43 protein-coding genes (1 of these 43 running past the window's edge) are annotated in these 57671 nt (G+C 68.9%); 31 read left to right on the top strand and 12 right to left on the bottom strand.

Translation table 11 applies throughout. The features are described 5' to 3' along the window. The 6 genes from VNF92_04095 to VNF92_04070 form a co-directional block, all read left to right on the top strand. Positions 1 to 683: the 3' portion of a DUF4010 domain-containing protein gene (locus VNF92_04095; protein ID HVA57046.1), read on the top strand. 619 nt of this gene lie to the left of the window's left edge; only the last 683 of its 1302 coding nucleotides appear in the window; its start codon lies beyond the left edge, outside the window; the stop codon is at positions 681 to 683. Positions 684 to 827: 144 nt separating this feature from the next. Next, complete coding sequence (locus VNF92_04090) at positions 828 to 1502, top strand: hypothetical protein (protein ID HVA57045.1); 675 nt, start codon at positions 828 to 830, stop codon at positions 1500 to 1502. Next, positions 1496 to 2755 carry a porin gene (locus VNF92_04085; protein HVA57044.1) on the top strand — a complete coding sequence of 420 codons (1260 nt, stop codon included), beginning with the start codon at positions 1496 to 1498 and terminating at the stop codon, positions 2753 to 2755. The genes VNF92_04090 and VNF92_04085 overlap by 7 nt, the downstream gene beginning before the upstream one ends. Before the next feature lie 7 nt (positions 2756 to 2762). Beyond that, positions 2763 to 3242, top strand: a complete 480-nt coding sequence (locus VNF92_04080; protein HVA57043.1) for a CYTH domain-containing protein — start codon at positions 2763 to 2765, stop codon at positions 3240 to 3242. Continuing rightward, positions 3232 to 4797: an SLC13 family permease gene (locus VNF92_04075; protein HVA57042.1), complete on the top strand. Its 1566-nt coding sequence runs from the start codon at positions 3232 to 3234 to the stop codon at positions 4795 to 4797. The genes VNF92_04080 and VNF92_04075 overlap by 11 nt, the downstream gene beginning before the upstream one ends. Then, the gene (locus tag VNF92_04070) at positions 4794 to 5474 is read left to right on the top strand and encodes a hypothetical protein (protein HVA57041.1); all 681 of its coding nucleotides are present in this window, start codon (positions 4794 to 4796) and stop codon (positions 5472 to 5474) included. Before VNF92_04075 ends, VNF92_04070 begins: the two co-directional genes overlap by 4 nt. On the opposite strand, the gene VNF92_04065 is transcribed toward VNF92_04070, so the two are convergent. After that, positions 5471 to 7087 (bottom strand): AarF/UbiB family protein, encoded by a 1617-nt coding sequence (locus tag VNF92_04065; GenBank protein HVA57040.1) that lies wholly within the window; start codon positions 7085 to 7087, stop codon positions 5471 to 5473. The two genes, VNF92_04070 and VNF92_04065, sit on opposite strands and share 4 nt — an antisense overlap. A gap of 266 nt (positions 7088 to 7353) precedes the next feature. On the opposite strand from VNF92_04065, the gene VNF92_04060 reads away from it, so the two are divergent. Continuing rightward, positions 7354 to 7827 (top strand): CHRD domain-containing protein, encoded by a 474-nt coding sequence (locus tag VNF92_04060; GenBank protein HVA57039.1) that lies wholly within the window; start codon positions 7354 to 7356, stop codon positions 7825 to 7827. Positions 7828 to 7890: 63 nt separating this feature from the next. Here the strand turns inward: VNF92_04060 and VNF92_04055 are convergent, their stop codons facing one another. Continuing rightward, positions 7891 to 10905, bottom strand: coding sequence for a PAS domain S-box protein (locus VNF92_04055; GenBank protein ID HVA57038.1), 3015 nt, complete (start codon positions 10903 to 10905; stop codon positions 7891 to 7893). Between the two features lie 42 nt (positions 10906 to 10947). After that, positions 10948 to 13098, bottom strand: coding sequence for a prolyl oligopeptidase family serine peptidase (locus tag VNF92_04050; protein ID HVA57037.1), 2151 nt, complete (start codon positions 13096 to 13098; stop codon positions 10948 to 10950). 112 nt (positions 13099 to 13210) lie between these two features. On the opposite strand from VNF92_04050, the gene VNF92_04045 reads away from it, so the two are divergent. The 4 genes from VNF92_04045 to VNF92_04030 all read left to right on the top strand — a co-directional run bounded on the left by VNF92_04045 (position 13211) and on the right by VNF92_04030 (position 19298). Continuing rightward, positions 13211 to 14647: a phospholipid carrier-dependent glycosyltransferase gene (locus tag VNF92_04045; protein ID HVA57036.1), complete on the top strand. Its 1437-nt coding sequence runs from the start codon at positions 13211 to 13213 to the stop codon at positions 14645 to 14647. Positions 14648 to 14659: 12 nt separating this feature from the next. Then, entirely contained in the window at positions 14660 to 16141 is a 1482-nt protein-coding gene (locus tag VNF92_04040; GenBank protein ID HVA57035.1) for a DUF2779 domain-containing protein, read from the top strand. Positions 16142 to 16316: 175 nt separating this feature from the next. Beyond that, positions 16317 to 17702 carry an aminotransferase class V-fold PLP-dependent enzyme gene (locus tag VNF92_04035; protein ID HVA57034.1) on the top strand — a complete coding sequence of 462 codons (1386 nt, stop codon included), beginning with the start codon at positions 16317 to 16319 and terminating at the stop codon, positions 17700 to 17702. A 150-nt stretch (positions 17703 to 17852) separates the two neighbouring features. Next, on the top strand, positions 17853 to 19298 hold the full coding sequence (locus VNF92_04030) for an Ig-like domain-containing protein (GenBank protein HVA57033.1): 1446 nt from the start codon (positions 17853 to 17855) through the stop codon (positions 19296 to 19298). A 63-nt stretch (positions 19299 to 19361) separates the two neighbouring features. Here the strand turns inward: VNF92_04030 and VNF92_04025 are convergent, their stop codons facing one another. Then, positions 19362 to 19937: a Uma2 family endonuclease gene (locus VNF92_04025; GenBank protein HVA57032.1), complete on the bottom strand. Its 576-nt coding sequence runs from the start codon at positions 19935 to 19937 to the stop codon at positions 19362 to 19364. Between the two features lie 89 nt (positions 19938 to 20026). Here VNF92_04025 and VNF92_04020 point away from each other — a divergent pair, with 89 nt between their 5' ends. Together VNF92_04020 and VNF92_04015 are read left to right on the top strand one after the other, a co-directional pair. Continuing rightward, on the top strand, positions 20027 to 21439 hold the full coding sequence (locus tag VNF92_04020; GenBank protein HVA57031.1) for a pyridoxal-dependent decarboxylase: 1413 nt from the start codon (positions 20027 to 20029) through the stop codon (positions 21437 to 21439). A 113-nt stretch (positions 21440 to 21552) separates the two neighbouring features. Beyond that, on the top strand, positions 21553 to 21729 hold the full coding sequence (locus tag VNF92_04015) for a hypothetical protein (GenBank protein ID HVA57030.1): 177 nt from the start codon (positions 21553 to 21555) through the stop codon (positions 21727 to 21729). A 73-nt stretch (positions 21730 to 21802) separates the two neighbouring features. Here VNF92_04015 and galA read toward each other — a convergent pair whose 3' ends face one another. The 3 genes from galA to VNF92_04000 form a co-directional block, all read right to left on the bottom strand. Then, complete coding sequence (gene galA, locus VNF92_04010) at positions 21803 to 24325, bottom strand: beta-galactosidase GalA (GenBank protein ID HVA57029.1); 2523 nt, start codon at positions 24323 to 24325, stop codon at positions 21803 to 21805. A gap of 231 nt (positions 24326 to 24556) precedes the next feature. After that, the gene (locus VNF92_04005; GenBank protein ID HVA57028.1) at positions 24557 to 26434 is read right to left on the bottom strand and encodes a glycoside hydrolase family 15 protein; all 1878 of its coding nucleotides are present in this window, start codon (positions 26432 to 26434) and stop codon (positions 24557 to 24559) included. A gap of 12 nt (positions 26435 to 26446) precedes the next feature. Further along, on the bottom strand, positions 26447 to 28696 hold the full coding sequence (locus VNF92_04000; protein HVA57027.1) for a bifunctional alpha,alpha-trehalose-phosphate synthase (UDP-forming)/trehalose-phosphatase: 2250 nt from the start codon (positions 28694 to 28696) through the stop codon (positions 26447 to 26449). 149 nt (positions 28697 to 28845) lie between these two features. On the opposite strand from VNF92_04000, the gene VNF92_03995 reads away from it, so the two are divergent. Further along, positions 28846 to 30942 carry a twin-arginine translocation signal domain-containing protein gene (locus tag VNF92_03995; protein ID HVA57026.1) on the top strand — a complete coding sequence of 699 codons (2097 nt, stop codon included), beginning with the start codon at positions 28846 to 28848 and terminating at the stop codon, positions 30940 to 30942. Here VNF92_03995 and VNF92_03990 read toward each other — a convergent pair. Both VNF92_03990 and VNF92_03985 read right to left on the bottom strand, forming a co-directional pair. Next, a complete protein-coding gene (locus VNF92_03990) occupies positions 30939 to 33323 on the bottom strand; it encodes a TonB-dependent receptor (GenBank protein ID HVA57025.1) in 2385 nt (794 codons plus the stop codon). The genes VNF92_03995 and VNF92_03990 overlap by 4 nt on opposite strands. Positions 33324 to 33397: 74 nt before the next feature. Further along, positions 33398 to 33739: a hypothetical protein gene (locus VNF92_03985; GenBank protein ID HVA57024.1), complete on the bottom strand. Its 342-nt coding sequence runs from the start codon at positions 33737 to 33739 to the stop codon at positions 33398 to 33400. 123 nt (positions 33740 to 33862) lie between these two features. Here VNF92_03985 and VNF92_03980 point away from each other — a divergent pair, with 123 nt between their 5' ends. The 7 genes from VNF92_03980 (at position 33863) to VNF92_03950 (ending at position 43934) form a co-directional block, all read left to right on the top strand. Next, the gene (locus VNF92_03980) at positions 33863 to 34684 is read left to right on the top strand and encodes a hypothetical protein (protein ID HVA57023.1); all 822 of its coding nucleotides are present in this window, start codon (positions 33863 to 33865) and stop codon (positions 34682 to 34684) included. Between the two features lie 10 nt (positions 34685 to 34694). Next, entirely contained in the window at positions 34695 to 35819 is a 1125-nt protein-coding gene (gene menC, locus VNF92_03975; protein HVA57022.1) for an o-succinylbenzoate synthase, read from the top strand. Next, positions 35816 to 37042, top strand: coding sequence for a M20 family metallopeptidase (locus VNF92_03970; protein ID HVA57021.1), 1227 nt, complete (start codon positions 35816 to 35818; stop codon positions 37040 to 37042). Before menC ends, VNF92_03970 begins: the two co-directional genes overlap by 4 nt. 184 nt (positions 37043 to 37226) lie before the next feature. Continuing rightward, the gene (locus tag VNF92_03965; protein ID HVA57020.1) at positions 37227 to 39407 is read left to right on the top strand and encodes an Ig-like domain-containing protein; all 2181 of its coding nucleotides are present in this window, start codon (positions 37227 to 37229) and stop codon (positions 39405 to 39407) included. A gap of 68 nt (positions 39408 to 39475) precedes the next feature. Then, a complete protein-coding gene (locus VNF92_03960) occupies positions 39476 to 39928 on the top strand; it encodes an FKBP-type peptidyl-prolyl cis-trans isomerase (GenBank protein ID HVA57019.1) in 453 nt (150 codons plus the stop codon). Positions 39929 to 40083: 155 nt separating this feature from the next. After that, complete coding sequence (locus VNF92_03955) at positions 40084 to 41817, top strand: M28 family peptidase (GenBank protein HVA57018.1); 1734 nt, start codon at positions 40084 to 40086, stop codon at positions 41815 to 41817. A gap of 116 nt (positions 41818 to 41933) precedes the next feature. After that, positions 41934 to 43934 carry an acetoacetate--CoA ligase gene (locus VNF92_03950; GenBank protein ID HVA57017.1) on the top strand — a complete coding sequence of 667 codons (2001 nt, stop codon included), beginning with the start codon at positions 41934 to 41936 and terminating at the stop codon, positions 43932 to 43934. Here the strand turns inward: VNF92_03950 and VNF92_03945 are convergent. Further along, a complete protein-coding gene (locus VNF92_03945; GenBank protein HVA57016.1) occupies positions 43931 to 45661 on the bottom strand; it encodes a serine/threonine-protein kinase in 1731 nt (576 codons plus the stop codon). The genes VNF92_03950 and VNF92_03945 overlap by 4 nt on opposite strands. Positions 45662 to 45811: 150 nt before the next feature. On the opposite strand from VNF92_03945, the gene hppD reads away from it, so the two are divergent. From hppD to VNF92_03930, 3 genes are read left to right on the top strand one after another with little or no spacing between them, the layout of a single operon-like run. Then, positions 45812 to 46936 carry a 4-hydroxyphenylpyruvate dioxygenase gene (gene hppD, locus VNF92_03940; GenBank protein HVA57015.1) on the top strand — a complete coding sequence of 375 codons (1125 nt, stop codon included), beginning with the start codon at positions 45812 to 45814 and terminating at the stop codon, positions 46934 to 46936. Next, positions 46936 to 48126, top strand: coding sequence for a homogentisate 1,2-dioxygenase (locus tag VNF92_03935; protein HVA57014.1), 1191 nt, complete (start codon positions 46936 to 46938; stop codon positions 48124 to 48126). The genes hppD and VNF92_03935 overlap by 1 nt, the downstream gene beginning before the upstream one ends. A 19-nt stretch (positions 48127 to 48145) precedes the next feature. After that, the gene (locus VNF92_03930) at positions 48146 to 49327 is read left to right on the top strand and encodes an NAD(P)-dependent oxidoreductase (protein ID HVA57013.1); all 1182 of its coding nucleotides are present in this window, start codon (positions 48146 to 48148) and stop codon (positions 49325 to 49327) included. A gap of 24 nt (positions 49328 to 49351) precedes the next feature. On the opposite strand, the gene VNF92_03925 is transcribed toward VNF92_03930, so the two are convergent. Next, entirely contained in the window at positions 49352 to 50131 is a 780-nt protein-coding gene (locus VNF92_03925) for an enoyl-CoA hydratase/isomerase family protein (GenBank protein HVA57012.1), read from the bottom strand. A gap of 87 nt (positions 50132 to 50218) precedes the next feature. Here VNF92_03925 and paaA point away from each other — a divergent pair, with 87 nt between their 5' ends. The 4 genes from paaA to paaD are packed head-to-tail and all read left to right on the top strand — an operon-like array spanning position 50219 to position 52803. Beyond that, positions 50219 to 51190, top strand: coding sequence for a 1,2-phenylacetyl-CoA epoxidase subunit PaaA (paaA, locus tag VNF92_03920; protein HVA57011.1), 972 nt, complete (start codon positions 50219 to 50221; stop codon positions 51188 to 51190). Between the two features lie 19 nt (positions 51191 to 51209). Then, complete coding sequence (paaB, locus tag VNF92_03915; GenBank protein ID HVA57010.1) at positions 51210 to 51521, top strand: 1,2-phenylacetyl-CoA epoxidase subunit PaaB; 312 nt, start codon at positions 51210 to 51212, stop codon at positions 51519 to 51521. After that, the gene (paaC, locus tag VNF92_03910; protein HVA57009.1) at positions 51518 to 52309 is read left to right on the top strand and encodes a 1,2-phenylacetyl-CoA epoxidase subunit PaaC; all 792 of its coding nucleotides are present in this window, start codon (positions 51518 to 51520) and stop codon (positions 52307 to 52309) included. Before paaB ends, paaC begins: the two co-directional genes overlap by 4 nt. Continuing rightward, positions 52306 to 52803, top strand: coding sequence for a 1,2-phenylacetyl-CoA epoxidase subunit PaaD (paaD, locus tag VNF92_03905; GenBank protein HVA57008.1), 498 nt, complete (start codon positions 52306 to 52308; stop codon positions 52801 to 52803). The genes paaC and paaD overlap by 4 nt, the downstream gene beginning before the upstream one ends. Before the next feature lie 34 nt (positions 52804 to 52837). Here paaD and VNF92_03900 read toward each other — a convergent pair whose 3' ends face one another. Next, positions 52838 to 54991: a transketolase C-terminal domain-containing protein gene (locus tag VNF92_03900; GenBank protein ID HVA57007.1), complete on the bottom strand. Its 2154-nt coding sequence runs from the start codon at positions 54989 to 54991 to the stop codon at positions 52838 to 52840. 167 nt (positions 54992 to 55158) lie between these two features. On the opposite strand from VNF92_03900, the gene VNF92_03895 reads away from it, so the two are divergent. The 3 genes from VNF92_03895 to VNF92_03885 are packed head-to-tail and all read left to right on the top strand — an operon-like array spanning position 55159 to position 57592. Continuing rightward, positions 55159 to 55953: an enoyl-CoA hydratase-related protein gene (locus VNF92_03895; GenBank protein ID HVA57006.1), complete on the top strand. Its 795-nt coding sequence runs from the start codon at positions 55159 to 55161 to the stop codon at positions 55951 to 55953. Then, on the top strand, positions 55953 to 57143 hold the full coding sequence (locus VNF92_03890; protein ID HVA57005.1) for a 3-hydroxyacyl-CoA dehydrogenase NAD-binding domain-containing protein: 1191 nt from the start codon (positions 55953 to 55955) through the stop codon (positions 57141 to 57143). The genes VNF92_03895 and VNF92_03890 overlap by 1 nt, the downstream gene beginning before the upstream one ends. Continuing rightward, positions 57140 to 57592: a hotdog fold thioesterase gene (locus VNF92_03885; GenBank protein ID HVA57004.1), complete on the top strand. Its 453-nt coding sequence runs from the start codon at positions 57140 to 57142 to the stop codon at positions 57590 to 57592. The genes VNF92_03890 and VNF92_03885 overlap by 4 nt, the downstream gene beginning before the upstream one ends. Positions 57593 to 57671: the final 79 nt, after the last annotated feature.

Genomic DNA, 57671 nt, shown 5'->3' with positions numbered 1-57671 from the left:
CGCGGCACGCGGTGGGCGCGAGGCGCGGCTACGGCATCATGGGCATGCTCGGCGGGCTGGTGTCGTCGACGGCGGTGACGCTGCAATTCTCGAGGCTGAGCCGACGGGACGAGGGGCTGAGCGGGCCGCTCGCGCTGGGCGTGATGGGGGCGTGCACCGTGCTCGTGGCGCGGGTGGTGACTGCGGCGGCGGTGCTCAATGCCGACGTGGCGCGGCAGCTGCTCGTGTACCTGTTGCCGTCGGCGGTGGTGGGCGCAGGCCTCGTGGCGATTGCGCTGCGACGCCCGTGGCCGGCGGCGTCGGAGGCGACCGAGCCCGAGACGCAGAGCCCGCTCAAACTGTGGTCGGCCATCCAGTTGGCGGTAGCGTTCCAGCTTGCGATGATGCTGCTCTCGCTCGCGCGGGAGTTGTGGGGGTCGGCAGGGGTGCTGACGTCGGCCGCGGTACTCGGGCTCACCGACGTGGACGCACTCACCGTGTCCATGTGCCGGTCGGTCGCCAACGGCACGTCCTCGGTGCTTGCTGCGCAGGGCATCACGATCGGGATTCTCGCCAACACGGTGCTCAAGTTCGGGGTGGCGATGGGGCTCGGGTCGTCGAAGTTCCGGCGGGCGGTAGCGCCCGGATTCGCCATGCTGGCCGGGGCCGTGGTGCTCGGTTTCTGGCTGGGTGGGCGAATCTGATCGCTGGGCGGGCGTAGTGCCGGGGTGCGTCGGAGAAAAGCCGTCGAAACCCGTGCGTTTGCCTGACCGGTGCTGGAGGTTTGCCCGATAGGGGAGGTGGCCCGGGTACGCGAACGTTTCTCGAACGATCCGAGGAGCGAGCGCGTGGCCACGATGGAAAGGACCAGCGACACGGTAGTACCGGGCCCGGCCGTGGTCGGCGCCACGGTCGTCCCCCGGTGGGAGTGGCGCGCCTTCGAACGGACGTTCGCCGCGCCGCCGCCCGTGGAGGGTGCCACGGGGTCCCAGGTCGCCGGGGAGCGGGAGGAGACGTATCTCCTCTCGCTGCTCTCGCCCCACAACGTGAAGATCCGCGATGGGCAACTCGAGATCAAGCGACTTGTGCGGGCCGATGCGTCCGGGCTGGAGCAGTGGTGCCCGCTGCTCAAGCGGCCATTCCCGATCGGGGTGGATGCGCTGACGGCGGCGTGCGAGGCGTGGGGCCTTCCGGCGCCTGCTGACGGGAGGCCGATTCGTTCCCTGGCCGAACTGCTGCAGACGGTCGTCGTGCCGCACCGGCAGTTGCGGATCGTCACGATGGCCAAGCGGCGGATTCCGGTGACGGTGGCCGGGTGCCACGGGGAACGAGGGCAGATCACGGTGGCCGGCCATCGCTGGAACACCGTGTCGTTCGAGGACGCCGATCCGGCGCGCGTGCTGGCGGCGCTCCGGGAGCTGAAACTCGATCCGGCGGCCAATGAGAATTATCCGAGGGCGCTCAAGCGCATTCTCGGGCTCCCCGATCATTCCTCCGTCCCCCCCAAGGAGGTGCGATGCTAGGAACTATTCGCAAACTCATATTGACGACCGGCGTGGCTGCGGCGACGGCCGTCGCCGTACCCGTGGGCGCGCAGACGGGCGGCGCCCCGATCCCGCTCCCCGGCGCCTACGACGGGGGGTATCTGGTGTTCCAGACCCCGGACAGCGCGTTCAAGTACTGGCTCGACGGGCGCATCCAGGTGGACGGCGCGGTGTACGACGGGCAGAAGAACCATCTGGCCAACGGCTCGGAAGTCCGCCGGGCCCGGCTCGGCGTCAAGACCACCCTGTACAAGGACTGGCTGGGCGAATTCGACGTCGACTTCGCGGGCAATGCCGTCGAGATGAAGGACATGTGGCTCGGGTATCAGGGGTTCGCCAACACGCTGATCCGGGTGGGCAACTACAAGGAACCGTTCAGTCTCGAGACGCTGACCTCGTCCAAGTACATCACGTTCATGGAGCGGTCGTACGCCGACAACTTCTCGCCCGACCGGCACATCGGCGTGGGCGTGTCGCGCTGGGGGTCCAACTGGCAGGCGTCGGTCGGCGCGTTCGGCCAGGCCGCCGGTGACGTGGACGAATCCGGGTATTCCGAGGGGTACGCCTTCACCGGGCGGTTCACCATCGCCCCGATCCACACCGACCGCAGCCTGGTCCACCTGGGCGTGTCCGCCAGCCGCCGCACTCCCGACGGCGGTCTTCCCGCCGATGCCAACCAGGTGCGGTTCCGGGCCCGTCCCGAGACCAACGTGAGCCAGGTGCGGTTCCTGACCACGGGCAAGATCAAGAACGTGGACTATACCAACTACTTCAACGGCGAGTTCGCGGCGGTGCGCGGGCCGTGGTCGGTGCAGAGCGAATACACGATCGTGGACGTGCACCGCCTCGATCCTGCGCTCGCCACGGCGCGGTTCGGCGGGGGGTACGCCTTCGTGAGCTACTTCATCACCGGCGAGAGTCGGCCGTACCTGCCGCAGGAGGGCGAGTTCGACCGCATCTTCCCGAAGTCCGATCGCGGGGCGTGGGAGGTGGCGGCGCGGGCCAGCACGATGATCCTCAACGACTTCTCGCCCGGCGTGAACATCACGGGCGGCAAGGCGAACAACTACACGTTGGGCGTCACCTGGTACATCAATCCAAACTTCAAGTGGATGTTGAACTACGTGCGGGTGGTGAACGACCAGTATGCCAAGCCCGATCTTGGGGTCGCGCCATTCCTCACCGGCGACAAGTTCAACATCTTGCAGATGCGGTTCGGACTGGCACTCTGAGGGTTCTTTGGCCATCGAGATCGAACGGAAGTACCTGGTCAAGCACGACGTGTGGCGCGCCGACCCGGCGCAGGGCAAACGGTACCGGCAGGGCTACCTGTCCACCGACGCCGACCGGGTGGTGCGCGTCCGCACCGTGGGCGATCAGGGTTTCCTGACGATCAAGGGCGCGACGACGGGGATCGAGCGGCTCGAATTCGAGTACCCGATTCCCGTTGCCGACGCCGACGCGATGCTGGACCGTCTGTGCGCGCGCCCGCTGATCGAGAAGACGCGGTACCGGGTGCCGTTCGAAGGCCGGGTGTGGGAAGTGGACGTGTTCGAGGGCGAGAACGCGGGGCTGATCATTGCCGAAGTGGAACTCCCGGCGGTCGGCGCCGTGGTGGCCCTCCCGCCGTGGGCCGGTGCCGAGGTGTCGGCCGACCCGCGATATTACAACTCGAATCTCACGCGCCACCCCTACGCCCGCTGGCGCGATGCCGGCTGACGTCCTGTCGCTCCCGGCGCGCGACGCCGAGTTGGCGCACCTGCTGGCGCTCGACCGGTTCGCGCTGTCGCCCAAGCAGCACCCCCCCGCCGGCGCGTTCGACCGATGGGCGCGCTACCTGGGATTTCCGGCGGGGATCCTCGTCTTCCTGTGGCTCTACTATGCCCCGACCCCCCCCGGGCTGACCGCCGCGGGCCAGGTCTCGGCGGCCGCGTTCGCCCTCGCGCTGGTCTGGTGGGTGACCGAGCCGGTGCCCACGTATCTCACGTCGCTGGTGCTGATGCTGCTGCTCGTCACCCTGCGCGGGTGGGGGGCCACCGATGTCATGGGCGTGTTCGGGCTGGACGTCATCTGGCTCAACATCCTGGCGTTCATTCTCAGCGCCATGCTGGTCAAGACGCGGCTCGCCAAGCGGCTGGCGCTGACCCTGATTCTCCGGTTCGGCGCCCGGGCGTCGTGGGCGCTGGGGGCGTTCGTGGTGCTGCAACTTGCCCTGGCGCCGCTCATTCCGGCCACGGCGGCGCGGGCCGCGCTCACGCTCCCGCTGATGATCGCCGTGGCCGCCATCTACGGCTCGACGTCCGAGCATCCCACGAATTTCGGGCGGAACCTGTTCCTGCTCAACCTCACGGGCATTAGTATTCTGTCATCGACGGTGATGACGGGGAGTGCCGCCAACATCCTCGCGGTGGGGTTCGTCCAGAGCCTGGGCGGGCACCGGGTCTACTACACGGACTGGCTGATCGCCTCGGCGCCGGTGGCCGTGCTCACCGTGTTCTTCGCCTGGTGGCTCGGGCCGCGCGTGATCTTTCGCATCCCGCCCGCCGAGCGGCGGCCCGTCATTGCCGGCGGACTGGACGTCGTGGCCCGCGAGAAGGCCGCGATGGGCCCGATCAGCGCCAGGGAATGGCGGGCCCTGGCCATCTTCTTCCTCGTCATCTTTCTCTGGGCCACCGACCGGTACCAGCAGCGCTGGTTCGGCCTCGAACTCGGCGCCCCGATCTCGGCCATGGTCGGCGCCGCCATCGCCCTCATGCCACGCGTCGGCCTGCTCGAGTGGCAGGACACCGACATTCCCTGGCATCTGATGGTGTTCAGTGCCGGCGCCTACGCCGGCGGACTGGCCCTGGACAGCACCGGCGCCGCCGCATGGGCCGTGCAGCGCATCTTCGGCGGTCTCCGGCTCCAGCACGTGGCGTTCGGCTACACCTACGCCGTCGTCATCGCCGTGATGCTGTACAGCCACCTCCTCTCCACGTCCAAGACGGTGCGCACGGTGATCATGATTCCCGTGATCATCCTGCTGGCCCGCGGCCTGGGCTGGGACCCGGCGAGCCTGGCGCTGCCCGCGGCGTTCACCATCGACTGGGTGATCGGGCTGCCGATCAGCGGCAAGCCCAACGTCATCCTCTACGCCACCAACCAGTACTCGGCGCGTGACAACCTTCGCTACGGGCTCACCGTGTGCACCGTCGGCTATCTGCTATTGCTGATCGCCGGGGCCACCTACTTCCACTGGCTGGGGCTCACGCCGTCATTCGGGGCCCGCGTATGATGCTGGCCGCGCTCGTAGCGGCGGCGCTGCTCCAGGCGGCGGGGCCGGCCGATACCATCACGTCGTACGGCGAACGGATCGTGCTCACCGGTGACCGCGCGGCGATCGCGTTGGACGTGGTCGTCGCCGGCGCCCACGCGGGCGTGGTGGAGATCCCGGTGGCGTGGCCGCTCGGCGGCGCCACTCGCCTGGAACTGCCCCCCGGCGCGTCGGCGGAGGTCCAATCGGGCGCGTCCGTGTCGCGGCTGTTGGTGCGGTTGGCCGGCGGCGGCGCGGCTCGCATTCGCGCCGAGTTCGCGGGGCGCGCGCTCGGCGACGTGTTCGCGTACCGGTTCGCCAACGCCACCGGCACCACGATCGACGAGTACCATCTGGTCATCGAACTGCCGCCGGGGCGGCTGGCGCGGAACGTGAGCTACACGATACCGCCGTCGGACCGGCGCGCCGGGGTGTGGCCGATGTCACCCGACACGGCGGACGATCGGCGGGCCGTGCGGCTGTCGGTCGGTGGGCTCGCGGCCGGGGACGTGGTATCGGTCACGATCGAAACCGCGCCGGAGCAGCGCTCGTGGGCGGTTCTGGTGGCCGCGGTGCTGCTCGCCGTGCTCTACCTGGTGCGGTTCCGCGATCTGCCGCTCGGCCCGCGCGCAGAACGCGCTGCTCGGTCGGTCGGCTAGCGGGCGCGTGCCCGCCACGCGCCGAGCCCGACCACGGCGGTGCCGACGGCGCCCATGACGAGCAACGGATCGCCGGCGTAGCGGTACCAGCCGCCGGCCACCACCAGCAGGCTCCCCGAGACGAGCAGCGCCGCCGACGCCACGGCGCCGGCCAGGCGCTCGATGCCGCGGGTGGCGCGCCGTTCGGTGCGCTCCAACGCCGGAATGTGGACCTGCCCCAGGTCCCCGTCGGCCAGCCGGCGCAGCGTGCGCCGGACGTCGGCGGGCCCGGTGCCGAGCAGCCGTTCCAGGTCCCGGCTCACGTGGCGCGCGTCGTCGATCAGCCGGGCGGGGGCGAAGCGCCGCACGGCCACCCGGCGCAACTCGTCCTGGAAGGCCTGGGCGACGCTCAGCGATGGGTCGAGATCGCGCATCACGGCTTCGGCGAGCAGGAAGGCGCGCGTGAGGAGCAGGATGGGGCCCGGATTGCGAATGCGGTGGTTCGTGCCCACGCGCAATAGCGACTGGAGTGCGTCGCCCACCGAGACCTCGGCCAGGTCCTGCTCGTGGATGCGGCGCAGGAGGGTGCTGAGATCGGCTTCCAGTGCCGGCCGGTCGACGTCGGCCCCGACGAGGCCGACGTCGAGATACGCGTCGGCCGTGTCGCGCACGTCGCCGCGCACGACGGCATCGAGCAGGGCCGTGAGGCTGTCGCGCATGGCCGCGTCGAGTTCGCCCACCATGCCGAAGTCGTGCAGGCAGAGGCGCCCGTCGGCGAGTACGGCCAGGTTCCCGGGATGCGGATCGGCCTGGAAGAGCCCGGCTTCGAAGATCTGATGGAGGAGCAGCGAAGCGATCGTGCGCGCGAGGTGGGCGCGCGCCTCGGGGTGCGTTTCGGCGTAGCGGTCCACCCGCACGCCGCGAAAGAATTCCATGGCGATCACGCCCTGGCCGCAATAGGCCGGCACGATGTCCGGCGTCCACACGCCGTCCACGTCGCGCAACGCATCGCGGAAACGGCGGATGGTGCGCGCTTCCAGACGGAAGTCCAGCTCGCGCTGCAGGCTGTATCGGAATTCCTGAATAAGCCCCACCAGGTCGAACGTCTGCAGCCGCGGCACGTAGCGCTCGGCGAGCGCGGCGAGATAGGCGAGAATGGACACGTCCTCGGCCACGCGGCTCTCGAGCCCCGGGCGGCGCACCTTGAGCACGATCTCGCGCCCGTCGGGCAGCGTGGCGCGGTGAACCTGGGCGATGGTCGCCGCCGCCAGGGGCCGCTCGTCCACCGTCGCGAAGTGGTCGCGCAGCCGGCCTCCCAGGTCGTGCTCCACCGCCGCCGCCACGTCGGCGAACGGCATGGGCGAGAGGGCGTCGTGCAGCCGCTCCAGTTCGCCGGTGTACTCGTCGGGCAAGAGGTCGCGCCGCACGGCGAGCACCTGGCCGAACTTGAGGAACACCACGCCGAGTTCCTCGAGCGCCGTGCGGACGGCCACCGGGTCGGGCCAGTGCCGGCGGCCGCGGACGGCGCCCAGAATGCCGTGCCGCCGGAGAACGCGGAGGATGGCCCACATGCGCGGCGTGCTGCGGGCGACGGCGGCCGGACCGAAGGCCAGCACGTGCCGTGGGGCCGTCAATTGGGCCCGTTCGGTGGCCGGTGCTCCGGGCGCAGTACTGGTTGGTGTGGCGTTCGGCATCCGGCCCCCCAAGATTGATGGAACGTGTCCCCCCCTCGCGTGGTTCCATTGGGGTGGGCGCACGCCACCTATGCCGCAGCGTAGCGCGTGCGATCGGGGCCGTCTGTCGGGCCGGCCTCCCATCCCCGTGAGCCTTTCACCGATCTCGTTGTGGGCGATCCCCGCGCGCCGTGGGGGGCCCGGTCCCATTTCCAGGAGAACATGCCATGAACGTTCGTCTGCTCGCCATCGCCGCGTCCGCCCTCGCCGTGTCGGGATGGGCCACGCCCACGCACCCGGTGCGGCCGGCCCCCCCCGTCACCTACGTCGCGCACATGACCGGCGCCAGCGAGACGCCCGCGACCACGGTGACCGGCACGGGGACCGCAACACTGGTGCTCGAAGGGACGCGGCTGCGGTACACGCTCACCGTGGCCGGCCTGAGCGGACCGGCCACGATGGCGCACATCCACGTGGGCAAGGTCGGTGCGTCGGGGCCGCCGGTCTACAGCTTCGAGATCAAGCATGAGGCGCGCGGCACGCTCGCCAGGGGCTACATCGATCTGGCCAAGGACGTGAGCAAAGGGGTCTCGGGCGATTCGCTCAAGACGCTGCTCGCGAACGGCGACGCGTACGTGAACGTGCACACGGCGGCGCATCCGGGCGGGGAGATCCGGGGGCAGGTGGAGGTGAAGAAGTAGGACGGGAGGAGGGTAGGACAGTAGGACGGATAACTGCGGAACGCCGGCTTCCGTCCTACTGTCTTACTGTCCTTCGCTCCTACCCGTCAGCACATCCCGCACTTTTGCCAGGAACACCGTGTGGGTGAACGGCTTCTGCAGGAAGGCCATGCGGCCCGTGGCGACGCCGAATTTGAGTACGGCTTCGTCGGTGTAGCCGGATAAGAAGAGTGGAATGGTCTCGGGGTGGAGGTCGGCCAGGCGGGCTGCGAGTTGCGGGCCGGTCATGCCGGCCATCACGACGTCGGTCACCAGCAGGTCGATGGCGCCGCGGTGCTCGGCGGCGCGGCGGAGCGCGTCCTCGCCGCTCGCCTCGGCGATCACGGTGTAGCCGCGGCTCGTGAGCACCCGGCTCAGGAGGGTGCGGATGGCGTCCTCGTCCTCGGCGATCAGGATCGTCTCGGAGCCCTCGGTGGCCTGGCGGCGCGACGGCTCCGGGGCCCGCTGGCGGGGGGCGTCCTCCACCCGTGGCAGATAGATCTTGAACGTCGTGCCGAGGCCCACCTCGCTGTACAACCACACGTAGCCGCCCAGCTGCTTGACGACGCCGTAGACCGTGGCGAGTCCGAGCCCCGTGCCCTTGTCCTTTCCCTTGGTGGTGAAGAAGGGCTCGAACGCGTGCTCGCGCACGTCCGGCGGCATGCCCTCGCCGTTGTCGGATACCACGATCCGCACGTAAGCGCCGGGCGCCATGGGCTCGCCGGCCATCCCTTGGCCGACCGCGAGCTCGATCGCCTCGGTCTCGATGACGAGCTGGCCACCTTCCGGCATCGCATCGCGGGCATTCACCGCCAGGTTGAGCAGCACCTGCTCCACCTGGTTCGGGTCGGCGCGCACGATATCGGGCCCGGTCGTGAGCACCGATTTCAGCTGCACATCCTCGCCGAGCAGGCGTCCGAGCAGGCTCTCGACGTCCGCGACCAGCTTGTTCACGCTCATCGGTTGGATGGAGAGCACCTGCCGCCGGCTGAAGGCGAGGAGTTGGCGCGTCAGTTCGGCGCCCCGTTGCGCGCTGCGGTACACGTCCTGCAGTTCGGCATGCTGCGGCCCCTGCGCGGACTCGCTGTCGAGCAGCAGTTCGGTGGTGGTCATGATCACGGTCAACAGATTGTTGAAGTCGTGCGCGATGCCACCGGCCAGGCGGCCCACCGCTTCCATGCGCTGGGCCAGCTGGAACTGCTCCTCCAGGCGCACGCGTTCCGTGACGTCCTCCACGATCGCCTCGACGTACGCGTCCGATTCGCGCGTCGCGGCCACGAGGCGCGCGGTGAGCCGGGCGGTGATCAGGCCGCCGTCGCGCCGCTTCCACTGGAGCGCCTCGCGCCGGCAGTAGCCCGTGGCATTCAGCGCCCGGGAGATCACGTCGCGCTCCGCGGGGTCCTGGTACAATTCGGCCACCGACTTGCCGACCAGTTCGTCGCCCGACGTGTAGCCGAGCATGCCGACGAGCGCCGGGTTCGCTTCGACGATCACGCCTTCGGGCGTCGACAACGCGATGCCGTAGGGCGATTCGCGAATGAGCGTCCGGTACCGTTCCTCGGACCGGCGCAGCGCCTGCTGGGCGCGGTGGCGTTCGGTGACGTCGGTGACGACGGTCAGCGCGGCGCGCTGGCCCCGGAAGGGGATTTCGTGGGACACGATCTCGACCTCGGTGACCGTGCCGTCGCGCTTGAGGTGGCGCCAGGTGCCGCGCGATTCCGGGCGCGGACCGAGCTTGAGGAGATCCGCCTCCATGCGCGCTACCTCCTCCGGCGGACGGATGTCGCGAAGCGACAGCGCGAGGAATTCGTCGCGGCTGTAGCCATAGTAGTCCACGGCCGCGGCGTTGACCGCCAGGAACGCGAGCGTGTCCAACGCCACGAGGTACACCGGCAGCGGAATGGACTCGAACAGATCCCGGTAATACGCTTCCGACAGTTCGCGCGCCGTCAGGGCTTCGGATACACGGCGCCCCATGGAGTCGAAGGCCGCGCCGAGACGCGTGATCTCGTCGCCTGCCGCGAGGTCGATGTGGGGCGCCGCCGTCGAGCCGCCGGGGTCGTTCGAGACCACGGACCCGACGCCGGCGGTCAAGCGCCTGAGTCGTGTGGTGATCCGGCGGCTCAGCCACCACGCGCCGGCGAGCCCGAGCAGCAGCACGAGCGCGTCGACGGCGAGCAGCCGCCGCACGGTCTCCCGCGCGGTGGCGTTCACGGAATCGGCCGGGAACTCGACCACCACCGCCCAGGGCGTGGCCGGCACGAGGCGCGCCACCGCCAGCATGTCGCCGGCCCGGCGGTGGTACTTCATCACGCCGGTCACCTTCGCGACGTCGATGGGAGGCGGCGTCGCGCTCGTGGCGAGATTCGTCCACACGCTGTCCCGCACGTCGCCCACGAAGATCCGGCCGCCGGTGCCGATGAGCCTGTCCACGTCCTGTCGGCTCACCGGCTGCGTGGTGAGGCGGCGCCAGTGGACGACGTACCCCGCCACGCGCCCGTCGACGGTCACACGGACGGCCGCGACGTACGCCACCGAGTCGTTCGCCATTCGCAGGCCGCCGATCACGGCTTCGTCGGTGTCGTGCGCCCGTCGCATGAGCCCCTCGTCGCGTGCGCGATCGTGAAAGTTCGCGGCCGTGCCGGTGCTCAGCAGCACGCGCCCGTCGGCGCTCCACAGCTCCACGGCCACGCTCTGGACCGGAGCGCCCACCGTGAGGAGCGGGATCATTGCGGCGTCGGCGAGGCGGTCTCGCGCCGCAGGGAGCGCCGCGAGGTAGGCCCGGATGGCAGGGCGCTGCGCCGCGAGCTGCAATTCGGCGGCCCTCGCCGTGCTCGACGTCTGGAGTTCCCGCACCAACTCGGCCGCCACGTTGGTCAGCCGGCGTTCGGCCTCAGCGGTCTCGGTCTGCCGTTGGACGCGAAACCCGCTCCACGTGTTGACGACGATGACCAGCGCCACCAGGCCACCGATGAACAGCGGCAGCTTCACGCCGAGCGACAGGCCGCGGCGGCGGGTCGGCGTGTGGAGCCGGTGCGGGTGTTTGCTGCCGGATGGCATTGAAGGAAAAAGCGGCCAGCGGGGGCCGGGCGCAAGGATAGGCTAGTTCTTCATCCCCGTCTCCCACGCCGTGAACGCCCACACGTCGGCCAGCTGGGCAATGCGCTTGTCCGTGGGCATGTACCCGTGGCTCGTCTTGGTCTCCACCCGGATGAGAATGGGGCGTTTGCATCCCTGCGCCGCCTGCATCGCGGCCGTGAACTTATATGAGTGTCCCGGCACCACCCGGTCGTCATGGTCGGCGGTGGTCACGATGGTGGCCGGATAGCAGACGCCGGGCTTCGCGTTCTGGACCGGGGAGAACTTGATCAGGTACCTGAACTGCTCCGGGTTGTCGGACGAGCCGTACTCGGGCACCCATCCGATGCCGGCGCTGAACTTCTGATAGCGCAGCATGTCCATGACGCCGGCGCCCGGGTAGGCCGCGGCGAAGAGGTCGGGCCGCTCCTCCTCCACCGCGCCGACGAGCAGCCCGCCGTTCGAGTAGCCGTGGATGGCCAGGTGCGCCGGGGACGTGTACTTCTCCCTGATCAGGTACTCGGCCGCGGCGATGAAGTCGTCGAACACGTTCTGTTTGTTGGCCAGCTGGCCGGCGTGGTGCCAGGCCTCGCCGTACTCGCTGCCGCCGCGGATGTTGGCCACGGCGTAGATGCCGCCGTGCTCCAGCCACACGGCCACGGTGGGGCTATAGGCCGGCAGGGTGGCGATGTCGAACCCGCCGTACGCATAGAGAATGGTCGGGTGCGATCCGTCGAGCGTCACTCCCTTCCTGGCGGTGATGAACATCGGCACGCGCGTGCCGTCCTTCGAGTGGTAGAACACCTGCCTGGTCTCGTACGGCGACGCATCGAACGGCGTCTTGCGGGGCAGCGGGCTGAACGCCGTGCTCCGCCTGGTGGCGAAGTCGTAGCGGTACACGGTGGTGGGCGCGAGATACGACGAGAACGCGTAGAACAGCTCGGGCCGGCCGGCCCGGCCGCCGAGCGCCTCCACCGCGCCCACCCCGGGCAGCACCACCTGACCCACGAGGGCGCCGCCCGGCGCGTACAGGCGCACGCGGCTCTGCACGTCCTCCAGCGTCTGGACCACGACCCGGTCGCCGGCTATCAAAGAACTCTGAATATTGTTCTTCGTTTCGGGCACGACCGTGCGGGCGTGGGCGAGCGCGGTGTCGGGGAGGTCGAGGGCGATGATGCGCCGGTTGGGCGCGTCCTTGGTGGTCTCGAGGAACACCGTGTTCCCGATGTTGCCGATCGGCCCGTATTCGGCATCGTCCGACGTGTTCACGGCGCGGATGGCGGCGCCGACGTCGGGGTGCATCGGGTCGCCGAGGTCGGCGTAGTAGAGCAGGTTCTCGGGGTTCGTGCCGTGGTTCAGGGTGATGAACAGGTATCGGCCGTCGTCGGTCACGCTCGCGCCCTCGTACCAGTCGGGACGGTCGGGGCGCTCGTAGATGAGCTGGTCCGCGGTGTCGCTCGTTCCCACCCGGTGGTAGTAGATCTTGCCGTTCAGGGCGGCGGCCGTGAGCACCTGATCCTTGGGCGGCGCCGGGAAGCGCGTGTAGAAGAAGCCCCGTCCGTCCCTGGTCCAGGAGATACCGGAGTACTTCACCCAATGGACGGTGTCGGCGACCGCGCGCCCCGTGGCCAGGTCGCGCACGTGCAACTCCTCCCAATCGGAGCCGCCCGACGACAACCCGAACGCCAGGTACTTACCGTCCGGCGACGGGGCGTACGACGCCAGATCCACCGAGCCGTCGGCCGAGAGCGTGTTGGGGTCGATCAGCATCACCGGTTTTCCCCCGAGCGAGGCCAGCTCGTAGAGCACCGACTGGTTCTGGAGCCCCGTATTCATGCGGAAGAACAGCCGGCCCGCCATATGGCTCGGCACGCCGACGGATGGGGTGTTCCAGAGGGTGGTGAGCCGGGTCCGGAACGCGGTGCGCAGGGGGATCTGGTCCAGGTACGCGAACGTCACCTTGTTCTCCGCCTCCACCCATCGCGCCACCTCGGCCGAGTTCTGGTCTTCGAGCCATCGGTAGGGATCGGCGACCTTGGTGCCGAAGTAGTCGTCGACTACGCTGTCCCTGCGCGTCGTGGGGTATACCGGCGCTTGCTGCGCGACCATCGACGACAGGGGCAGCGCAACCAGCACGAGGCAGAGCGCGAGGGAGCGTGATGCGCGAGCGGGCATGCGGTGACTCCGGGTGGCGGAATTGGCTGTTCAATTCTCGTTTTTCTCCGTCCGGAGCGCCAGTCGGAGCGCGGGGGCGTGTGGCCCGCCGCCGGCGCCGCTAGAATTGGGCATGCCCGCGTCGTCACGCTCCTGGCCCCGGCGGCCGGAACTCCTGCTGCTCACCGCCTGTGCGGCGCTCACCCGATTCTGGGGGCTGTTCAGCCCGCACGCCGTGGTGTTCGACGAGGTGCATTACGAGAAGTACGTGGCCGACTATCTCGCCCGGGTCTTCTACGTGGACGTGCACCCGCCGCTCGCCAACCAGATTTTCGCTCTGGCCGCCAAGCTGTTCGGGGTGCCCATCGCCACGCTCGCCGGGCCGCATCCGGCGCCGGTGCTGCGCGTCGTGCCGGCTCTGGCCGGCACGCTCATCATTCCGGTGTTCTACGTACTGCTGCGGCGGCTCGGGGCATCGCGCCGCCTGGCCACGTTGGGGGGCGCGCTGCTGCTGCTCGACAACGCGCTGCTCGTGGAGTCGCGGGTGCTCGTGCCCGACAGCATGCTGGTGCTGTTCGGTCTGAGCGCGGTGACGGTCTTCCTGGGGGCGCGCCGCTGCACGGGGCGGGCACGTCTATGGCGACTGGCGGCCACGGCCGCGTTGGCCGGGCTTGCCGTGACCATGAAATGGACGGGACTCTCGGCCCTCGGATTGATCGGGGTGATCTGGCTGTACGATGCCTGGCGCGCACGCGGCGGTTGGCGGCGCACGGTGTGGGAGGGTGCCGTGTTGGTGGCCATCCCGGTGGCCATCTACACGTCGGTGTTCGCCGTGCACTTCGCATGGATGGACCGCAGCGGCCCGGGGAACATGTTCATGTCGGGGCCATTCAAGGCCACGCTGATCGGGTCGCCGAACTACCGGGCCGATGCGCGCCTGTCGTTCGCCGACAAGTTCCTCGAGTTGAACGTGGCGATGCGGCAGGAAGACGCGGCGCTGGTCGGCGTCTCCAATTCGTCGGCGTCCCCGTGGTACAGCTGGCCCCTGATCCAGCACGCGATCACGTTCTGGGCGGGGCCGGTGCTGCCCGACGGCCGGCGGGCCACGATCTTTCTGGAAGGCAATCCGGTGGTGTGGTACGGCATTCCGGTGGCGCTGCTCCTGGGCGGAATCGGGCTGGCGCTGCGCCGCGCGCGGGCGCGCGCGTGGCGCGAACCGCTGATCATCCTGGGCGCAGCCTACCTGTTCAACTTCCTGCCGTTCGTCCTGATCCACCGGCTCATGTACCAGTATTCGTATTTCATGGCGTTCGTGTACAGTCTGGGGCTGGCCGTGATCGCGGTGGGGGCCTGGGCGGGAGAGCTGGAGCCCCGGGTGGCGCCACCGGACGGGGCGGCCACGGCCGCCGGCAGCTGGCGGTTTCCGCGCGGGCCGCGGGCCGCGATCTATTATGGTATACTTATTGCGGCGCTGGCCGGATTCGTGTGGTTCGCTCCCGTGACCTACGGGTGGCCCCTGTCGCCCCAGGCGTTCCGGGCGCGCTTCGCGCTCGTCGAACGGCACTTCTGACCGGAGCGGTCGATGACTGACGCGGTCCACGAGGAACCCGGCCGGCGGCTCACCAAGCGGGTGTTTCTCGAATCGCTGGTCTGCCCCCGCCGCGGCTGGCTGCTGCACCACGCCGACCCCCACACCACCGCGCCCGGTCCCGGCGAGCAGTTCCGCTTCGCCCAGGGCAATGCCATCGGCGCGCTGGCGCGCGAGATGCTCGGACCAGGCGTGGACCTGCGCGGGCCGGCGACGCCCGACTGGGTCGACGAAGGCCGGTCGGTGCTGGCGAACCGGACGGTCCGCACGGCATTCGAGGTGCCGGTGGTCGCCGCGCACGCCATGGCGCGTCCCGACGCCCTCATCCGCGACGGCGACGGATGGCGCGTGATCGAAGTGAAGTCCGGCATCCGCGACCGGCCGGCCTACCTAGACGATCTCGCGTACACCGTGGCCGTCGTCGCGGCGGCCGGCGAGCGGGTGACGGCGGCGGAACTGCTGCTCGTCAACGCCGACTGGCGGGTGGACAATGGACAGGAACCGCTCGTCCGACTGACCGTGACCGAACCGGTGCTGGCGCGTGCTGCCGAGTTCGCGCCGTTGCTCGAGCCCGCGTACGCGATCGTGGCCGCGTCCGGGGCGCCCGACGCGGTGCTCCAGGCCGCCTGCCGGCAGTGCGAATTTCGCGGCGTGCGCTGCTTCACGGACGGTCCGCACGACCCGGTGTTCGAACTGCCGAGCATCCGCTCCAAGAAGGTGGACGAGTGGATCGCCGACGGCATCACGCGCATTCCGGAGGTGCCCGCCACCGCCAAGCTCACGCCCGTCCAGCAGCTGCACCGGCGCGCCGTGGTGGCCGGCGGGTTGATAGCGGTACGCGAGGCGTTGAGCCGCCTGTCGGACATCCGGGAACCGGCCGTCTACCTCGACTTTGAAACGCTGTCGCTGGCCCTGCCGCCCTTTCGCGGCATCGCGCCGTTTGACGTGATCCCCATTCAGTACTCGGTGCACCGGCGCGCGTCCGGCGGAAACGTGGATCACCGGGAACTGCTGGTGGATCCGGCGGCGCCGGATGTCGAGGAGTTCGCGCGGAACCTGCTGGGAGCCCTGAGCGGCGCGGGCTCGATCGTCGTGTACTCGTCGTTCGAGCGCCAGCGCCTGAATTGGCTGGGCCGGCAGGTGCCGGCGCTGGCCAGCGATCTGGAGCACGCGGTGGGGCGCCTGTTCGATCTGCTGCCGGTGGTGCAGAGTGCAGTGGCGCACCCCGACTTTCACGGCAGCCTGTCGATCAAGAAGGTGCTGCCCGTGCTGGTGCCCGATCTCAGCTACGCCACACTGGCCATTGGCGACGGTGAGGCCGCGACCGGTGTGATCGGTCTGCGCGCGATGGGACAGGTGACCGACGAGGAGTGGGAACGCTATCGGGTGCAGCTGCTGGCCTACTGCAAGGTGGATACGCTGGCGATGGTACGGCTGCACGACGCGCTGGGCGCGTTGGCGCGCGAGGGCGCGTGAACGCAGCGGGACGAGCCCGAGCGTCGGCGCGCCGCGGGGACGGCGGAATTGACCGCGGGCCGTCGCCGCTGCTTGATTCAGGGCGCGGAGCGCGGGACCGGGCTCCGTCCGACGGCGTGGGCCCCGCCGAGCGAAACGCGACACGGGAGCGTAGGATGCGCGGGTTGGTGCGCTGATGAAATCGACGACCGCTGGTCTGACGCCGGAAACATCGCTCGACGCGGATTTCGCCGACCTGCGGCGGCGCGAATTCGCGCGGCTGGACACCCAGGGCCTCGCCTATCTCGACTACACTGGGAGCGGGCTCTACCCCGCGAGCCTCGTGGAGGGCCACGCGCGCGTGCTCCGCGATGGCGTGTTCGGCAACCCGCATTCCGGGCATGCGCCCTCCCGCGCCAGCACCGAGGTGATGCAGGACGCGCGCTCGACGGTTCTCGGGTTCCTCGATGCCGACGCGTCGGAGTACACCGTGATCTTCGCGGCCAACGCGAGCGCGGCGATCAAACTGGTGGCGGAGAGCTATCCATTCGCCGAGGGCGGGGCGTGCCTGCTCACGGCCGACAATCACAACTCCGTGAACGGCATTCGCGAATTTGCCGCGCGTGCAGGCGCTCGCGTGTCGTACCTGGGTTTGGACGACGAGCTGCGCCTGGCGGACGCGCCGGCCGCAGTCGCCGCGGGGGCTGCGGCCTCGGGGCGGTCGCCCCGCCTGTTCGCGTTTCCGGCGCAGTCCAACTTCTCGGGGGCCAAGCACCCCCTGGAACTGGTGAGCGTGGCCAAGGGGCTTGGGTTCGACGTCCTGCTCGATGCCGCCGCGTTCGCCCCCACCAACCCGCTCAGTCTGCGCGACCACCCGGCGGACTTCGTCGCCCTGTCGTTCTACAAGATTTTCGGATACCCCACCGGAGTGGGCGCGCTCGTGGCCCGGCGCGAAGCGTTGGCGCGGCTGCGCCGTCCGTGGTTCGCGGGCGGCACCGTGGATTTCGTGTCGGTGCAGAACCGCCGGCACCAACTGGCGGCCGTGCCTGAACGATTCGAGGACGGGACCCCGGACTTTCTGAGCCTGGCCGCGGTGGCGCCCGGGATCAGGTTCATGGAGGGCCTGGGCATGGCGCGACTCTCGGCGCACGTTCGCCGCCGGACGGGAGAGTTGCTGGAGGGGCTGCAGGCGCTGGCCCACCGTAACGGGCGGCCGCAGGCCGTGATCTACGGGCCACGCACTCTCGACGCGCGGGGTGGCACCGTGGCCTTCAACCTGGTCGACGTGAGGGGGCGGCCCATTCCGTTTGCGGTGGTGGAGGACCGCGCGAGCGAGGGCGGGGTGGCGGTGCGCGGCGGGTGCTTCTGCAATCCGGGGGCCAGCGAGCGGGCGTTCGGGCTCCGGGCGCCGGAGGCCGACCGCTGCCTGAGCGAGACGGCCGAGCGGTTCACGCTGGAGCGGTTCGCGGCATGCATGGGCCCCGACGTGGCAGTGGGCGCCGTGCGCGCTTCAGTGGGCATGGCGACCACGGCCGCCGACGTCGCGCGGGCCCTCGAGGTGCTGGGGAACCTGGCCGAGTGATGGGGCGCGGGTCGCGCCCAGTCCGGAACGCGCGCCTGTACATCGTGTAATATTCGGGTCCCTCCCCGGACGTGCTGCCTCCCGACCCTCACTGCCCACATGTCCACCCTTGCCGCTATTCGCCCCCACCGTCGCTCCCCTTGCCCGCGCGTGCTCTCGCCGGCGTCTCTCCGCCTGCTCGCCGCCGTCGTCGCTGCTGCGCTCGCGGCGTGCAGCTCGCACTCCTCCTCCACCTTGCCGGGTGTGGGACCGGTGACGACGGTGGCCGTCACTCCGACGTCGTTCACGATGGCGATCGGCGATACGGTCCGCCTGACCACCGTGGCCTACGACAAGTCCAGTAACATCATCACCACCGATACGGTGCATTGGTCGAGCAGCGATTCGTCGGTGGCGACGGTGTCCGACTCCGGCGTCGTACGGGCGCTGGTGGCGGGTACGGCGACGATCACGGCGAAGGTCGACTCCATCTCGGCGACGTCGGCGATCACCGTCACGCTGCCCTCCACCAAACCGCTGACGTCGGTGACCGCCGTCGTATCCGGGTTCGAACACAGCTGCGCGTTGGTGTCGGGCGGGAGCGCGTATTGCTGGGGGAGCAACGCGCAAGGCCAACTGGGCAACGACAGTGCCAACGCGGTTTCGCCGTTTCCGCTGCCCGTGTCAGGCGGGTTGAGCTTCGTATCGCTCGCCGCAGGGTACGCGCATACGTGCGGTCTCACGTCCGGCGGCAGCGCGTATTGCTGGGGTGACAACGCGCAGGGCGAGCTGGGCAACGTCACGGCCACCACCATGAGCGGAACGCCGGTGGCAGTCGCGGGCGGGCTGAGCTTCGCGATGTTGAGCGCCGGCTACTCGCACACGTGTGGAGTGACCACGGCGGGCCAGGCCTATTGTTGGGGGGCCAACGAAAGCGGGGAATTGGGCAATGGCACCGTCGGTCAGAACACCACCACGCCGGCACTCGTGGCGGGCGGGCTGACATTCGCGTCGGTGAGCGCGGGGGGCGTGTTCACGTGCGGCGTCACGACCGCCGGCGCGGGCTACTGCTGGGGCTCGGGCGGGTACGGGGTGCTCGGCAACGGCGGCACCGCGGACAGCGACGTGCCCGTGGCGGTTGCCGGTGGACTTCAGTTGGCGTCGATCAGCGCCGGTGTGTACCACACGTGCGCCCTCACGACCAGCGGCGCCGCGTATTGTTGGGGCAATTCGGCCAATGGGCAACTCGGTACAGGTTTCACGTCGCTGGGTAGTGCGACGCCGCTCGCCGTGGCTGGCGGCAACACGTTCGCGTCCGTGACCACGGGCGAGCTCAGCAGCTGCGCCGCGACGGCGGCCGGGGCGGTATTCTGCTGGGGTTCGGGGAGCTTCGGCGCACTGGGCAACGGGTCCACGACCGGGAGCAGCACGCCGCAGCCGGTGGCCAGCACGCAGACGCTCACCTCGGTGAGCGCAGGGATCTCGTTCCACGCGTGCAGTCTGTCGACGAATGGAACCGCCTACTGCTGGGGCTACGACGACAGCGGCGAACTCGGCGACGGCACGGCGGGGGGCTACAGCGTGACGCCGCAGGAAGTGGTGGTTCCGAATACGTAGGGGGAGGCGGGTTGACCATCCGGCTGTCTGACCGTTGGGAAGTCGGACAGCCGGACAGCGGAATCACGATTCGTCAGTGATTTCCGCGAACAGCGATTCCAGATCAATCGTCAACGCCGTCGCGTCGTCTGCCACCCCCGCCGGCCGCCACACCAGTTGCTTGCTCAGTACCTCCGGCCGCTCGTCCCCCGGGCGCCAGCGGTGCACCTCGCGCGCATCCACGTCCACAATCCAGTACTCGTCTACCCCTTCGCGCCGATACAGGGCTCGCTTGCGCACGCGGTCGAGGCGCGCCGTGCTTGGCGACAGGATCTCGATGGCGAGCATCATGTGGCCCGCCGTGCGCCAATCCTTGGGGCGATGGCCGTTCACCGGTGGAATCACGAACAGGTCGGGCTCGACCACGGTGTCATCGGAGAATTCGACGTCGGCCGGCGAGAGGATGGCGAACCCCACCTTTCGCTCGCGGAGGTATGGCGCGAGGATGAGGTGCAACGCGCCCAACGCCACCTGGTGCACCATGCGCGGTGCCGCGGTCGCGAACAGCTCGCCGTCAATGACCTCGTAGCGCTGGCCGTCGTCCGGCAGCGCATTGCGCATCTCCACGGTCCAGTGGGTCGTCGTCGCAGACATACCCATACTATGTTTCCCTCGGCGCCGAGTGGGCAAGTGGGCACGTGACCACGATGTGCCGTCGGCGCCAATCCGTGGCATCATCGGGTCCCGGCATGAACCCTTCGGACTTCAGCAAACACGCACGCGCCGTGGTGGACTGGGTGGCCGAGTATCGGGCGCACATCGCCGAGCGGCCGGTCATGGCGCGCACCACGCCGGGCGAGATCAGGGCCCAGTTGCCGCCGTCGCCGCCGGAGCAAGGCGAGCCGTTCGACGCCATGCTCCGCGACTTCGACACGATCATCGCGCCGGGCATCACGCACTGGCAGTCGCCCGACTTCTTCGGGTACTTTCCCAGCGGCGCCTCGCTGGCCAGCGTGCTCGGCGACTACCTCAGCAGCGGCATCGGCGCGGTGGGCCTGTCGTGGCAGGCGTGCCCCGCGCTCACCGAACTCGAAGAGGTGGTCACCGACTGGATGCGCCAGATGGTCGGGCTCTCCGATGCGTGGAGCGGCGTCATCCAGGACACGGCGTCGACGAGCACCCTCGTGGCCCTCATCTGCGCGCGCGAGCGGGCCACCGGCTACTCGCTGGTCCACGGGGGGCTCCAGGCGGAGCGACGGCCGCTGACCGTATATGTGTCCGCTCATGCCCACAGTTCGGTGGACAAGGCGGCGCTGCTCGCCGGCTTCGGCCGCGACCACGTGCGCCTCGTACCCCACGACGGCGGGTACGCCATGCGCGCCGACGCGCTCCGCGAGTTGATTACAGCCGACGCGGCCGCGGGGCGGAATCCCTGCGCCGTGGTCGCCACCACCGGCACGACCGGCACCACGGCGATCGATCCGGTGCGGGAGATCGCCGCGGTGGCGCGCGAATACGGCCTCTGGCTGCACGTGGACGCCGCCATGGCGGGCTCGGCCATGATCGTGCCCGAGCTGCGCTGGATGTGGGAGGGCGTGGAAGCGGCCGACTCACTGGTGCTCAATCCGCACAAGTGGCTGGGCGCGGTGTTCGACTGCTCGCTGTACTACGTGCGCGAGCCCGAGCATCTCGTGCGCGTGATGTCCACCAATCCCAGCTATCTGCAGAGCGCCGCCGACGGACGCGTGACGAACTATCGCGATTGGGGCATTCCGCTGGGCCGGCGGTTCCGCGCGCTCAAGCTCTGGTTCCTGATCCGCGAACAGGGAGTGGTGAGACTCCAGGCACGCATCCGGCGCGACCTCGAGAACGCGAAGTGGCTGGAGGCGCAGGTGCGCGCCGAGCCGCACTGGCGCGTGTTGGCCCCCGTCGGGCTGCAGACCGTGTGCGCGCGCCACGAGCCGCCGGGGTTGGGCGGCGAGGCCCTCGACCGCCACACGCTCGACTGGGTGGACCGGATCAACCGCTCGGGGGACGCCTATCTGACGCCGTCGACGCTCGACGGGCGTTGGATGGTGCGGGTGTCGATCGGCGCCGAGGCCACGGAGCGCGAGCACGTGGCCCGCCTGTGGACGCTGATGCGCGAGACGGCTGGCAGCTGATCCGCGCCGGGTAGCCCCTTGCCAGTTCCCTCTGGCCCCGCCGGACCGTTCTCCCTTATGGTTGGTGCTACGCCGCCATCCGGCCGCGGTTCGGCGCGGGCGCGAAGACCGCGATGTGCGCGGGAGCTTTCGTCTGGTTCGTGGGCACGTTGGCCTACTCGTCTCTCTATCTGTACCGGCTGGTGTCGTCCGAATTCATGTGCGTCGCCGCCGTGACCGCGCTCGTGGAATTCGTGATCGGCGCCTACGTCGGGTGCCAGATGTACTCGGAGCCGGGGGCGGCCGCGTAACGATTCGCGCCACCCCCACGGAGCGCGCGGGCCGGGCAGCGAACGTCGCGCCGCCCGGCCCGTCGTGCGTTCGTCAGGCCGAAGGACGCGGAACCGCCGCGGTGGAGGTGACGACGGCGGACCCCGACGCGAGTCCGGACGCGGACGCCGTGATCCGCAGGTCGCCCGGAGACTTTGACGCCTGCACGATCGCCACGCACTTGCCGTTGAACGCACTGCGCACCGGCTGCTTGTCCGATTCGTGGCAGCTCGGATCGCCGTTGCCCACGCCGAGCAGGCGCCCGGCTCCCGAAATCACAAAAGTGATCTTGTCGTCGGCGGTCGGGACCATGCGTCCCTGGGCGTCCACGACGCGCACCTCGACCACCGACAGGTCCTCGCCGTCGGCCGCGATGGAGGTTCGGTCGGGCACGAGTTGGATGGCCGTCGGAGCGCCGGTCGTCGCGCGCGTGTCGCTCGCCACGACTCTTCCCTTCACGTAGCCGCGCGCTTCGAGTGTGCCGGGCTGGTAGGGCACGCGCCATGCCAGGTGCGTGTTGGGCTGCACGGTCTGGCGGCTGAGGCTCGCCCCATTGAGGAACAGCTCCACCTGCTCGGCGTTGCTGTGCACCCAGACCTCGATCTCGTGCCCCTCCTCGCCGGACCAGTTCCAGTGCGGGAAGAGATGCACGACCGGCTTCGTGCCCCACCACGCCTGGTAATAGTAGAAGTTGTCCTTGGCGAACCCGCACGTGTCCATGATGCCGAAGTGGGAGTTGATGCACGGCCACGCGTAGGGCGTCGGCTCGCCGCGATAGTCGAAGCCGGTCCAGACGAATCCGCCGGCCAGGAACGGCCGCGCCGCATACGTCGTCCACCATGCTTCGGCGGTGGCGCCCCAGCCGGGCTTCTGCGTGTCGTACGCTTCGACGTAGCCGCGCGCCTTGTCGTTGGCGTAGATGCCGCGGGTGGACACGGTGCTCGCGACCTCGGTGCCCATGGACCACTGTTTGGGAAACTTGGAGTGGAACGCATCGATTCGCGGGCCGTCGCCGTAGTTGAACCCCTGCACGTCGACCACGGCGGAAAGGCCCGTGCCCCACGATCCATTCATGGCTTCGGTGATGGGGCGCATGGGATCGAGGCGGCGGGCCACGCGCTTCATGGTTCGCGCGATGCGGGCGCCTTCGTCGGTGCCCTGGGTGGGCTCCTCATTGCCGATGGACCAGCAGAAGATGCTCGGGTGATTGCGATCCCGGCGGATCATGCGTTCGAATTCGCTCAGTGCCTCGGGGCCTGACGAGAACATGCGCGTCTCGTCGAGCACGAGCATGCCGAGTTGGTCGCAGGCGTCGAGCAACTCGGGCGTGGGCGGGTTGTGCGACGTGCGATAGGCATTGCACCCCATCTCCTTGAGTCGAGCAATGCGGTAGTACTGCAGGCGGTCGGGCAGGGCGGACCCCACGCCGGCGTGATCCTGGTGGTTGCACGTGCCTTTGATCTCGACGTGCCGGTCGTTGAGAAAGAAGCCGTGGTCGGCGTCGAAGCGCATGGTTCGAACCCCGAACGGTGTCTCGTATTCGTCCACCGGAGTGCCGCCGACCGCGATCGTCGTCCGCACGCGGTAGAGATAGGGCGACTCCAGCGACCACCGGTGGGCGTCGGCGAGCACGGCCTGCTGATCGACGGTCACGCGTCCCCAGGCCGGCACGTGCGACGCGGTGCTGGCCGTGGCTCGCACGACGCCGTCGGCATCCATGATGCGCGACACCACGGTGCACCGCGCGTCGTGGTCGTCGTCATTGACCACGTCGGTGCGCAGATGCACGCGCGCCTGGCGGCCGTTCACGTCGGCGGTCACGTACTGGCCCCACTGCGGCACGTGGAGCGGGGCAGTCTTGACCAGCCACACGTGGCGGTAGATGCCGGCGCCCTCGTAGAACCATCCTTCCTCCTCCGTGGCGTCCACGCGGAGCGCGAGCACGTTGTCGCCGCCGTACCGCACGAGGTCGGTGACGTCCAGCCGGAACGGCGCATAGCCGCTGACCGCGGTGGTGAGGTAGGCGTCGTTGAAGGTGACGATCGCGTTCCGGTACACGCCGTCGAACTCGAGCCACAGCCGGCGGCCGGCGTCGGCGGCGGGTATGGCGAATACCTTGCGGTACCAGCCGATGCTCGTCGCGGGGTATGCGCGGCCGATGGGCTTGAAGCCGTGCGAGGTGAGTTCGCGGTCGTCCACGAACGGCAGCTCCACCGCCCAGTCGTGCGGCAGATCGACCGCGCGCCAGGCGCTCGCGTCGAAGTCGGGGCGGCCCGGGGCAAAGAACCACCCCGTCTTGGCGAACGCGCCGTCGTTGCCGCGCCCGAAGCCGAAGTCCAGTGCGGGATCGGCGGCGTGGCCCAAGTGGAAGCGCCAGTCGAAGTCCAATAACAGGCGATCTCTGGGGCTTGAAGAGTAGGGCGGCAGGACGGCAGGCGAGTAGGACGGCACTTCCGATGCTTGAGAAGCGTCCTCGACCGTCATCCCATCCAACCGTCCTACCGTCTTGCCGAGCAACGCACCGCCGGCAACGATCAGGCCGCTCTTCAGGGCATCGCGTCTGGTGAACTTTCGCATGGTCGTCCTCTGCGCGCGGGGAATCGTCGGCTGCTGCGTCGCCTCGAACCGTTCTGTGCCACGGCGTTCATGGTATAGCGAAAGGCGGCGGCCGCGACAACCCGTCCCGACCGAGTGGGCCGTACCGTGCGGTGGGGCCGCAATCGCAGAGGCCTGCATGCGGCAGCCGCGCGTTGGTGATCATGCGCGGGCGGGACTACACGTCGCCGTATCCAACCATCCACGATTTCGTCAAGCGTCTTCCCGCGGGCTTTCGGACGGCGGGGATCCAGATTCCCTTCGCGATCCGGACGGGATCCCTGCAGCAGCCGTCGCGTCGCGACGACGGCGCCATTCCAGGATGTACGCCGTATTGAGCAGCGCGGCGTGGGACAGCGCTTGTGGGAAGTTGCCGACCTGGGCGCCGGAGTGCGGATCGATCTCTTCGGCCAGGAGCCCGACGTGGTTGGCGCGGCCGACCATCTTCAGGAACAACCGCTCGGCGGTCTCGAGGTCGCCGGCCAGGGCGAGGTCCTGGGCCAACCAGAACGTGCAGACGATGAACGCGCCCTCGTCGCCGGACAGGCCGTCGGCCGAGCGATACCGGAACACCAGATCTTCCGGGCCGGCGCTGAGTTCGCGCCACACTGCGCGCACCGTGCTCATGACGCGGGGATCGTCGGCGGGGAGAAAGCGCAGTTTCGGGATGACGAGCAGCGCCGCGTCGAGCTGGGGTTCGCCGTACGCCTGGACGAACGTCTGCCGGTCCGCATCCCAGCCGTTGGCGAGGACGTCGGCGTGGATGTCGTCGGCGGCGCGGCGCCAGCCCTCGATGTTGCCGGGCAGGTCGCCGCGTTGGGCGATGCGGACGCCGCGGTCGAGCGCCGCCCACGCCATCACTTTGCTGAACACGTAGTGCTTGGGCGTCTGCCGGGCCTCCCAGATGCTGTAGTCGGGTTCGCGCCAGTGGTGGGCGGTCCAGTCGAGCAGGTCTTGCAGCACCTTCCAGAGGCCTTCGCTCATGGGATGCCGGCGGGCCCAGATGGATACCGTCTCGAGCAGTTCGCCGTATACGTCCAGCTGAAACTGGGTGGCGGCGGCGTTGCCAATGCGCACCGGATAGGCACCGCGGTATCCGCGCAGGTTGTCGAGCGTGCTCTCCGGCAGGTCGCGACGCCCGTCGATGCCGTACATGATCTGGATGTGTTGGCTGGCGCCGCGCCGCGATACGCGTTTGACGAAGTCCAGGAATCCGACCACCTCGCCGTCGAAGCCCATGCGGTCGAGGGCGTAGACCACGAAGGCCGCATCGCGGAGCCACGCGTACCGGTAGTCCCAGTTCCGGCTGCCTCCGTGGGATTCCGGAAGCGACGTGGTGGGCGCGGCCACGATCGCGCCCGACGGGAGATAGGAGCACAACTTCAGGGCCAGGGCGCTCCGCTCCACGGCCTCGCGATGCGGCCCATCGTATCGGAGCTGCCCGACCCACTGGTTCCACCAGTGCTTGGCCGCGTCGAGCTTCTGCGCCGGTCGGTAGTCATCCACCGCGTGCACTTCGTCGTCATCCGCCCGGACCACGAACCATGCGCTGGTGCCGGCCCGGGCCGGCAGCACGGCGCGTGCGGCTCCCGGCTCGATCATCCACTCCACCCCCGGCGGCCCGGCCAGCGAGAGCACGTCATCGTACCGGTCCCACGCCATGAGGCCATGGCGGCGGCGCACGAACACGGGCGCGCGCTGGCCGTAGCCGAAGCATGGGGCGAAACTCACCTCCACCTGCGCCGCACCGGCCGTGCATCGCACGCGCCGAAAGATCTCGGCGCGCGCCCCGCGGGCCGGGCCCACGGGCATGAAGTCGGTGACCTCCACCGCGCCGGCCGTCGATTCGAAGGTGGTCACCAGCACGTTCGTGTGCGGCACGTACTGCTGGGTGCTTGTCCAGGGCACACCGGTATCGAGGGGAGCGATGCGCCAGTGGCCGCCGCGCTCGGCGTCGAGCAGCGCCGCGAACACGCTTGGCGAGTCGAAGCGCGGCGTGCACCACCAATCGATGGTGCCTTCGATGCCGACGAGCGCCGCCGTGTGGAGGTCGCCGATCAGGCCATGGTCGGCGATGCTGATTTCGGTCATGGCGCGCGCCCGCTAGCTGCCGGTGCCGGCGGAGCCGCCGGCGGCGAGCCAGCGCAGCAGCTTCACGACCGAGGCCGGGTCGGGGAGCCGGTAGTCGGCAGCGGTGGCCGCGTCGGAGCCAGTGGCCGATATCTGGATGGAACGGCCGATGCCGCGCAGCGACTCGAACGCCCCCTCGTCGGTAACGTCGTCGCCGATGTACAGTGCTCGGGCGCGCGAAGGCCAGTCGACGCCGTGGCGTTGCACGAGGACGTGGAGCACGGCCTGGCCCTTGTGCCAGTCGAGCGGCGGTCGCCCTTCGAGCACCATCTTGCCGCGGTTCATCCGCAGCTGAAGGCGTCGGAAGATCTCCTCAGCGGCCAGTTCGGCTTCGGCGCGCCGCTCGGCGGGCACGCGCCGCAGGTGGTAGGAGACCGTCGCCGGCTTCCGTTCGACCTGGGCGCCCGGGACGCCGAGTGCCTCGAGCTCGTCCGCGGCGCGTTCGATCGCGGCGCGGTAGTGCGCGACCCCGTCGTGCCGCAACGACACACCGGGTCCCTCGATCTCGAAGCCGTGGTCGCCCACGTACGTGATTCCCGGCACGCCCACGCGCCGGCGCACATCGTCGAGGGCTCGGCCCGAGACGATCACGACGTCCAGCGCCGAGTGGCGCGCCGCCTGCACGAGTACGGCGCGGGTACGCGCGGCGAGGCGGGCGTCTTCGGGGCGCTCGACGATCGGGGTCAACGTTCCGTCAAAGTCGAGGAACACCATGGCGCTGGGCCGGGCGGCCAACCACGGCGTGAGCCGGCGGCGCACCTGATCCACGGGTGATGCCGGCGGGGCCGGGTGCGCGAACGCCCGGTGAGCCGCCGCAAGAAAGTCGCGCACCCAGGCGTGCACGTCATGCGTGCGCACGCGGTCGCGGAGCGCCGACATGCGCGCGCGGCGTTCGTCGGCCGGCATCGAGAGCGCGCGGTGCAAGCCGGCGGCCACCGCACCGATATCGAAGGGATTCACGATCACCGCTTCCGGCAGTTCCTCGGCGGCGCCGGCCATCTCCGACAGCACGAGCACGCCGCTGAGCGTCGCCTGCGCCATCACGTACTCCTTGGCGACGAGATTCATGCCGTCGCGGAGCGGGGTGACGAGCGCCACGTCGGCGCCTCGATAGAGGGGGATCAATTCGTCCTGGGGGAGCGACCGCACGAGGTAGCGGATGGGCGTCCATCCGGCCTCGGAGAATCGGCCGTTGATGCGCCCCACGGTCTCGTCGATCTGCCGTTTGAGGTCCGAGTACTCGGCCACGTGCTCGCGGCTCGGCACGAGCAGCTGCGTGAACACCACGCGACCGCGGTAGGTGGGCCACCGTTCGAGCAGACGCTCGATGGCCAGCATCCGCTCGTAGATGCCCTTGGTGTAATCCAGGCGGTCGACGCCGAGGATCTCCCGTACGCGGTCGGCCGGGCGCGTGCGCGCGCCGGCCGACCGCGCCACCGTCGAAACGAATCCGGCGTCGATGCTGATCGGGTCGACCACCACCGACACGGCCCGGCCGTCGAACTGCACGACGCCGGCGGCGCGGTCCACGTCGCAGCCGAGCAGGCGCGCGGCGCTGTCGAGGAAGTGATCCGCGTAGCTGTCGACGTGAAACCCGACGACGTCGGCGGCGAGCATCCCGCGCATGAGGTGGCGCGACCAGGGGAGCACCCGCAACAGGTCGGACCCGGGAAAGGGGATGTGCAGGAACGACGCGATCCGCGCACCGGGTACCAACTCCCGTAGATGATGGGGCATACGAAGAAGCTGATAGTCCTGCACCCACACCAGCGCGCCCTGGCGCGCGAACGGCGCCGCGCGCTTGGCGAACCGCTGGTTGACCGCGTCGTACGCCTGCCACGTGGCGGCGTCGATGTGCGTGCGCCCGACGAAATAGTGGAACAGGGGCCAGAGCGTGCGGTTGGAGAAGCCGGCGTAGTAGAGCGAGACTTCGCGTTCGGTGAGCGGCACCGGTTCGTAACGGATGTCAGGGTCGTGCGGCAGGTCGAGGCCGCCGGCGACGTCGGCCTCTTCGCGGGTGATGCCGGGCCACCCGATCCACACACCGCCGCGCGTGCGGAGCACCGGCTCCAGGGCGCTCACCAGCCCGCCCACCGCCCGGGTGAACGTGAGGGCGCTCCCCTGCCGCTCGGCGCAGAACGGCAGCCGGTTGCTGACCAGGACGAGGCGGTCGGTCTCCGCGACCGACTCCGTTCCGGCACGGGGGAGGGAATCACGCTCCATGCCTTCGCAAACTAATGCCTGAGGGCGGCGGCGGAACCGCGCCCCGGATTGCGCATCCGGCGGCCGCCCGGCTACACTGACGAAGCCGGGGCAGGCGGCCGATCGCGGGCCGGGTGCCGCCGCCTCGTCTCCTCCTTCGTCCGCGCACGATGCCGAACTCTCGCTCCGATCTCCCCGCCGCCGACGAACTGTCGCGGCGCGACTTTCTTGCACGCAGTGCCGTGATGGGCCTCGGCGTCGCCCTCGCCTCGCCGCGCCTGGCGTCGCTGCTCCGATGGGAACGCGCCGCGGCGCTCGATGCGCTGGCGCTGCCGGCGCATGCCGGCATCCGGTCGGGAGACCTGACGCTCGGCAACGCGGCGATCGCGGGGGTGTGGCAGGTGGCCGATGCGCGGCTGCGTGCGGTGCGGGTGGACGATCGGGTGAATGGGGGCTCGCTGTCGCTTCCGGCGAGCGCGTTCTCGCTGGCCATGGCCGACGGCGCGGTGTGGCCGGCCGAGACGTTCCGGGTGGTCCGGGCGCCGGCGGTGACGACGTTGCACGCCGACCCCGGCGCATCGCGGCTGTCCGAACGCGTGGGCGGGCGGGCCCTGACCGTGGTGCTCCGCGATCCGAGCGGTACGCTCGAGGTGACCTGGCGGGCGGTGCTGCGCGACGGCTCGCGGTATCTGCGCCAAGAGATTGCGCTGCGCGCCATCGGGGCGGAGGTGCCGGTGCGGACCATCACCCTGGTCGACCTGCACGCGCCGCGCGCCGCCGTGAACGGCACCGTGAAGGGCAGTCCGGTGGTATTCGATAACTGGTATTGCGGCTTCGAACACCCGCTGTCGGCGAGCGCCGTGGACGGCGACCGGGCGACCTGCGCGCTGCCGCGCGAGCTGCCGCTGCGGCCCGACGCGCCGTTCACGGCATCGTCGGTGATCGGGGTGGCGCGCCCGGGCCAACTGCGCCGGGACTTCCTTGGCTACCTGGAACGCGAGCGGGCCCATCCGTACCGCACGTTCCTGCACTACAACTCGTGGTACGACATCGGCTACTTCTCCAAATACACCGAGGCCGATGCGCTGAACGTGATCCGGGCTTTCGGCCAGGAGCTGCAGCGCAAGCGGCGCGTGGTCCTGTCGTCGTTCCTGTTCGACGACGGGTGGGACGACCCCAAGACGCTGTGGGGGTTCGGGCCCGGATTCCCGCACGGGTTCACCAACGTGCGGCGGGCCGCGGAGCGGTACGGCGCGGAGCCCGGCGTGTGGCTGTCCCCGTGGGGCGGGTACGGCCAGCCGCAGAAGGACCGCCTCGAGTACGGACGGGCCCAGGGGTTCGAGACCAACGAGGGCGGGTTCGCCCTGTCGGGGCCCAAGTACTACAAGCGCTTCCACGATACGTGCGTCAACTTCATCCGCGAGTACGGCGTCAACCAGTTCAAGATCGACGGCACGGGCAATGCCTCGACGGTGATTCCGGGCAGCCAGTTCGACAGCGACTTCGATGCCGCGATCGCGCTCATCGGCGATCTGCGCCAGATCAAGCCCGACCTGTTCGTGAATCTCACCACGGGCACGTATCCGTCGCCCTTCTGGCTGCGCTACGCGGATTCCATCTGGCGGGGCGGGGAAGACCACTCGTTCGCGGGCATCGGGACTTACCGGCAGCAATGGATGACCTACCGCGATGCCGACACGCACGAACACGTGGTGCGCCGTGGTCCCCTGTATCCGCTCAACTCGCTGATGCTGCACGGCATGATCTACGCGCGCCACGCCAACCACCTGAGCGACGATCCGGGGGGCGACTTCAACAGCGAGATCCGCGTGTACTTCGGCAACGGCACGCAGTTGCAGGAGATGTACGTGACGCCGTCCAACCTCAGCGACGACAACTGGAACACGCTGGCCGAGAGCGCCAACTGGTCGCGGCGCAACGCCGACGTGCTGCGCGACACGCACTGGGTGGGGGGCGATCCGGCCGCGCTCGAACCATACGGATGGGCGGCGTGGTCGCCCGCCAAGGCCACGCTCACGCTGCGCAATCCGAGCGATCGCTGGCAGACGATTGGCATCGACCCCGCGGCGGCGTTCGAATTGCCCGATGGCGCGGCGCGACGGTTCACGGCGCAAAGCCCGTGGCGGGCCGATCGCGACCAGCCGCCGATCGAACTGACGGCTGGCCGCGAGCATGCGTTCCGACTGGCGCCGTTCCAGGTCCTCAACCTGGACGTCACGCCGGTGTCCGGCCGTTCGGCCGGCTAGATCCCCACGCTCACCCGCAGCTGAATGGACCGCGGCCGTCCGTACGACGCGCCGCTGAAGAACGCACCCTTCAGGATGTACTGATCGTTGAACAGGTTGTCGACGTACAGTTCGGGCCGCAGGATCGTGGACCCGGTGACGAACGTGTATCCGACGCTGACGCTCGTGATCGCGCTCGGGGCGACCTTGATGCCGGGGTTGAAGTCGAACAGCCCCGTGCCGTAGTGGCAGCCGCAGTCCGACGGATCGACGCCGTTGGTGAGCCCGGAACCGATCGTCTCGGTGGCGCTCACGAACATCCGGTCGGCCGAGTACGTGCCGCTGGCCACGATCGAGAGCCGCTGGTCGTGGTCGAGGTCAAAGTACCCCGTCGGGTTGGCGGTCGGGAAGAAGCCGCCGGTGATCGGACCGATCCCGTAGGCGTGGTTCAACGCCGCGTTGATGTACCCCGAGAACGGCCCGTCGGGGCGCACGTTGATCACGCCCTCGAGGCCGGTGACCCAGACCTGGGCGATGTTGACGTCGGTGGTGATCGACGAGCCGGGCACGGTGTTGTCGTCCACCCCGGGCGTGCTGTGCTTGTGGTACCATGAGAACTTGGTGACCAGCCCCGCCACCGGAAACCGGTGGATGATCCCCGCCTCGTAGAAGTCGTCGCGCTCGGGCAGCGTCGGCACGGTCGCCACGCCCCCCTGCGCCACGCTCGTGATCGACCGCAGGTCTTCGATGTTGGTCGGCATGAACATCCGGCCGTAGTAGGCGTACACCGTGGTGGCCGGGTCCGGGTAGAAGTTGAACCGGATGCGCGGACTCCACTGCGAGGCCGTGCCGGCGAACGGCGCGGTGTGCGAGTCGTAGCGGATGCCGGTGCGGATCTCGAACTGTTCGATCGGCGAGTACGCGACCTGCGTGTAGGCGCCGACGTCGTTGCCGGTGAGGCCGGAATTGGAGGCCGGCCCCAGGTTGCCCGCCGCGTCCACGGTCTGGAAGTCTTCGTGGCCGGTGGTGAACTGGGCGAGCACGCCGCTCTTCCAGGTCAGCTCGCGCCGCAGATTGACCGTGAGATCGGTCTTGATCCCCGACGAGGTGAACTGCCGGTATTCGCTCAGATTGTACGGCAGCGTGGTATCGGGGTAGAAGATGAAGCTCGGCTGGTCGGTGGCGCCGGGCACGTAGCGCAGGCTGCCCGACCGGTAGAAGAGGCCGGCGAACAGCTCGGCCGGGGCGGCGGCGTCAGCCGCCGAATCGGGCGGCGAGAACAGGTGGTGCCAGCTCAGGTTGGCGAAGCCGTTGAGGTCCGTCTGGTGATCGTCGAGCGACGTACCGCCCGCCGTGTCGTAGGGCACGGCGAACTTCGTCCGCGACCAGTTGAGGTCGAGATCCATCACGTCGGTGGGGCTGGCCCGGTACTCGATCTTCCCGAAGCTGAAGCCATCGGTGCCGCTATTATGAAAATTATATGGCGCGTCGGTGGTCGCATTCCCCATCACCGGGTCCTGCCGCATGTTGGTGGACTGGTACTCTCCGGACAGGAACGCCCCCCACTTGCCGCTGTTCGCGCTCAGGTTCAGGCTGCCCCCCTGACTGGCGAACGAGCCGGTGTAGGCCGACATGTCGGAGTGGAACCCGCCGGAGGGGATCTTGGTGTGAACCTTGATGATGGCGGCGTTGCGCCCCCCGTACTCGGCGTCCCACCCGCCGGTCTGGAAGTCGATGTTGTTCACCACCTGCGGGTCGAACAGCTCGTTGAGACTGCCCGAGATGCCCGGCGGCACCGGCACGCCGTCCACGTAATACGTGTACTCGGCGTGCTGGCCGCGAATGTGCACCTCGCCCGTCGGCGCGCGAGCGGCGCCGACGATGGACTGCTGCAGGATCTCCGACGTCGTGTTGGTCGGCGCCCCGTGGTAGTTGTCCTGCTGAAACGTCTGGTCGCCGGTCCGCGTGTTGACGGCCACCGGCACCGAGCTCTGCACCTGGACGGCCTGCAGCGTGATCGCCGCGGCCACCATCGCGAACGTCACGCGCATCGGCGCGCCGTCTCCCGTGACCGTGATCGGCTGCGTGGCTGGGCGGAACCCGATGAAGTGCACCGCCACCACGTACGCGCCCGGATTGAGGTTGTGCACGGTGAACCGGCCGAACTCGTCGCTTGAGCTGTTGGCGATCACCGTCGTTCCCTGCATCACCGAAATCGCGGCGTTGGCGAGCGGCTGGCCCGAGGCGCTGTCGGTCACCGTGCCGATGACGTCGGACGGGGCCAGCGTGTGGGTGGACTCGGGAAGGAGCGCTCGGGCGGGGGCGGCGAACGCCGCCAGCGCGAACGCGGCGGCCACCGCCCCGCCCCATCGGGGACGCGTGCGTGCGAAGAACCTGGACATGAGAGGCCCTGGAATGAGTGTGAGTTGTTAAAACGCGAACCGACGCGGGCCGAAGCGTTGGCTTCGGCGTCAACTCACGCGGGCGGGCCCCGCGAATGCGGAGTGCGATAGGCGACGCGCGGCGCGGGCGTGCCCACGGCGTTCGGCGGCATCGCGTCGCAACGCGCCGCCGGAACCGACGCCACTTCGTGCGGCAACGGGGCCGACCAGTGGCTCAGCGTCTGGCACAGCACGCAGTCGTCCGGGTGGCCCGGATGACACCCCTTGTGCCCGTGGTCCTCGATGTGGACCGCCGACGGACTGCCGTCGGTGCGCTGCGCGATCGCGTCGGCGAATGCCACGGCCGGCGGCAGCACCAACTGGAACGCCGCCGCGAACAGGGCAATGGATCGGAACGGCCGCCGGGTGCGCAGCATTCGCGCATAATAGTCGACGGGCCGCCGCCCGCCAACCGGGCGGCGGGCCCGCCCTCGCCGCGGCGTGGTTTCCCGGCTCCCCTGGCCGTAGCTTCATCCCAGCGCTCCACTCACCGGCCCGCCATGCCAGATCAGTCGCCCATCGTCATCCGCCCCCTCGCCACGCTCGCCGACTATCGCGCCGCGGTCGATCTCCAATACGACACCTGGGGGCGCGGCCTCACCGACGTCACGTCCGCCACCGTGCTCAAGATCGCGCAGCGCGTGGGGGGCGTCTCGGCGGGGGCCTTTGCCGGCGACGGGCGTCTGCTCGGATTCGTGTTCGGACTCACCGGCGTGGAACACGGTCGCGTGGTGCACTGGTCGCACATGCTCGCCGTGCGCGCCGAGGCGCAGAACGCCGGTATCGGCCGCCGGCTCAAGGAATTCCAACTCGCCGCCGTTGCCCGTCTCGGTGCGCACCTCATCTATTGGACGTACGACCCGCTCGTGGCCCGCAATGCCCATCTCAACTTCAACGTGCTCGGGGCCCGCGTCGTGGAATACGCCCGCGACATGTACGGCGACATGGGGAGCGCGCTCGCGCGGGGCATCGGCACCGACCGGTTCGTGCTCGCCTGGCCCGTGGATCCGGTGGAACTGGCGGCGCGGCGGGCCGAGGTCGCGGCGGCGCGCGCCGACACGGCGTTCGACGCCGCGCCCGTACTGAATCCCGTATTGGGCGGTGACATCCTGGCGGCGGCTCCGGCCGCCGGAGCCCCGAGAGTGCGCGTGCGCATTCCCGGCGACATCGGCGCGCTGCAGGCCCACGACCTGGCGGCGGCCGCGCAGTGGCGCGCGGACACACGCGCCGCGTTCGAACTTCTGCTGGCCGCCGGGTACCGGCTGGTCGGCTTCGCGGCCGACCGCGGACCCGCCAACGGCCACTATCTCTTCACCCTCTGACGCCCACACCGTGTTCGCCATCTCCTCCATCGCGGTACGCGAAATCCGGCTCGCGCTCAAGGAGCCCTTTCGCATCTCGTCCGGAACGATCGCCGAACGGCGCGTGTGCCTGCTCGAACTCCGCGCAGCCGACGGCACGACCGGATGGAGCGAGTGCGTGGCCGGCGAGCAGCCGAACTACAGCCCGGAGACCATCGACACCGCCTGGCACGCGATGCGCGAGTGGCTCAGCAGGCGTGTGCTCGGCGTGGAGTTCGCCGGGCCGGGCGACGTGTTCGCGGCGCTCGACCGCAACATCCGCGGTCACCACATGGCCAAAGCGGCCATCGAAATGGGATGCTGGGACGTGGCGGCGCGGCAACGCGGCCTGTCGCTGGCCACGCTGCTCGGCGGCACGCGCGACCGGGTGCCCACCGGCATCTCGATCGGCATCCAGCGCGACCCCGAGGCTCTCGTGGCGCGGGCCAAGCAGGCCGTGGCGCAGGGTTATCAGAAAATCAAGATGAAGATCGAGCCGGGGTCCGATCTGGCGTACGTGGCCGCGGTACGCGAGGCCCTGGGCCCGGCCCTGCACTTGATGGCCGACGCGAACTCGGCCTATACACTGGCCGATGCCGCCCACCTCAAACAGCTCGACCGGTTCGGGCTGATCATGATCGAGCAGCCGTTGGACCGCGAGGACCTCGTGCGCCACGCCAAGCTGCAGAAACTGCTCACGACACCCATCTGCCTCGACGAATCGATCACCAGCGTGGACCGCGCGGCCGACATGATCGAGTTGGGAGCCGGCCGCATCATCAACATCAAGCCGGGCCGCGTGGGCGGATTCGCGGTGTCGAAAGCCATTCACGACCTCTGCCAACGCCACGGCGTGCCGGTCTGGTGCGGCGGCATGTTCGAGAGCGGTGTGGGGCGCGCCCACAACGTGGCGCTCGCGTCGCTGCCCAACTTCTCGCTGCCCGGCGACGTGTCGCCCAGCGCGCGGTACTGGGAGCGCGACATCGTCACGCCCGAATGGACGATGGACGGCGACGGCATGGTGCACGTGCCGCGGCAGGTTCCCGGCATCGGCGTCACGGTGGACATGGATCGCGTGGACGCCCTCACCGTGCGGCGCGAGGAGTTCGCGGCGTGACGTCCGCCCTCGTCCTTCCCCTCGGCGTGGCCGCGCTCTTCACTCCGGCGGACGTGGACGTCCTCGTCGCCCTTAGGCGCGACATCCATGCCCATCCCGAGTTGGCGCTGCAGGAGCACGAGACGTCGCGCCGCCTGGCCGACGCGCTCGCCACGATCCCGGGGGTGGACGTGCGCCGCGTGGCGGGCACCGGACTCGTGGCCCGCGTGCCCGGCCGCGACCGGCGCGTGCCCCTGGTTGCGGTGCGCGGCGACATCGATGCGCTGCCGATTCGCGAACGGACCGGACTGCCGTTCGCGTCGGAGCACGACGGCGTGATGCACGCCTGCGGCCACGACGTGCATGCCGCGTGGACGGTGGGCGCCGCGCGCCTGCTGGCCCGCGACCCCGCGCCCGGCGACGTCCTCATCGTGCTGCAGCCGGCCGAGGAGGTGGGCAAGGGCGCGCTGGCGATGCTCGCCAGCGGGGCGCTGGACGACGTGGCCTGCATCTTCGGCGGGCACGTCGATCGCCGCTTCGAGGTTGGCCAGGCGGTGGCCGACGCCGGCCCGCTCGCGGCGTCCGCCGACACGTTCACCATCGAACTGGTGGGGCAGGGAGCACACGCGGCGCGGCCGCACGAATCCGCCGATCCGATCGTTGGCGCGGCGGCCGTGATCTCGGCGCTCCAGACGATCGTATCGCGGCGACTGAACCCGGCCACCCCGGGCGTCGTGACCGTGGGCACGATCCACGCCGGCACGGCGCCCAACGTGATTCCCGACCGCGCAGCGCTCACAGGCACCGTGCGGGCCGTGGAGCCGCAGTCGCGCCAGATGATGCTCGACGAGGTGCGGCGGCTCGCCGAGTCCGTGGCGGCCAGCCACCGCTTGAGCGCGCGCGTCGAGTTGGAGTTGGGCACCCCGCCGCTGGTGAACCCTGCCCGCGCCGCCGCGTGGGCGCGGAGCGCAGCGGCACGGGTGATCGGGGAGGACGCCGTCGTCCCATTGGGATTCATGAACCTCGGCGGCGAGGACTTCGCGTACTATCTCGATCGCATGGACGGTTGCTTTCTGCGCATCGGGGCTCGCGAACGAGGGGGCGAGGCCACGGCGGCCCATTCCCCGCGGTTTGCGCCGGCGGAAGAGGCCATCTTTTGCGGTGCCGCCATTCTGGCCGAGTGCGCGCGCGAGGCGGGAACCCACCTGGCGCGCGCCATGGAAAGCACGTCCTCGCAAGGGTAATATTCCAGGGTTGAATTTCCCCGGCCTCAGTGGGTTCTGATTGCCTGTATCGACCCTGCCTCTCTCAAGACGTCTGGCCTTCCCTACGCGGCGGATTCTCCTCCTCGCGGTCGCCACCCTCGGTGCGTGCGGGGGCGCCACCAGCCCCGCGGACGCGCATGGTCCGGCCGCCGCCATTCGGGCCGTGTCGGGCGATCAGCAGACCGCCCAGGTTGCCTCGGTGCTGCCCAATCCGTTCGTCGTCGTGGTCACCGACGCCAGCGCGCGGCCGGTGCCCGGTGTCGTGGTGACGTGGAGCGTGGTTTCGGGGACCGGCGTGATCACTCCTTCCTCGACCACCACGGGCGCTGACGGGACGACGCAGGCCGTTCTTTCCATTGGCACGGTTGCCGGCGCGAATCAGGTATCGGCGTCGGTGGCAGGTGTAGCCTCGGGGACCGTCTTCCAGGCCACGGGGACGCCAGGTCCGCTCGCCAAGGTCGTGGTGTCGTCGCACTCCTTGCCGCTCTGCAACAACGGTCAGTCGGTCCGTCTCAACGCTTCGACCACGGATCTATACGGGAACGCCGTGCCCGGCACCGTGGCGTGGGTGTCCCGGAATCCGTCCGTGGTGACCGTCGACGCGTCGGGCGACGTGCAGCTGCTGAGCTCGACCGGTGGGGGCTACGTCGTGGCGAGCTCCGGCACGGCGGCGGCCGACAGCGCCTTCGTCTCGTCGGCCCCGACGCTGACGTCGGCGGTGGCTGGCGTGAACGAGAACCTGCCCTCGACCACGTTCTGCGTGCAGTCGACGCAGGCCGGTTCGGAGTTCGCGCTCGTGGCCTTCAATAACTCACAGGCACTCGGGACCTCCGCCAGCATCCAGGTCCAGGGCAACGGCCTGGCGGCGCTGGGGTCGGGCGCGAATCTCGTACCGGCCGGCGTGGCGACGGCGCGAATTCCACGGGCCGTGGCGGCGGTGAAGATCAACACCGCGTTCGAGTACGCCCTTCGCGAGCGCGAGCGGCGTGAGACTCCGCCGTACGTGGCCAGTGCGCGCGCCTGGATCCATCGGATGCAGCAGCAGCGCTCGGCCGGACTCTCCGCCCAGGCGACGGGGCAGGGAACCACGATCCGGGCGCAGACGATCTCGGACTCGGTGCACCTGAACGACCTCGTGCAGCTCAATAGCAACTCCAGTGCCTATTGCGACAATCCTACGATGACCACGGGGCGCGTGGCCGCGATCAGCAATTCGGCGACGGTCGTGGCCGACACGGCCAACCCGGCCGGCGGATTCACCGACGCGGAATACCTGCAATTCGCCATGGCGATGGACACGCTGGTGAACCCGGTGGATACGACGGCGTTCGGCGCCCCCTACCCGTTGGGCGGCAACAAGCGCACGGTCATCTTCTTCACACGAGCCGTGAATCAGTTGACCACCGATCCGACCCAGGGCGTCGTGCTCGGGTTCTACTACGAGCGGGATCTGCTGCCGGTGGCAACCTGCCCCGGGAGCAACTTCTCGAACATGTTCTACCTCGTCGTGCCAGACCCGAACGGCACCATCAACGGCGGCAACGGCATCACGCGGTCCAAGACGAACGTTGCCCAGTACGTGGTGAGCACCATCGGGCACGAATATCAACACCTGATCAACGCATCGCGCCGCATGTACGTGCTGAACGTGCCGGCGGCCGACGTGAACGAGGAAACGTGGCTCAACGAGGGGCTGAGCCACACCGCCGAGGACCTGCTGTTCTATCGCTCGGCGCGGCTGGCGCCGCAGATGAACATCGGCGTGGCCGATCTGGCCGATCCGCTGGTGAATGCCGCGTTCAAGCAGTTCGAGGCCGGCGATTTCCTGCGGTACCAGGACTATCTCACCAGTCCCGAAACGCACGCGCCGGTGGGGGTGAGCGGCGACGACAACCTGTACCTGCGCGGCGCCATCCAGAATTTCCTGCGCTACCTTGCCGATCGGCTGCCGGCCGGCGATTCGACGTTCTACCATCTGGTGAACGATTCCACCATCGGGCTCGCCAACCTGCAGCACGTGATCGGGGCCGATCCGGCGCCCTACTTCCGCGAATGGGCCACTTCGGTGTTCACCGATGACTATGTGCCCGGGATCTCCGCGGCATTCACGCAGCCGAGTTGGGACTGGCGGGCGGTCATGCCGGTGGCGAGCACGAGCGGCTTCAGCCTGCTCACGCACCCGCTGTCGAGTGCGATTCCGGTTACCGCGAACATCACGGCGTGGGGGGTGTCATACTTCCAGTTCGCCGTGCCGGTGGGACAGATGAGTCTGATCACGGTCAGCGGGGTGGGTGGGGCCGCGCTGCCGGGTGCGATTCAGCTCACGCTGGTGCGGACCAAGTAGCGCTGACGGTGCCGACCAACGATCTTGTTCCGATGCGTGCCTCTTCTCCAAGCCGAAACTCGCTTTTCATGAAACGCATTCTGTTGTCGATCGTGGCGCTGGCCGCGGTGGCGTGCACCGGCCAGATCGCCGGGCTCGGGCCGGCGAGCGACCCCGCTACGGAGACCTTCGCCTCGTCGCTGGGCGTGGATCTGGCCGCGATGACCAAGACGCCTGACGGGCTCTACTATCGCGACCTGACGTTCGGCGCCGGAGCCCAGGTCACGAAGGACACCACGGTCACGATGACCTATACCGCGTACCTGACCGATGGCACACTGTTCGACTCCGGCACCGGATCCGCGTTCCCCATGAACAGCCTCGTCCCGGGCGTCCGCGAAGGGATCATCGGCATGCGGGTGGGCGGCCGGCGCCAGCTCGTGGTGCCGTCGGCGTTGGGGTACGGCTCGGCCGGGAGTCTGCCGTCGGTTCCGCGCCAGGCGACGCTGGTCTTTCTGATCACGCTGACGGCGATCGACTGATAAGGGTAGGAGGGTAGGGCGGATGACTGCGGAACGCCGTTTACGCTCCTCCGCTCCCACCCCCATCCTTGACCGGGCGCGTGGCGCCACCGCAACTTCGCCGGGTCACACTCACCTGAGATCTCGATCCTCCCCCGTGCTCTCCAGGAGGGCGCATGTCCCGCAAGTGGATGGCGGCCGTTGGTGCCCTGATCGCGCTTCCCACGCTCGCCGCGGCGCAACGCGGCGGTGGCTTTGGCGGTGGCGGCGCCACGCCGGAGAACTCGGCCGTGTTCGCCCCGTCGGCCCCGACCTTCCCGACCGCCGATCCGATCATCCGACGGATCTGGACGCTCGGCATGGACAGCTCGCACACCGAACGGTTCTCGCAGGTCCTGTTCGATTCACTGGGCCCCCGGTTGATGGGCACGCCCGATCTGAAGCGGGCGCAGGACTGGCTCGTGGCCACGTATCAGTCGCTCGGCATCAGCGCCAAGGAAGAGCAATACGGCACGTGGCGCGGCTGGATCCGCGGTCCGTCGCACATCGACCTCATCGCGCCGCGGGTGCGCACGCTCGAAGGGACGATGGTCGGCTACAGCCCGGGCACCGGCGGCAAGGACGTGGTCTACGAACCGGTCATCCTGCCGCACTTCGCCGACAGCACGGAGTTCGTGAACTGGCTGCCACAGGCCAAGGGCAAGCTCGTGCTCGTCAATGCGCCGCCGGCGAGCTGCCGGCCCACCGACGACTGGGCGGCGAACGCGGCTCCTGAGGTGGCGGCGCACATGGACTCGGTGCGCCAGGAGCTGGCGCGCGAGTGGGGCGGCCGCAATGTCCGGGGCACGGGGTACAGCCTGGCGCTGGGCGGCGGCGAATTGGGCGTGCGCCTCGAAGCGGGCGGTGCGGGCGGCATCATCACCTCGCGCCCCAAGAACGGGTGGGGCACCCGCGAGATATTTGAGACTTATAATACCAAGACGCCGGCCATCACCCTGTCGTGCGAGGACTACGCGCTCGTATTCCGCCTCACCGAGAACCACCAGCACCCCAAGCTCCGCCTGAACCTGGACGGCAAGCTGCTGGGCGAGCAGCCGGTGTTCAACGTCGTGGCGACCATTCCCGGCACGGAGCACCCGGACGAGTACGTGGTGCTGTCGTCGCATTTCGATTCGTGGGACGGGTCGTCGGGCGCTACCGACAACGGCACCGGGACGATGACCATGCTCGAGGCCATGCGCATCCTCAAGCTGGTGCTGCCGCATCCGAGCCGGACGATCATCGCCGGCCACTGGAGCGGCGAGGAGGAGGGGGAAGTCGGTTCCAAGGCGTTCACCGAAGATCACCCGGACGTGATGAAGGGGCTGCAGATGCTGTTCAACCAGGACAACGGCACCGGGCGCATCGTGCGCCTCAATGCCGGCGGCCTGCCAGACGCGGCGGCGCACCTCACGCGCTGGATGAACACCGTGCCCGTGGAGTTCAAGCTCCAGACGGGCTACGACGGCAGCCCGGGTGGGCCGGCGGGCGGAGGCAGCGATGATTTCTCGTTCAGCTGCTCGGGCGCGCCGATCACGGGACTGGGCGCGCTCTCGTGGGACTACGGCAACTACACCTGGCACACCGACCGCGACACGTACGACAAGATCGTGTTCCCCGATCTGCATGCCAATGCCACGCTCACGGCCATGCTTGTCTACCTGGCGGCGCAGGACCCCACGCAGATCACCCGCGAGCGCATCGACCTCGTGGCCAGGGCGCACGAGGACTCGCTGATGGCGGCGGCGCGTGGGCGCGGCGCGGGGGGCGGCCGCGGGTTCGGGCGTGGCGGCGGCCGGGGACGGGGCGGCCCGCCGGTGTGGCCGTCGTGCGAGCTGGCGCCGAGATCCACGAAGCCGAGATTGAAGTAGTAGGAGAGTAGGAGAGTAGGAGAGCAGGAGGGTAGTGGGAGAACTGCGTCACGCAGTTTTCCGTCCTACTGTCCTACTGTCTTACCGTCCTGCCATCAGTTCATAGATTGTCTCCCGTGCCGCACCCACTCTGGACGCCGAGTCAACCTGCGCTCGCGCATTCGAACATGGCGCGCTTCATCGCGTTCGTTCGTGACGAAGGCGCCGCGGTGCGGGACTACCCCACGCTCTACGCCTGGTCGGTGGACCAGCGCGAAGCGTTCTGGTCGGCCGTCTGGCGCTTCTGCGGTGTGGTCGCTGATGATATTCCGGGGCACGGGCCCTGGTACACCGTGCTCGTCGGGCGTGAGCGCGTCGCGCCGCCCACGCCCGAACTCGGCCCCACGTGGTTCCTGGGCGCTCGATTGAACTTTGCCGAGAACCTGCTGCGCCACGATGATGATCATCCGGCAGTCGTCGCCTGGGGCGAATCGGGACGGACCGGTGGGCTGACCTACCGCGAACTGCACGAGGCCGTGGCGCGCGCGGCGGCGGCGCTCCGAGCCGACGGCATCACGGCGGGCGACCGGGTAGCGGCGTTCATGCCCAACGTTCCGGAAACCGTGATCTTCATGCTCGCCGCTGCCAGCATCGGCGCCGTGTGGTCGAGTTGCTCCCCCGACTTTGGGGTGAACGGCGTGCTCGACCGTTTCGGGCAGATCCAGCCCCGCGTGCTGCTGGCCGCCGCGGAGTACCGCTATGGCGGCAAGCGCATCGACTGTCTGCCGCGCGTGCGCGAGATCGCGGCGGGTATTCCGGGCATCGAGCGGGTGGTGGTGGTGCCGCAGGAAGATCGCCCCGCGGACGTCGCGGGGCTCCCCCGTGGCGTCCTCTGGAACGAGTACGTGCGTGCGGCCGAGCCCGCGCCGACTCTCGAATTCGCCCGCCTGCCGTTCGATCATCCGCTCTACATCATGTATTCCTCGGGCACCACGGGCCTGCCCAAGTGCATGGTGCACGGGGCCGGTGGCACGCTGCTCCAGCACCTCAAGGAGCACGCGCTGCACGTGGACATCGGGCGCGACGACCGCGTGTTCTATTTCACGACGTGTGGCTGGATGATGTGGAACTGGCTGGTGAGCGCGCTGGCCCTCGGTGCCACGGTGGTGCTGTACGACGGCGCCGCCATCCTCCCTCGCGCCCCCGTTTTGTGGGACATGGCCGAGCAGGAGCGCATCACCGTGTTCGGCACGAGCGCCAAGTTCATCGCGCTCACCGAGAAGGAGGGCCGTCGGCCCCGCGACTCCCACGATCTGTCGGCGCTGCGCGGCATTCTCTCCACCGGCAGCCCGTTGGCGGCGCACAGTTTCGATTACGTGTATGAGCACGTGAAGCCGGACGTCCAGTTGAGCAGCATCAGCGGCGGCACCGACATCATCTCCTGTTTCGCGCTGGGCAATCCCATCCTCCCCGTATGGCGGGGCGAGTTACAGTGCCGCGGACTCGGCATGGCGGTGGAGGTGTTCGACGAGCAGGGGCGGCCCGCGCCGGTGGGGCAGGCGGGCGAACTCGTATGCACGGCGCCGTTCCCGAGCATGCCGGTGAAGTTCTGGAACGATCCCGACGGCCGGAAATATCACGAGGCGTATTTCGACGTGTTCCCCAACGTCTGGCGGCACGGCGACTGGGCGGCACGCACCGGGCACGACGGCCTGATCATTCACGGCCGCAGCGATGCCACCCTCAATCCGCAGGGAGTGCGCATCGGTACCGCCGAGATCTACCGGCAGGTGGAGCAGATGGACGAAGTCGTGGAGAGCGTCGTGGTCGGCCAGGACGTGACCACCGCATCCGGCAGCGACGTGCGCGTGGTGCTGTTCGTGCGGCTGCGGAAGGGGCTCGTGCTCGACGAGGCGCTGCGTGAACGCATCCGGCAGCGCATCCGTGCCAACGCGAGCCCGCATCACGTGCCGGGCAAGATCCTCGCGGTGGCCGACATCCCGCGCACGATCAGCGGCAAGATCAGCGAACTGGCCGTGCGTAATGTGATCCACGGCCGGCCCGTGAAGAACACCGACGCGTTGGCCAATCCGCGCGCGCTCGAGCTGTACCGCGACCTGCCGGAATTGAACGGTTAAGGGGTGAGCTTGAGCCGGCCGCCCGACGCGATCGCAGCGTTCGTGGACTCGATCGACTGGCGCGCCTGTTCGACGAGTTCCTCGGTGAGCTTGCGGAGCCGGGCCTGCCGCTTGCGGGCGCTCGTCCCGTACGAATACCGGGCGGCCGCGAGCACCGCACCGAACGTGAGCCCCGCGAGTCCGACCGCGCCTACAATGCCCAGGTTGCCGGCGTTTGCGAACAGGTGCGCCGAGATCCCGACGGTTCCAGCCGTGAGGTATCCTCCCCCGATCAATCCGATGATCCGGGCCCGGCGGCCCAGCGATTCCATGTTCTCCGCCGCGCGGATCGTGGTCTTGCCGTTGCGCGACAGTACCGACACGTGCACGGTCCGCTGGCGCGCGAGCGACGTCCAGGTGACCGACCGACCCACTGCGGATACGGCGCCGGCCTGCGCCATGCGACGGCGGATGGTATCGACGGTCAGATCGAAATCCGCTTCGGTCATCTCCCCGCCCACCACGGCCTCGAATTCTATGTTCATCGGGGCGCCCAGCAGGCGCGACGGCTTCGGACTGAGGTCCAGCACGCTCACCGCGAGCGGCGCCGCCACACCCGGCGCGGCAGGAGCGCGCATCAGTCCCCGCTCGGCCATCGCGTGGTCCACGTACTGCGCGGGTATTCCCGCCTCGAGGGCCGCATCGCGCACCGATGCGACGTCGTAGCCCGACGTGCGGTTGGCGTCGGCGGCCGAATCGCGTGAGGCGGAGAACGGGACCGGCCGCGGTTGGATGCCGGTCTCGGCCTGGAGTGCCGCGGCCCGTGCCCAGATGGCCTGCGCTTCGTCTTCCGACACCAGGGCCGGTGCGTGGGGCAGGGTGGTAGCGCGCACCGCGTCCCGCGCCACCTCGCCCTCCACGCGGGTGAGCGCCTCGGCCAGTTCCTCGCCCGACTGGAACCGCGCCGACGGCTGCTTGGCGAGGCAGCGATCGATGATCTCGGCCAGCGCGCGCGGCGCATCGGGTGCGACGGTCAGCAGGGGCGGCGGCTGCTTGTTCACCTGCGCGATCAACACGGCCGACGCCAACGTCGCATCGAACGGAAACCGGCCGGTGAGCGCGTAGAAGCCGACCACGCCCAGCGAGTAGAGATCGCTGCGGCCGTCCAGCCGATCGCCCGTGACCTGCTCCGGACTCATATAATAGACCGTGCCGAGCACCTGGCCGGTGGCCGTGAGCGGCGCCGCCTCGGCCAGCCGCGCAATGCCGAAATCGGTCACCATCGCGCGCCCCGTCGTCCGCTCGACGAGGATATTTTCGGCCTTCACGTCGCGATGCACCACGCCCTGCCCGCTCGCGTACCCGAGCGCGCCCGCCACGTCGCGCATCTGGCGCAGCACGGCGCGCGGATCCAGGCGTTTCGCGTCGCGCAGGGCCTCGGCCACCGACTGGCCGTCCACGTAGCCCATGGCGAAGAACACCTGGCCGTCCAGTTCGTCGGCCCGGTAGATCGGCACGATGTTCGGGTGGGACAGCTTGGCCGCGGTGCGGGCCTCGCGCAGGAACCGCTCGCGAATGGCCGGATCGGCTGCCAGGTGGGGTGGAAGCGTCTTGATGGCGACGGGCCGGTCCAGCTTGAGGTCGCGGCCCAGGTAGACGATCCCCATCCCGCCGCGGCCGATCTCGCGTTCGAGCGCGTACTGGCCCTGGAGGAGCCGGGCGAAGGTCGCGAGTTCTGCCGTTGGCATCGTCACGGAAGATACGGATTCGGCGGGTGGGGGTTTCGCGAAGGCGCGGGCTCCGGGAAAGATGCCCCGTTTCGCGGCGGCGCGCGAGGCCGTTAGATTGGACGCGTACCGCCCATCGCCCTGCCGCATCTCCATTGCGAGGTCCTCACCATGGCCACTCAAACCCATCCGGCGCCGGCTCAGGCGCATGATGCGTTCCCCATCAATGGCACCGACTACGTCGAGTTCTATGTGGGCAACGCCAAGCAGGCGAGCCTCTATTACCGGGCGGCGTTCGGCTTCAAACTGGTCGCGTATCGGGGGCCGGAGACGGGAACGCGGGACCGGGCCAGCTACGTGCTGCAGCAGGGCAAGGTGCGGTTCGTGTTCACCACGGCGGTCACGCCCGAGGGCGATATCGCGCGCCACGTCCACGATCACGGCGACGGCGTGAAGGATCTGGCGCTCTGGGTGAACAATGCCAGGACGGCGTACGCCAAGGCGGTCAAGCGCGGGGCCGTGCCGGTCCGCGAGCCCGAAGTCATCCAGGACAAGTACGGCGAGGTGGTCATCGCGGCCATCCAGACGTACGGCGAGACCATCCATTCGCTGGTCGAGCGCCGGAAGTACAAGGGAGCGTTCCTGCCGGGGTTCGTGGCCGTCGATCCGGTGTTCCAGGGCAAGCCGGTGGGCCTCAAATACGTGGACCACTGCGTGGGCAACGTCGAACTCGGCGCCATGAACCAGTGGGTCCGGTTCTACGAAGACGTGCTCGGCTTCTACAACCTGATCTCGTTCGACGACAAGGCGATCAGCACCGAGTATTCGGCGCTCATGTCGAAAGTCGTATCGAACGGCAACGGCCGCATCAAGTTCCCACTCAACGAACCGGCGGTGGGGCGCAAGAAGTCGCAGATCGACGAGTACCTGGAGTTCTACCGCGGCGCCGGGGTGCAGCACATCGCGCTCGAGACCAACGACATCGTCAAGACCGTGACCAAACTGCGCAAGAACGGCGTCGAGTTCCTGCGCGTGCCCGCCACGTACTACGACACCGTCCTCGACCGCGTGGGCCACATCGACGAGGACATCGCGCCGCTCAAGGAGCTGGGCATCCTCGTCGACCGCGACGACGAGGGGTATCTGCTCCAGATCTTCAGCAAGCCCGTGGAAGACCGGCCCACCGTGTTCTTCGAGATCATCCAGCGCAAGGGTGCCAGGAGCTTCGGCGCGGGCAACTTCAAGGCACTGTTCGAAGCGATCGAGCGCGAACAGGCGCTGCGCGGAAACCTCTGATGCCCTTCTACCACACGCTGGGGCAGATTCCGCGAAAGCGGCATACCGTCTTCCGCAAGCCGGACGGCGGCTTGTACGCCGAACAGCTGATGGGTCACGAAGGGTTCACCGGCACGTCGGCGCTGTTGTATCACGTGTATCCGCCGACGACCGTGAAGTCGGTGAAGCGGCTGCGGGAGATGACGTACGAGAAGGATCCCGATCGGACGCTCAAGCACCGGCACTTCCGCACGTCGGGGGTGAAGCCGCACGGCAGCCCCACGCTCGATCGCACGCCGCTGCTGTTCAATCGCGACATCGCGATGCTCTACGTGGAGCCCACGGTTCGCGACGAGCACTACTACCGCAACGCGCAGGGCGACGAGGTGGTTTACGTCGCCAAGGGGAGTGGCGTGCTGGAAACGCAGTTCGGCGATCTGCCGTTCGGCGAGGGAGACTATCTCGTCATCCACCGGGGCATCATGCACCGGTATCAGATGAACGCGGGGGAGCAGCCCAAACTGCTGGTGTTCGAGAGCCGCGGGCACGTGCGCACGCCCCAGCGCTACCGCAACGAGTTCGGCCAGCTCAAGGAAGGCGCGCCGTACTCGGAGCGCGACATCCGCATTCCGGAGGAGTTGCGCACGCATGACGAGAAGGGCGACTTCCGCTTCCTGGTCAAGCAGTACAACGGACTCAACGAATACATCATCGACCACCATCCGCTCGACGTCGTCGGGTGGGACGGCTACTTCTACCCGTGGGCGTTCAACATCCGGGACTTCGAGCCCATCGTGGGACGCGTGCACCAGCCGCCGCCGGTGCACCAGACCTTCGAGGGCGACGGGTTCGTGATCTGCTCGTTCTGCCCGCGCCCGTACGACTTCGATCCCAACTCGGTGCCGGCGCCGTACAACCACAGCAATGTCGATTCCGACGAGGTGCTGTACTACGCGTCGAGCGAGTTCATGAGCCGCAAGGGGATCGAGTTCGGCAGCATCACGCACCACCCGGACGGCATCCCGCACGGGCCGCATCCGGGGCGCGCCGAGGCCTCGATCGGCGCCAAGTACACCGACGAACTGGCGGTGATGATGGACAGCTTCCGTCCGCTCACCGTCGCCAAGGCCGCGCTTCCCATCGAGGATCCGGAGTACCACAAGAGCTGGATCGACGCCCAGCACGCGGCCTTCAATCCACCGACTTCCTGACCGCCCTGACGGTCGAGACATGAAGAAGACGATTCTGCAGCCTGCGGCAGCCCAGGCCATCGTGCCCGAGCTGTCGCAGACCCGGCACCCCAACGTGTGGGTCTACCGGTACCACGACGATGCCAACGGCTGGACGCTCAGCATCGCGACGCACGCCGAGCCGGGCTCCCAGAAGCTCTCGCTGGGCGGTTTTCGTATCGCCCCCGAGTCGCGCGTCAGTTCGCCCGGCTTCACGCCCGACCATGAGGCCATCGGTCTCGCCATGGGGATGGAGGAGAAGGTCCACTGGTCGCGCGTGATCAAGGTGGGCGGGCCGCTCACGCTCAAGAGCATCGGCCGCATCTGCGGCGGCAAGTGCGTGCTCCAACCCACGCCCGACGCCCGGGTGGGGCAGCCGCGCGACGTGGCGCTGCTCGACTGGGCCGTCTCGTGCTTCCGGGATGTCGAGGCCAGCGGCGGGTTCTACCTCACGACGGGGCAGGATCTGGGCCACGGGCTGATGTCCGACGGCCGGACGCAGTCGCTCGCCTACCTGAACCAACATTATAAAGGAAGTGTAATTGCGGACACGTCGGGGCCGACCGGGGAGGGGAACTACCAGTTGCTCAAGGGCATGCTCCGCGCCCTCGGCATCGATCTCGCGGGCGCCACGGTCGGGTTGATCGGGGCGGGGAACATCGGGCTCCACATGATCGCGCGGCTGCGCGAGCATGGAACGCGTCTGCTCGTCGTGGAGCCGCGGGACGACCGGCGCCGGGAGCTGGAGGCCATGGGCGTCAAGACGTGGGCACCGGCGGACCAGGCCGCCTTTCTCGCGATGCCGATGGATGCCGTGGTCGTGAACGCGGCGGGCGGCACGCTGGAGTCGACGGCGGTCTCCGCGATCTGCGCCAATCCGCGGGTGCGCGTGGTGTGCGGTTCGGAGAATCTCGTCATGCCCGATGCACATGACGCCGATCGCCTTCGCGATGCCGGGAAGGTGTACGCCCCCACCGAACTCGGCGGCATGATGGGGTATCTCACGGCCGCCGAGGAGTATCTGGCGCACCTCGAAGGGCAGCCGTTCGACGTGCAGGTGCTGCTCGAGGCGGCCCAGCGGCTGGACACGGCCGGCTACGAGGCCACGGCGCGAGTGCGGGCGGGCGGGTTCAAGGAGTCGTTCGAGGATGCGGTGCTGGGGGTGTACGGGGACGTGGGGTAGGATCCGCGGACGACGCCGGATCCCCTACTTTCCCTTGAACCTCGCGATCGCGTTCCGCGTGAACTCCGACAGCACCAGCGTCCCGCTCATCTCGGCGCGCTCCGTGAGCAGCAGGTCCCATTCCTCCGTGCCCGCCCAGAACGCCTGCTTGAGCTGCGCCATCGCCGATGGATTCGAATTTGCTAAAGTCGCCACCAGCGTGTCGAGGCCGGCATCCAGCGCCGGCGGGTCCGCATAGACGCGCGAGTACAGGCCATGCCGCTCGCACCACGCCGCGTCGCGCCAGTCGGCGTCCACGGCCATCGCGCTGAAGGCCGCCAGCCCGATCTTGCGCTCGATGGCCGGGCCGACCACGAACGGACCGATCCCGACCGCCAACTCGCTCAGTTTGGCCGACGCGCCCGCCGCGGCGACGCTGAAATCCGACGCCGCCACGAGCCCCACGCCGCCCCCGGCCACCTTGCCGTGCACCCGCGTCACGATGAACTTGGGCGCCCGGATCATGGCGAGGATGACGTGGGCGAAGCCGCTGAAAAACTCCTTTCCGCGCTGGGCGTTATCGATCGCCGTGAGCTCGTCAAATGACGCGCCCGCGCAGAATGGCCCGGTGCCTTCGCTTCGCAGCACGATCACACGTGCCTTGGGGTCGGCGCCGGCGGCGGCGATCCGCTCGGACAACCCCCGGAGCAGCGGCCCGGGCAGCGAATTTCCCTTGGGGTGGCCGAACGTGATGGTCGCCACCCCACGTACGGTGTGGAGCACGATGTTGCCGGAAGCCCCCACGGCACCGGATGGTTTCCTCATGGGCACGGAAGATAGCCTTTCCTTCAGATTGTCCAATGTCAAGCTGCCCCATAGATTTGACGTCCAGCCCGCGAACCGGAGCAGCGCATGGAACAGAAGCCGCAGGCCACCGCCGAAGATCCGGCCAAGCTCGCTCACTTCCAGGCGCGTATCGACGCCGGCGAGTCCATCGAGCCCAAAGACTGGATGCCGGAGCGCTACCGCAAGCAGCTCACGCGCATGATGTCGCAGCACGCCCACTCCGAAGTGGTGGGCATGCTCCCCGAAGGCAACTGGATCACCCGCGCCCCGAGTCTGCGCCGCAAGATGTCGCTCATCGCCAAGGTGCAGGACGAGGCCGGCCACGGGCTGTACATCTACTGCGGCACCGAAACGCTGGGCGTTGACCGCGCCGAACTGCTGGACCAGTTGCTCGACGGCCGCGCCAAGTATTCCAGCATCTTCAACTATCCCACGCTCAGCTGGGCCGACATGGGCGTGATCGGCTGGCTGGTGGACGGCGCCGCCATCGTCAATCAGACGATCCTCGCCAAGGCGTCGTACGGGCCGTACGCCCGAGCGATGATCCGTATCTGCAAGGAAGAGAACTTCCACAAACGGCAGGGCTACGAGATCGTCGCCACGCTCGCCAACGGCACGCCGGCACAGAAGGCGATGGTGCAGGATTCCGTGAACCGCTGGTGGTGGCCCTCGCTCATGATGTTCGGCCCCAGCGACAAGAACTCGCCCAACTCGGCCGAGCTGCTGCGCTGGAAGGTCAAGCACAAGACCAACGACGAACTCCGCCAGCGCTTCGTGAACCTCACCGTGCCGCAGGCGCAGGCCGTCGACCTCACGCTCCCCGATCCCGATCTCAGGTACAACGAGGCGACCAAGGACTGGGAGATCGGCGAGATCGACTGGGCCGAGTTCTACGAGGTGATCAAGGGCAACGGCCCGTGCAATCGCGAGCGGCTCGAAGCGCGCCGCTCGGCGCACGAGAACGGCCGCTGGGTGCGCGAAGCCGCCGCCGCCTACGCCGCCAAGCACCGCGCTTCCGCCGCCACCGAAGCCGCGTAACCGCGTCGCCCCCGCTCCCATGGCCAACGAATCCAAGCCCGGAACCAACGACACCCAGTTGCCCCTCTGGGAGGTGTTCACCCAGAGCAAGCAGGGGGCGCCCCACGAACACGCGGGCAGCGTGCACGCGGCCGATGCCGAGCAGGCGCTGCAGAACGGGCGCGACGTGTACGCGCGCCGCGGTGAGGCGATAAGTCTCTGGGTGGTCCCCTCGGATGCCATCGTGGCCTCCACGCCCGGCGACGCGGGTCCGTTCTTCGATCCGGGCAACGACAAGGCGTACCGGCACCCGCAGTTCTACAAGGTGCCGCGCGGAGTGCGCGGGTTGTGACCGAGGCGAACGTGGCCGCGCCGCGCGAGACGCCGGTCGCCAATCCGCTATTCGAGTACGTCCTGCGGATTGCCGACGACCGCCTCGTGCTCGGCCACCGGCTCTCCGAATGGTGCGGGCACGGCCCGATCCTCGAAGAGGATATCGCGCTCTCCAACATTGCGCTCGACTTCATCGGACAGGCCAACGCCTTGCTCGCGCTGGCCGGCCAGCTGGAAGGGAAGGGACGCGACGAGGACGCGCTGGCCTATTTCCGCGACGAGCGCGACTTCCGCAACGCCCTGCTCGTCGAGCTGCCGAATGGCGACTTTGGCCACACGATCGTGCGGCAGTTCCTGTTCGATGCCTACAGCGTGCTCTACCTGGACGCACTCGCCAGGTGCGGCCACCAACAGCTGTCCGCTCTCGCCGCCAAGTCGCTCAAGGAAGACACCTACCATCTGCGGCACAGCAGCGAGTGGATGCTTCGACTCGGTGATGGAACCGTCGAGAGCCACGACCGCGCGCAACGTGCACTCGATGAACTGTGGCGGTTCACGGGCGAGCTGTTCGAGTCCGATGCCGTGGACGCCGCCGTTGCCGCGAACGGCATTACCGTGGACCGCGGTGCCATCCAAGCGCGGTGGCACGACCTCGTGGCCGACGTGGTGAAGCGCGCCACGCTCACGCTCCCCGGCGACGTGCCGATGGCCACCGGGGGCCGCCGCGGCCGGCACAGCGAACACCTCGGCCACATGCTCGCCGAGATGCAGATCATTGCCCGCTCGCATCCCGGTGCCAGCTGGTGAACGCCGCGCGCCCGGATCGCGACGACGTCCTGCGCATCATCGGCACGGTGATGGACCCCGAAGTGCCGGTGCTCAGCGTGGTCGAGCTCGGGATCATCCGCGACGTGGACGTGCGCGACGGGGTGAAGATCACCATCACGCCCACCTATTCAGGCTGTCCCGCCATGCACACCATGGAAGCGGACATGCGCGGAGCGCTCGCGGGCCACGGCATCACCGCGGTGGAGTTCGAGACGGTGTACGCCCCCGCGTGGACGAGTGACTGGATTCCGGCCGAGGCGAAGGAGAAGCTCCGCCGGTTCGGCATCGCACCTCCGGCGCCGGCCGAGCAGGGGGGGCTGATCACGCTCGCACGGCGTCCGAAACCGGTAGCGTGTCCGTACTGTGGGTCGGAGAACACCGAGCGCCGGAGCGAGTTCGGCTCCACGGCCTGCAAGGCGATCCATTTCTGCAACGCGTGCCGGCAGCCGTTCGACGAGTTCAAGCCGTTCTGAGTTGCTGTTGCAGCTATACCGATGCGCGGCCGGACTAGATGGCCAGCACTCCCTCGATCCGCGCTGCGATCCCATCGACGCTGGGTAGCACCGCGTTCAGCAGCACCGGATGATACGGCATCGGCACGTCCTCGACGGCCAGCCGGTCCACCGGCGCATCCAGATACCAGAACGCCTCACGCGCCACCGTCGCCGCGATCTCGGCGCCGAACCCCGCCGTGATCGTGTCTTCGTGCACGATCAGACACCGTCCGGTCCGTGTCACGGATTCCAATATGGCGGCGCGGTCCCACGGCGCCACAGTCCGCAAGTCGTATAGATCGACACCGGCTCCGGCACCCAACCGGTCCACGGCCTCGATGCACCGCAACACCATCGCGCCCCAGCTCACGACCGTGATCCGGTCCCCCTCGCGCACCCGCTTCGCCTGCCCGAACGGGATCACGTAGTCGTCGCCCGGATAGTGCGCACTGCCATCGCTCGTCATGAGCAACGACCGATGCTCGAAGAAAATACTCGGGTTTCGCCCCCGCATGGCCGAGCGCAACAGCCCCACCGCGTCGGCCGAGTTCGATGGCATGGCCAGCTGCCACCCGATGGCGTGCGCGAACCGCACCTCGTCGCTCAGACTGTGCCACGGATCGCCCACGTCCTTGCCGAATCCGCCGGGCATGCGCACCACGATCGGCGCCGCGAACTGGTTGGCCGTGCGCCACCGCAAGGTGCCGCAGTTGTTGAGCTGCTCGGTGGCCGGATCGGCGTATTTGCGAAATTGGATCTCGGCCACCGGCATCAGTCCCGCGATCGCCATGCCCACGGCGCGGCCGATGATCCCCTCTTCCGACAGACTCGTGTCGAACACCCGGTCGGCGCCGAATGCCTTCTGCAGACCCTCGGTTACGAGATGGACGCCCCCCTTGACCCCCACGTCCTCTCCGAACACGAGGACCTTGGGATTGCGCGCCAGTTCGACCTTCAACGTGCGGCGCACGGCCTCGGCGAGCCGCATCATTTCACCGTCCTCAGCGGGAGTCTCGCTGCCCCCCAGCGCCGAGAGTTCCACGTCGGACAACCCGCCAATCGTCTCGGCGTCGCCCTCGGCGCGCGGCTCTGCATAGATGAACCGCTTGACCGTCGCCGCTTCGGGTGCCGGGCGCGCCCGCGCCGCCGTGAGTGCCGCGTCCACATCGCGCGCCACCCTGGCTTCCAGCGATGCCCACTCCTTCTCCGACATGAATGCCGGTACGAGGTAACGGCGCAGTTTCGGGAGCGGATCGCGCTTCTCGTCTTCGGCGATCTCGGCGTCGCTCCGGTACCCCTTCTGATTGTCGGGTCCCGAGTGACTGCACAGCCGCGGCACGGTAAGTCGGATGAGCGCCGGACCATTGCCCGCGCGCACGTGGTCCACGACTTCTCGCAGCAACCGCGATGCCTGCTCAGGATCGGTGCCATCGCCGTCGCGGGTGAGCAGATTGCTGAACCCTGCCAGGTTCCGCGCAATGTCGCCGGCGGGCGTCTGCAACTCTCCGCGCACCGAGATGCCCAGCCCGTTGTCTTCTATATAGAAGAGCATCGGCAGCTTGAGCGTCGTGGCCATGGTGAGCGCCGACCAGAACCCGTTGGTGGCCACCGACCCTTCGCCGCCCAGCGCCACGCTCATGCACCCCGCGTACGTCTTGTCCTCGAGCGTGTCACGGTAGTACGTGATGGCCTGGGCCCAACCCGCCGACGGCGTGTACTGGGAGCCCACGTCGCCAGACATCGGCAGCACGATCGCCCCGTCGCGCTTGGGCAGGTTGCACACCACGCCGATGTCGCGGCCATCGCTGAATCCGCCCGAACGGCCGAGCGGACTGGCCAGCGCGTCCTCGATGCTGAGGCCGAGCGAAAGCAGCAGCGGCCGCGACCGGTAGTATGCCCCCGCCGCGTCGCGCCGGCCGGTGAGCAGCGACCCGAGGATGGCCTGCGCCATGTCGTGTCCGCGCGCCGAAAACTGGTAGAGCACCAGATGATCCTTGGGCACCGACGAGCGATGTTTGTTCGTCGTCTCCTCGACGTCGTCCAGCGCGCGCGACACGAGGGTGTCATACGCGATCTTGTGCCAGTCGAACGCCGCATCGGCGGCCGTGGCAGCGCCGGAACCGGGGCGGGAGCGGGCAGCGGAATTGGACGACGACTTCGTGGGCATCGATCCTCGAGCGTTGACGAGTCACGCTGATCCGGACGGGCGCAACGCGCCGGCGTCTTCTCCCGCCAAATCTGACCATTCGGCGCCCGGAAGGGGAGAGCCGGGTGCGCAATCCCGTCGGGATCGGGTATCTTTAGCGGCGCTGACGGACCCCCACAGTCACGAGGATGCGGATGGCCTACCAGTACATCACCTGCGCGCTCACCGAAGGGGTGGCCACGATCACGCTCGATCGCCCCGACGTGCTGAACGCGGTCAACCGGGCCATGGCGTTGGAGCTGCAACTCACGCTGGGCGCGGTGGCCAAGGATCCCGCCGTGCGGGCTGTATTGCTCACGGGCAATGGCAGAGCCTTCTGCGCCGGCCAGGATCTCAGCGAGGCGGTGCCCGCCACCGGCCCGCTGCCCGACCTCGGCGACATCGTACACGACGGCTACAACCCGATCGTCCGTCTCATCCGCGGCATCGAGAAACCGGTGATCTGCGCCGTGAATGGCGTGGCTGCCGGCGCCGGCGCCAACCTCGCGCTGGCCTGCGACATTCTGATCGCCGCCGAGGACGCCACGTTCATCCAGAGTTTCGCCAAGATCGGCCTCATCCCAGATACCGGCGGGACGTTCTTCTTGCCGCGCCTGGTGGGCCTGCACCGCGCCACGGCGATGATGATGCTCGGCGAACGGATCACGGCGGCCAGGGCCAAGGAGCTCGGTATCGTGCACGACGTGGTCCCGCATTCCGTGCTCGAAGAGACCGCGCACTCCCTCGCGCGGTCGCTTGCCTCACAGGCGACGCGCGGGTTCGGCCTCACCAAGCGCGCGCTCAATCGCTCGCTGAGCAGCGACCTCGACGCGCAACTCGAGTTCGAGGAGGAGCTGCAGCGCGAAGCCGGCAAGACGAAGGACTACCAGGAAGGCGTGCGCGCCTTTCTGGAAAAGCGCAAACCCCAATTCAAGGGGCAGTGATGCCTCTCGCCGCGGATACCATGGTCGGCGTGGTCGGCGCCGGCTCCATGGGATCGGGAATCGCGCAGGTAGCGGCGGTGCACGGCCACCGTGTGATGCTCTCCGACGCCGACGCCGCGTCCCTCGATCGGGCGAAGGCGAGCATTGGCCAGGCGCTCGACCGCCAGGTCGAGAAGGGGAAGCTCACCGCCGCGGACGCCAGGGACGCCAAGGGCCGCATCACCTACGTGGCCGGCGTTGGCGAAACCCAGTGGGCGTCGTTCGCCGGGTGCGGGCTGGTGATCGAGGCCGTCCTCGAGGAACTCACCCTCAAGAAGGCGGTGTTCACGGCGCTCGATCGCGTTCTCCCGGCGGACGCCGTGCTCGCCACCAACACGTCGTCGCTGTCCGTGGCCGCCATCGGCGCGGCGTGCAAGCATCCGGGCCGCGTCGTGGGCATCCACTTCTTCAATCCCGCGCCGGTCATGCCGCTGGTCGAGATCGTGGGCGCGATCACGACCGACGCCGGCGTGGTGAGCGCGGCCCGCGCGTTCGTGGACGGCTGGGGCAAGACCACGGTCGTCGCGTCGGACACGCCGGGGTTCATCGTCAATCGCATCGCCCGTCCATTCTATGGCGAAGCGCTGCGGATCGCGGAGGAGGGGATCGCGGACTACGCCACGATCGATTGGGCGATGCGCGACATCGGCGGCTTCAAGATGGGGCCGTTCGAGCTGATGGACTTCATCGGCAACGACGTGAACTACGCCGTGACCTGCTCCGTATTCGAGGCGATGTACTACGATCCGCGCTACCGGCCGGCGCTCACCCAGCGACGCCTGGTCGAGGCGGGGCTGCTGGGCCGCAAGGCGCATCGCGGGTACTACGACTATCGTGAGGGCGCGCGAACGCCTTCGCCGATGCGGGACCACGGACTGGGCAAGCGGGTGGTGGATCGCATCGTCGCCATGCTGATCAACGAAGCCGTGGACGCGCTGCACATGCGCGTGGCCGACGCGGCGGACATCGAACTCGCCATGACCAAGGGCGTGAACTATCCGCGGGGCCTACTCGCCTGGGGCGACGAGCTGGGCGTACGCGCGGTGCTGCAGCGCATCACGGCGCTCCAGGAGGAGTACGGCGAGGATCGTTACCGGCCGAGTCCGCAACTGCGCCGGTTGGCCAAGGAAGCGCGGAGGATCCTCGCGTGACGGCGCCGGCGCCGGGCGGGCAGGCGCTCGCCGAGTCGGTGGTCCATGGCATGCTGGAGCGCGACGCGTTCAGCCGGTGGTTGGGAGTGGAGTTGGTGGCACTCGCCCCCGGCCGGTGCACGGTGCGCATGATGGTGCGCGACGAGATGGTCAACGGGTTCGGCCTCGCCCATGGGGGCATCGTATACTCGCTGGCCGACAGCGCGCTCGCCTTCGCTTCCAACACGAACGGTCGCGTGACGGTGAGCATCGAGAACAGCATCGGCTACCCGGTGGCGGCTCACCCCGGCAACGTGCTCACCGCGGCGGCGGAGGAACTGAGTGCCGCGAATCGCATCGCATTCTACCTGGTGACGGTGCGTAACGAGGCCGGCATCACGGTGGCCATCTTCCGCGGCACGGTCTACCGCACGCGGCAGGATCACTTTTCCCCGGACACTTCCGCATGACCGACGCGTTTCTGGTCGACGGCGTTCGCACCCCCATCGGCAACCTGGGGGGCGCGCTCAGCGACGTGCGCCCCGACGA

It is taken from the genome of Gemmatimonadaceae bacterium, assembly GCA_035533015.1.
Classification (GTDB): domain Bacteria; phylum Gemmatimonadota; class Gemmatimonadetes; order Gemmatimonadales; family Gemmatimonadaceae; genus JAGWRI01.
This window is presented reverse-complemented; position numbering and strand designations above follow the sequence as displayed.

Excerpts from the sequence above, each read along its gene's own strand:
- VNF92_04085 (HVA57044.1), top strand. The coding sequence starts at position 1,496 with ATGCTAGGAACTATTCGCAAACTCATATTGACGACCGGCGTGGCTGCG.
- VNF92_04075 (HVA57042.1), top strand. The coding sequence starts at position 3,232 with ATGCCGGCTGACGTCCTGTCGCTCCCGGCGCGCGACGCCGAGTTGGCG.
- VNF92_04070 (HVA57041.1), top strand. The coding sequence starts at position 4,794 with ATGATGCTGGCCGCGCTCGTAGCGGCGGCGCTGCTCCAGGCGGCGGGG.
- VNF92_04060 (HVA57039.1), top strand. The coding sequence starts at position 7,354 with ATGAACGTTCGTCTGCTCGCCATCGCCGCGTCCGCCCTCGCCGTGTCG.
- VNF92_04055 (HVA57038.1), bottom strand. The coding sequence starts at position 10,905 with ATGCCATCCGGCAGCAAACACCCGCACCGGCTCCACACGCCGACCCGC.
- VNF92_04050 (HVA57037.1), bottom strand. The coding sequence starts at position 13,098 with ATGCCCGCTCGCGCATCACGCTCCCTCGCGCTCTGCCTCGTGCTGGTT.
- VNF92_04045 (HVA57036.1), top strand. The coding sequence starts at position 13,211 with ATGCCCGCGTCGTCACGCTCCTGGCCCCGGCGGCCGGAACTCCTGCTG.
- VNF92_04040 (HVA57035.1), top strand. The coding sequence starts at position 14,660 with ATGACTGACGCGGTCCACGAGGAACCCGGCCGGCGGCTCACCAAGCGG.
- VNF92_04035 (HVA57034.1), top strand. The coding sequence starts at position 16,317 with ATGAAATCGACGACCGCTGGTCTGACGCCGGAAACATCGCTCGACGCG.
- VNF92_04025 (HVA57032.1), bottom strand. The coding sequence starts at position 19,937 with ATGGGTATGTCTGCGACGACGACCCACTGGACCGTGGAGATGCGCAAT.
- VNF92_04020 (HVA57031.1), top strand. The coding sequence starts at position 20,027 with ATGAACCCTTCGGACTTCAGCAAACACGCACGCGCCGTGGTGGACTGG.
- VNF92_04015 (HVA57030.1), top strand. The coding sequence starts at position 21,553 with ATGTGCGCGGGAGCTTTCGTCTGGTTCGTGGGCACGTTGGCCTACTCG.
- galA (HVA57029.1), bottom strand. The coding sequence starts at position 24,325 with ATGCGAAAGTTCACCAGACGCGATGCCCTGAAGAGCGGCCTGATCGTT.
- VNF92_04005 (HVA57028.1), bottom strand. The coding sequence starts at position 26,434 with ATGACCGAAATCAGCATCGCCGACCATGGCCTGATCGGCGACCTCCAC.
- VNF92_04000 (HVA57027.1), bottom strand. The coding sequence starts at position 28,696 with ATGGAGCGTGATTCCCTCCCCCGTGCCGGAACGGAGTCGGTCGCGGAG.
- VNF92_03995 (HVA57026.1), top strand. The coding sequence starts at position 28,846 with ATGCCGAACTCTCGCTCCGATCTCCCCGCCGCCGACGAACTGTCGCGG.
- VNF92_03990 (HVA57025.1), bottom strand. The coding sequence starts at position 33,323 with ATGTCCAGGTTCTTCGCACGCACGCGTCCCCGATGGGGCGGGGCGGTG.
- VNF92_03985 (HVA57024.1), bottom strand. The coding sequence starts at position 33,739 with ATGCTGCGCACCCGGCGGCCGTTCCGATCCATTGCCCTGTTCGCGGCG.
- VNF92_03980 (HVA57023.1), top strand. The coding sequence starts at position 33,863 with ATGCCAGATCAGTCGCCCATCGTCATCCGCCCCCTCGCCACGCTCGCC.
- VNF92_03960 (HVA57019.1), top strand. The coding sequence starts at position 39,476 with ATGAAACGCATTCTGTTGTCGATCGTGGCGCTGGCCGCGGTGGCGTGC.
- VNF92_03955 (HVA57018.1), top strand. The coding sequence starts at position 40,084 with ATGTCCCGCAAGTGGATGGCGGCCGTTGGTGCCCTGATCGCGCTTCCC.
- VNF92_03945 (HVA57016.1), bottom strand. The coding sequence starts at position 45,661 with ATGCCAACGGCAGAACTCGCGACCTTCGCCCGGCTCCTCCAGGGCCAG.
- hppD (HVA57015.1), top strand. The coding sequence starts at position 45,812 with ATGGCCACTCAAACCCATCCGGCGCCGGCTCAGGCGCATGATGCGTTC.
- VNF92_03935 (HVA57014.1), top strand. The coding sequence starts at position 46,936 with ATGCCCTTCTACCACACGCTGGGGCAGATTCCGCGAAAGCGGCATACC.
- VNF92_03930 (HVA57013.1), top strand. The coding sequence starts at position 48,146 with ATGAAGAAGACGATTCTGCAGCCTGCGGCAGCCCAGGCCATCGTGCCC.
- VNF92_03925 (HVA57012.1), bottom strand. The coding sequence starts at position 50,131 with ATGAGGAAACCATCCGGTGCCGTGGGGGCTTCCGGCAACATCGTGCTC.
- paaA (HVA57011.1), top strand. The coding sequence starts at position 50,219 with ATGGAACAGAAGCCGCAGGCCACCGCCGAAGATCCGGCCAAGCTCGCT.
- paaB (HVA57010.1), top strand. The coding sequence starts at position 51,210 with ATGGCCAACGAATCCAAGCCCGGAACCAACGACACCCAGTTGCCCCTC.
- VNF92_03900 (HVA57007.1), bottom strand. The coding sequence starts at position 54,991 with ATGCCCACGAAGTCGTCGTCCAATTCCGCTGCCCGCTCCCGCCCCGGT.
- VNF92_03895 (HVA57006.1), top strand. The coding sequence starts at position 55,159 with ATGCGGATGGCCTACCAGTACATCACCTGCGCGCTCACCGAAGGGGTG.
- VNF92_03890 (HVA57005.1), top strand. The coding sequence starts at position 55,953 with ATGCCTCTCGCCGCGGATACCATGGTCGGCGTGGTCGGCGCCGGCTCC.